At 70.0% G+C, this 45475-nt stretch carries 41 protein-coding genes and 2 riboswitches; of the genes, 18 read left to right on the plus strand and 23 right to left on the minus strand.

What is annotated here, in order from left to right:
- The first annotated feature begins 161 nt into the window (after positions 1 to 161).
- Positions 162 to 422 carry an acetate--CoA ligase family protein gene (locus ACFOX0_RS30385; RefSeq protein WP_377552442.1) on the plus strand — a complete coding sequence of 87 codons (261 nt, stop codon included), beginning with the start codon at positions 162 to 164 and terminating at the stop codon, positions 420 to 422.
- 43 nt (positions 423 to 465) lie between these two features.
- Here the strand turns inward: ACFOX0_RS30385 and ACFOX0_RS30390 are convergent, their stop codons facing one another.
- The 3 genes from ACFOX0_RS30390 to ACFOX0_RS30400 are packed head-to-tail and all read right to left on the minus strand — an operon-like array spanning position 466 to position 3073.
- Positions 466 to 1209 (minus strand): SDR family oxidoreductase, encoded by a 744-nt coding sequence (locus ACFOX0_RS30390; RefSeq protein WP_377552444.1) that lies wholly within the window; start codon positions 1207 to 1209, stop codon positions 466 to 468.
- A 23-nt stretch (positions 1210 to 1232) separates the two neighbouring features.
- Positions 1233 to 2219, minus strand: a complete 987-nt coding sequence (locus tag ACFOX0_RS30395; protein WP_377552446.1) for an alpha/beta hydrolase — start codon at positions 2217 to 2219, stop codon at positions 1233 to 1235.
- Complete coding sequence (locus ACFOX0_RS30400; RefSeq protein ID WP_377552448.1) at positions 2216 to 3073, minus strand: SDR family NAD(P)-dependent oxidoreductase; 858 nt, start codon at positions 3071 to 3073, stop codon at positions 2216 to 2218. The genes ACFOX0_RS30395 and ACFOX0_RS30400 overlap by 4 nt, the downstream gene beginning before the upstream one ends.
- A 259-nt stretch (positions 3074 to 3332) precedes the next feature.
- Between ACFOX0_RS30400 and ACFOX0_RS30405 the strand changes: the two genes are divergently transcribed.
- Entirely contained in the window at positions 3333 to 4187 is an 855-nt protein-coding gene (locus ACFOX0_RS30405) for a helix-turn-helix transcriptional regulator (protein ID WP_377552450.1), read from the plus strand.
- Between the two features lie 361 nt (positions 4188 to 4548).
- On the opposite strand, the gene gdhA is transcribed toward ACFOX0_RS30405, so the two are convergent.
- The 5 genes from gdhA to ACFOX0_RS30430 all read right to left on the minus strand — a co-directional run bounded on the left by gdhA (position 4549) and on the right by ACFOX0_RS30430 (position 11054).
- Complete coding sequence (gene gdhA, locus ACFOX0_RS30410; protein ID WP_377552451.1) at positions 4549 to 5892, minus strand: NADP-specific glutamate dehydrogenase; 1344 nt, start codon at positions 5890 to 5892, stop codon at positions 4549 to 4551.
- A 332-nt stretch (positions 5893 to 6224) separates the two neighbouring features.
- Positions 6225 to 6554, minus strand: coding sequence for a TraR/DksA family transcriptional regulator (locus ACFOX0_RS30415; RefSeq protein WP_377552453.1), 330 nt, complete (start codon positions 6552 to 6554; stop codon positions 6225 to 6227).
- A 333-nt stretch (positions 6555 to 6887) separates the two neighbouring features.
- A complete protein-coding gene (locus tag ACFOX0_RS30420; protein WP_449288877.1) occupies positions 6888 to 8294 on the minus strand; it encodes an FAD-dependent oxidoreductase in 1407 nt (468 codons plus the stop codon).
- 243 nt (positions 8295 to 8537) lie between these two features.
- Positions 8538 to 9659 carry a baeRF3 domain-containing protein gene (locus tag ACFOX0_RS30425; protein ID WP_377552454.1) on the minus strand — a complete coding sequence of 374 codons (1122 nt, stop codon included), beginning with the start codon at positions 9657 to 9659 and terminating at the stop codon, positions 8538 to 8540.
- A gap of 318 nt (positions 9660 to 9977) precedes the next feature.
- A complete protein-coding gene (locus tag ACFOX0_RS30430; protein WP_377552456.1) occupies positions 9978 to 11054 on the minus strand; it encodes a hypothetical protein in 1077 nt (358 codons plus the stop codon).
- A gap of 102 nt (positions 11055 to 11156) precedes the next feature.
- Between ACFOX0_RS30430 and ACFOX0_RS30435 the strand changes: the two genes are divergently transcribed.
- From ACFOX0_RS30435 to ACFOX0_RS30470, 8 genes are all read left to right on the plus strand, one after another.
- Positions 11157 to 11723 carry a TetR/AcrR family transcriptional regulator gene (locus tag ACFOX0_RS30435; RefSeq protein WP_377552457.1) on the plus strand — a complete coding sequence of 189 codons (567 nt, stop codon included), beginning with the start codon at positions 11157 to 11159 and terminating at the stop codon, positions 11721 to 11723.
- 275 nt (positions 11724 to 11998) lie between these two features.
- The gene (locus ACFOX0_RS30440; RefSeq protein WP_377552458.1) at positions 11999 to 12370 is read left to right on the plus strand and encodes an ArsR/SmtB family transcription factor; all 372 of its coding nucleotides are present in this window, start codon (positions 11999 to 12001) and stop codon (positions 12368 to 12370) included.
- Between the two features lie 105 nt (positions 12371 to 12475).
- The gene (locus tag ACFOX0_RS30445) at positions 12476 to 14044 is read left to right on the plus strand and encodes a peptide chain release factor 3 (protein ID WP_377552505.1); all 1569 of its coding nucleotides are present in this window, start codon (positions 12476 to 12478) and stop codon (positions 14042 to 14044) included.
- A gap of 56 nt (positions 14045 to 14100) precedes the next feature.
- Positions 14101 to 14835: a spermidine synthase gene (locus tag ACFOX0_RS30450; protein ID WP_377552459.1), complete on the plus strand. Its 735-nt coding sequence runs from the start codon at positions 14101 to 14103 to the stop codon at positions 14833 to 14835.
- A gap of 54 nt (positions 14836 to 14889) precedes the next feature.
- Positions 14890 to 15001: riboswitch (SAM riboswitch) on the plus strand.
- A 309-nt stretch (positions 15002 to 15310) separates the two neighbouring features.
- Positions 15311 to 16216 carry an ABC transporter substrate-binding protein gene (locus ACFOX0_RS30455; RefSeq protein WP_377552461.1) on the plus strand — a complete coding sequence of 302 codons (906 nt, stop codon included), beginning with the start codon at positions 15311 to 15313 and terminating at the stop codon, positions 16214 to 16216.
- Between the two features lie 93 nt (positions 16217 to 16309).
- The gene (locus ACFOX0_RS30460) at positions 16310 to 17047 is read left to right on the plus strand and encodes an amino acid ABC transporter permease (RefSeq protein WP_377552463.1); all 738 of its coding nucleotides are present in this window, start codon (positions 16310 to 16312) and stop codon (positions 17045 to 17047) included.
- Positions 17048 to 17049: 2 nt separating this feature from the next.
- Entirely contained in the window at positions 17050 to 17838 is a 789-nt protein-coding gene (locus ACFOX0_RS30465) for an amino acid ABC transporter ATP-binding protein (protein ID WP_377552465.1), read from the plus strand.
- Between the two features lie 274 nt (positions 17839 to 18112).
- The gene (locus ACFOX0_RS30470) at positions 18113 to 18463 is read left to right on the plus strand and encodes a cupin domain-containing protein (RefSeq protein ID WP_377552467.1); all 351 of its coding nucleotides are present in this window, start codon (positions 18113 to 18115) and stop codon (positions 18461 to 18463) included.
- 198 nt (positions 18464 to 18661) lie between these two features.
- On the opposite strand, the gene ACFOX0_RS30475 is transcribed toward ACFOX0_RS30470, so the two are convergent.
- The 8 genes from ACFOX0_RS30475 to ACFOX0_RS30510 all read right to left on the minus strand — a co-directional run bounded on the left by ACFOX0_RS30475 (position 18662) and on the right by ACFOX0_RS30510 (position 26307).
- Positions 18662 to 19207 carry a gluconokinase gene (locus tag ACFOX0_RS30475; RefSeq protein ID WP_377552469.1) on the minus strand — a complete coding sequence of 182 codons (546 nt, stop codon included), beginning with the start codon at positions 19205 to 19207 and terminating at the stop codon, positions 18662 to 18664.
- A complete protein-coding gene (gene manD / locus ACFOX0_RS30480; RefSeq protein WP_377552471.1) occupies positions 19197 to 20426 on the minus strand; it encodes a D-mannonate dehydratase ManD in 1230 nt (409 codons plus the stop codon). The genes ACFOX0_RS30475 and manD overlap by 11 nt, the downstream gene beginning before the upstream one ends.
- Before the next feature lie 24 nt (positions 20427 to 20450).
- Complete coding sequence (locus ACFOX0_RS30485) at positions 20451 to 21404, minus strand: sugar kinase (RefSeq protein ID WP_377552473.1); 954 nt, start codon at positions 21402 to 21404, stop codon at positions 20451 to 20453.
- Complete coding sequence (locus ACFOX0_RS30490) at positions 21401 to 22024, minus strand: bifunctional 4-hydroxy-2-oxoglutarate aldolase/2-dehydro-3-deoxy-phosphogluconate aldolase (RefSeq protein ID WP_377552474.1); 624 nt, start codon at positions 22022 to 22024, stop codon at positions 21401 to 21403. The genes ACFOX0_RS30485 and ACFOX0_RS30490 overlap by 4 nt, the downstream gene beginning before the upstream one ends.
- Before the next feature lie 4 nt (positions 22025 to 22028).
- Entirely contained in the window at positions 22029 to 23177 is a 1149-nt protein-coding gene (gene dgoD, locus ACFOX0_RS30495) for a galactonate dehydratase (protein ID WP_377552475.1), read from the minus strand.
- 3 nt (positions 23178 to 23180) lie between these two features.
- Entirely contained in the window at positions 23181 to 23996 is an 816-nt protein-coding gene (locus ACFOX0_RS30500) for a carbohydrate ABC transporter permease (protein WP_377552477.1), read from the minus strand.
- Positions 23993 to 24943, minus strand: a complete 951-nt coding sequence (locus ACFOX0_RS30505) for a carbohydrate ABC transporter permease (RefSeq protein WP_377552479.1) — start codon at positions 24941 to 24943, stop codon at positions 23993 to 23995. Before ACFOX0_RS30505 ends, ACFOX0_RS30500 begins: the two co-directional genes overlap by 4 nt.
- Positions 24944 to 25017: 74 nt before the next feature.
- Positions 25018 to 26307: an ABC transporter substrate-binding protein gene (locus ACFOX0_RS30510; protein WP_377552480.1), complete on the minus strand. Its 1290-nt coding sequence runs from the start codon at positions 26305 to 26307 to the stop codon at positions 25018 to 25020.
- Between the two features lie 137 nt (positions 26308 to 26444).
- Between ACFOX0_RS30510 and ACFOX0_RS30515 the strand changes: the two genes are divergently transcribed.
- Both ACFOX0_RS30515 and ACFOX0_RS30520 read left to right on the plus strand, forming a co-directional pair.
- Positions 26445 to 27194 (plus strand): FadR/GntR family transcriptional regulator, encoded by a 750-nt coding sequence (locus ACFOX0_RS30515; protein ID WP_377552482.1) that lies wholly within the window; start codon positions 26445 to 26447, stop codon positions 27192 to 27194.
- A gap of 55 nt (positions 27195 to 27249) precedes the next feature.
- Positions 27250 to 27384, plus strand: a complete 135-nt coding sequence (locus ACFOX0_RS30520; protein WP_377552483.1) for a hypothetical protein — start codon at positions 27250 to 27252, stop codon at positions 27382 to 27384.
- A 225-nt stretch (positions 27385 to 27609) separates the two neighbouring features.
- On the opposite strand, the gene ACFOX0_RS30525 is transcribed toward ACFOX0_RS30520, so the two are convergent.
- Together ACFOX0_RS30525 and ACFOX0_RS30530 are read right to left on the minus strand one after the other, a co-directional pair.
- Complete coding sequence (locus ACFOX0_RS30525; RefSeq protein WP_377552485.1) at positions 27610 to 28284, minus strand: alpha/beta fold hydrolase; 675 nt, start codon at positions 28282 to 28284, stop codon at positions 27610 to 27612.
- The gene (locus ACFOX0_RS30530) at positions 28281 to 29453 is read right to left on the minus strand and encodes a YbfB/YjiJ family MFS transporter (RefSeq protein WP_377552486.1); all 1173 of its coding nucleotides are present in this window, start codon (positions 29451 to 29453) and stop codon (positions 28281 to 28283) included. Before ACFOX0_RS30530 ends, ACFOX0_RS30525 begins: the two co-directional genes overlap by 4 nt.
- A gap of 82 nt (positions 29454 to 29535) precedes the next feature.
- On the opposite strand from ACFOX0_RS30530, the gene ACFOX0_RS30535 reads away from it, so the two are divergent.
- Together ACFOX0_RS30535 and ACFOX0_RS30540 are read left to right on the plus strand one after the other, a co-directional pair.
- On the plus strand, positions 29536 to 30111 hold the full coding sequence (locus tag ACFOX0_RS30535; RefSeq protein ID WP_377552488.1) for a TetR/AcrR family transcriptional regulator: 576 nt from the start codon (positions 29536 to 29538) through the stop codon (positions 30109 to 30111).
- Between the two features lie 180 nt (positions 30112 to 30291).
- A complete protein-coding gene (locus ACFOX0_RS30540) occupies positions 30292 to 31773 on the plus strand; it encodes an endo-1,4-beta-xylanase (RefSeq protein WP_377552490.1) in 1482 nt (493 codons plus the stop codon).
- 154 nt (positions 31774 to 31927) lie between these two features.
- Here ACFOX0_RS30540 and ACFOX0_RS30545 read toward each other — a convergent pair whose 3' ends face one another.
- Positions 31928 to 33364, minus strand: coding sequence for a nitrilase-related carbon-nitrogen hydrolase (locus ACFOX0_RS30545; protein ID WP_377552491.1), 1437 nt, complete (start codon positions 33362 to 33364; stop codon positions 31928 to 31930).
- 218 nt (positions 33365 to 33582) lie between these two features.
- On the opposite strand from ACFOX0_RS30545, the gene ACFOX0_RS30550 reads away from it, so the two are divergent.
- From ACFOX0_RS30550 to ACFOX0_RS30560, 3 genes are all read left to right on the plus strand, one after another.
- A complete protein-coding gene (locus ACFOX0_RS30550) occupies positions 33583 to 34701 on the plus strand; it encodes a sensor histidine kinase (RefSeq protein ID WP_377552493.1) in 1119 nt (372 codons plus the stop codon).
- A 4-nt stretch (positions 34702 to 34705) separates the two neighbouring features.
- Positions 34706 to 35362, plus strand: a complete 657-nt coding sequence (locus ACFOX0_RS30555; protein ID WP_377552494.1) for a response regulator — start codon at positions 34706 to 34708, stop codon at positions 35360 to 35362.
- A 291-nt stretch (positions 35363 to 35653) separates the two neighbouring features.
- On the plus strand, positions 35654 to 37348 hold the full coding sequence (locus ACFOX0_RS30560; RefSeq protein WP_377552496.1) for a cellulose binding domain-containing protein: 1695 nt from the start codon (positions 35654 to 35656) through the stop codon (positions 37346 to 37348).
- Positions 37349 to 37429: 81 nt separating this feature from the next.
- On the opposite strand, the gene ACFOX0_RS30565 is transcribed toward ACFOX0_RS30560, so the two are convergent.
- Positions 37430 to 38407, minus strand: coding sequence for a ribonucleotide-diphosphate reductase subunit beta (locus ACFOX0_RS30565; protein WP_377552507.1), 978 nt, complete (start codon positions 38405 to 38407; stop codon positions 37430 to 37432).
- 71 nt (positions 38408 to 38478) lie between these two features.
- Entirely contained in the window at positions 38479 to 40812 is a 2334-nt protein-coding gene (locus ACFOX0_RS30570; protein ID WP_377552497.1) for a ribonucleoside-diphosphate reductase subunit alpha, read from the minus strand.
- Between the two features lie 110 nt (positions 40813 to 40922).
- Positions 40923 to 41137: riboswitch (cobalamin riboswitch) on the minus strand.
- A gap of 177 nt (positions 41138 to 41314) precedes the next feature.
- Between ACFOX0_RS30570 and ACFOX0_RS30575 the strand changes: the two genes are divergently transcribed.
- Positions 41315 to 41554 (plus strand): hypothetical protein, encoded by a 240-nt coding sequence (locus tag ACFOX0_RS30575; protein WP_377552499.1) that lies wholly within the window; start codon positions 41315 to 41317, stop codon positions 41552 to 41554.
- Between the two features lie 122 nt (positions 41555 to 41676).
- Here ACFOX0_RS30575 and ACFOX0_RS30580 read toward each other — a convergent pair whose 3' ends face one another.
- Together ACFOX0_RS30580 and ACFOX0_RS30585 are read right to left on the minus strand one after the other, a co-directional pair.
- A complete protein-coding gene (locus ACFOX0_RS30580) occupies positions 41677 to 43122 on the minus strand; it encodes a hypothetical protein (protein WP_377552500.1) in 1446 nt (481 codons plus the stop codon).
- A gap of 143 nt (positions 43123 to 43265) precedes the next feature.
- Positions 43266 to 44861, minus strand: coding sequence for an alpha/beta hydrolase-fold protein (locus ACFOX0_RS30585; RefSeq protein WP_377552501.1), 1596 nt, complete (start codon positions 44859 to 44861; stop codon positions 43266 to 43268).
- Positions 44862 to 45475 lie beyond the last annotated feature (614 nt).

The raw sequence follows: 45475 nt of genomic DNA on the forward strand, positions 1-45475 counted from the left end.
GCCGCCGCTGGATCACCCGCTGGAAACCCGCCCTCAACGCCTTCGACCTCGCCTTCGACGGACGCCTGTCCGCAGGCCGTAACTGACCTTCACCAATATCGAGTTACACCGTTTTCTTGACACTCCCGACGCGCCCCGCAGCGTGGGCCCGGCGCGCGCCGGTGTTTGACCTGCCGGAACCGACGGTGCTGGCGCTGGGCCGTGCAGCCGGTCCGGGCATCGAGCTGGTGGCCGGGGTCGTACACGATCTGCTGTTCGGCTCGCTGGTTACGCTCGGCCTCGGCGGCATGCATACCGGGCTGTCCAGCGACCGCGCGCTGCGTCTCCTGCCGGTCACCGACCGCGACGCCGCGGCCATGGGGGCGTGTAGGGCGCGTCCGCATTGCCGGATCGGGAAACGCATACGGATCTGGCCGAATTGAGGAATCGGTCGCGTGCTGGGAGGGACTGTCCTGCGAGAAGCCGTCAGTGGTGGGACAGCATGCGCAGCGTTTCGGCGTATCGTCCTCGGGCCTCGGCGAACCGGAGGGGTTCGACCGTCTTGACGAGGATCTCCTGGAGATGCCCGGCGTCGGCGAGGATGTCCATGACCTCGTTGAGGAATGCCTCCAGGGGCATGGCGTTGGCTGCGTTCTGCTGGCCCATCAGCGTGGTACGCACTGCCGGTGGCACCAGCTCCAGGACCTCGATGCCGGTATCGGCCAGTTGAACGCGCAGGCTTTCGGTGAAGGAGTGGATGGCCGCCTTGGTGGCGTTGTAGGTCGGTGTGATGGGCAAGGGAACGAAGGCCAGCCCTGAGGACACGGTCATGATGGTCGCCTGGGGTTGGGCGGCGAGGTGAGCGGTCAGTGCGGCCACGAGGCGGATGGGGCCGAGCAGGTTGGTCGCGACGGTGGCCTCCGCCGTGGGCAGGAACCCGTCGTTGTGAAGATCTTCCGGCAGCATGATTCCGGCCATCGTGACCAAAACGTTGAGGTCGGGAAAACGCTGTAGTATCTGCGCGGTCACGTCCCGGATCGCGGCCGGGTCGGTGACGTCGAGGGCGATGGATTCGACACCCGGATTCGCCGCGACGATCTGCGCCAACCTGTCGGCTCGGCGCCCGGCGACGATAACCCGGTTACCCGCGGTGTGCAATCGCAGACCGAGACCGAGGCCGATGCCGGAGGTCGCGCCGGTGATGAGGACTGTGTTTCCGGTGAGCTTCATGGGGCTACCTCCGCCGGTCGGGTTCATTGGATGGTCGGCAGGGTGGTCAGCCAGTCGGTGACGGTCGTGACGTAGGTGGCGGGGTCGTGGCTGTGCATCGAGTGCGGCATGGTGGGAAAGGACCGGTAGGTGAACGTGTTGCCGGTGCTTTCGACGAGGTAGCGGACCCGGTCGACCTGCTGCGGGGAGATGGCCCCCACCAGGTTGCCGGTCTGCGGGTCGATGTGGTGGAAGTGGTGGGTGAACAAGACCGGGACCTTGACCTGACGCAGCATGTTGTCGTGGTCGCAGGTGAGCGTCGCTCGTCCGGACGCGAAGGCGTCGCCCCATTCCGGGTCGTACTCGCGGAGCTCCTGCGGCGGGTCGGCGGGGATGGCGGTCGGCGCCTCGCCGGTGCCGGCAGGAGCCATCCGGCGCAGTGCGGCGAGCATCCACCCGGGGACTTCGCGGGCCATCGCGGCCTGCATGCCGGTGAAGTCGCCGATCGACCACTGCGGTCCCAGCCACTTGTACCAGAGTTGGAACATCGGCCCCATGCCTTGCCGGACCGATTGTCCGACGGCGGGGTTGGTCTCGGAGGCGAAGAGTGGAGCGTCTTCGTAGACCGCGGCGCGTACCTGACCGGGGGTGGCGAAGGCAGACAGCCATGCGGCGACGACGCCGCCGGAGGACAGTCCGCCGACCACGACCGGACGGGCGACGACGTGGTCGATGAACCGGACCAGGTCACCGCCGATGACGTCGAGGCTGTAGCGGCCGGGTGTCCACGTGGAGCGGCCCTGACCGCGCAGGTCCACGGCGTAGACCTGGTACCGGTCGGCGAGCAGCCGCATCGCGGCCTCGTAGCCCCACCACGATTCGGTCTGCGCGGGGATGAGCAGCAGCGCAGGGTGCGACGGCGCGCCGGCCACGGCGTAGTTCATGCGGATCTCGCCGAGGTCGACGGTCTGTTCGGTGAACGCGTGCGGGACGAAGATGTCGGCGTGGTCTTCTGCTTCCAGGTAGCTCATCGGCCGACTCCGGTCAGTGCGACGGTCGCTTGCCAGAGTCGCCTCGCCTTGGCCGCGTCGAGGCCGATCCTGGCCGGCTTCCCAACGGCGGGGTGCCCCTTGATGGCGGCGAGACCATCCGGGCCGACGTACGCGTTGCCCGGCACGTTCTGTGTTGCCGCGTACAGCAGGGGCAGGGCCCCGTGTTCGGGGTCGTTGATCAGAAACGCGAAGCGGTTGATGACGTTGGCCCGCGAGTGCGCCGCCAGGGTCGTCGTCGCGATGCCGGGATGGGCGAGCACCGACCGCACCGAGCAGCCCGACGCGTCCAGCCGTCGCTGTAGTTCCAGGGAGAACAGCACGAGCGCGAGCTTGGAGTCGCGGTAGGCGTTCATCCGGTGGTATTTGCGCGCTCGCCAGTCGACGTCGTCGACGTTCAGCTTGGACTGGCGGTGCAGGCCGCTGGTCACGCTGACGACCCGGTCGGTCAGATGCGGCAGCAGCAGATTGGTCAGCACGAACGGGCCGGTGTAGTTCGTCGCGGTCTGCACGTCAAACCCGTCAGCGGTCCGCGCCGCGGGGATGTCCATGACCCCGGCGTTGTTGATCAGCACATCCAAGGGCCCGTCCCACGCCTGCACGAACCGGCGTACCGAGCTGAGGTCGGCCACGTCCAGGCGCCGTATTTCGAACGCACCGCGCATACCGGAGATGGCGCGGCGGCCCTTCCCGGTGTCGCGTACGCCGAGCACCACCCGGGCACCGACGCGCCCGAGTTCGCGGGCGGCGATCAGGCCGATACCGCTGCCCGCCCCGGTGATGACTACCGTCCGACCGGTCATGTCCGGTAGGTCGGCTGCTGTCCACTTGGCCATGCGGCCTCCTCGTTCCTATCGGTTGCGCACGATGGTTCGCGTACGGCGCCATCGCGCTACTCGCCTCAACCAGTGGACGCCACGGAGCAGCCGGGATGAAGGGCTCGCTCAACCACTGACCGGCAGTCAGTGGTTGAGCTCGCCGGCGACTGCGACGATGGAGGCGTTCCGGCCGCCCGACCGCCGCGGGCGGCACACCGTGGCGGGCCGCCGGCGCGCCGCGGTCGCATTGGCCGGGCGAACGACTCCGAGGAGACCCATGACGCAAACGGTGGACCGCGCAGCCCTGGGCGCCTTTCTGCGCGCCCGGCGCGAGGCGCTGCAACCGGAAGACGTCGGGCTACGGCGCGGGCCGCGCCGACGCACCCGCGGGCTACGCCGCGAAGAGGTGGCCGACCTGTGTGGCATGTCCGCCGATTACCTCGCCCGCCTGGAACGCGGCCACGGACCACAGCCGTCGCAGCCGATGGTCGCGGCCATCGCCCGCGGGCTGCGCCTGACCCCCGACGAACGTGACCACCTGTTCCTGTTGTGCGGCTACCGCGCTACGCGCCAGCGACTGCGCGGCGAGCACGTCAGCCCAGGACTGATGCGAGTTCTGGACCGGCTGCAGGACACCCCGGCACAGGTGATGGGTTCCCTCGGCGAGACGTTGCTGCAGACACCGCCCGCCATCGCCCTGCTCGGCGAACAAACCCACCACACCGGCCCGGCCCGCAGCGCCTCCTACCGCTGGTTCACCGATCCGACTGCCCGCGACCGCTACCACCCCGACGACCACGACTACAACAGCCGGGTCAACGTCGCACTCCTGCGGGCGGCAGCCATCCGGGAAGGACCCCGGTCCCAGGCCACTCACCTCGTCGCGAGCCTGTTGAGCGAGAGCACCGAATTCACCACGCTGTGGCAGCGACAGGAAGTCGGCCTGCGCTGGAGCGACACCAAACGATTCGTCCACCCCGAGGTCGGACACCTCGATCTGTTCTGCCAGCACCTTTACGACCCCGACCAGTCGCAGTCCCTACTCGTCTTCACCGCCACGCCCGGCACCGACAGCCACGAAAAACTGGCCCTCCTGAACGTCCTCGGCGTCGACACCTTCCCATCCGGCTGACCCCCGGCGTCCAGGGATCCGCTTCAACCGGCGTGGAACCGGACCTGCGGGGTTGCGGCGGGATTGGTTCGGAGGCACCCGGACAACTGGACTCCGCCACTTTCTTCAAGATCACCTTGTCACTGATCAGAAGGTCAGGGGTTCGAGTCCCTTTGCATGTCGGATTCGCGTACGTAACTGTTGCACCACGCCGGCTGTCCCGTGCTGATCGCTCGGCGCTCGCGCTGACATCGGCGTCGGCACGGCTGGGCTTCATTGAACCTTTTTCAATCTCCCCTTGCGGTCCGTCGTCCGCCGAGGTCGAAGACGACGTCCACGCGCCGCGCGGTCCAGGTTGAAAAAGGTTCATTCGGCGAGGACGTCAGATGAGCCCGTGTGCCAGCATCGCCTCGGCGACATTGCGGAAGCCTTCGATGTTGGCTCCGGCGACGTAGTTGCCCGGCATGCCGTACTCCTCGGCGGTGGCGAAGCAACGGTCATGGATGTCGCGCATGATCTCGCGCAGCCGCTGCTCGGAGTGCTCGAACGTCCAGGAGTCACGGCTGGCGTTCTGCTGCATCTCCAGCGCGCTGGCGGCGACCCCGCCGGCGTTGGCGGCCTTGCCCGGCACGAACCTGACCTTCGCCTCGGCGAAGGCGCGGACGGCCTCCGGGGTCGTGGGCATGTTGGCGCCTTCCACCACGACGATGCAACCGCCCCCGATCAGCGAGGCCGCCTCAGCGGCACCGATCTCGTTCTGCGTCGCGCAGGGCAGCGCGACCTGGCACGGCACCTCCCACACGGAACGGCCAGCGACGAACCGGGCGTGAGGCCGCTCGGTGACGTAGTCGCCGATCCGGAAACGGCGGACCTCCTTGAGGTCCCGGAGCAGCGCCACGTCGATGCCCGTGTCGTCGACGACGTAGCCGGAGGAGTCCGAGCAGGCCACCACCGTGCCGCCGAGCTGATGCACCTTCTCGATCGCGTAGATCGCGACATTGCCGGAGCCGGACACCACCACCTTCTTGCCGTCGAGTCCGGCGCCCACCGCACGCAACATCTCCTCGGCGAAGAAGACCAACCCGTATCCGGTGGCCTCGCGCCGCACCTGGGCGCCGCCGTAGCTCAACCCCTTACCGGTCAGCACCCCCGACTCGTACCGGTTCGTGATGCGCTTGTACTGGCCGAACATGTAACCGATCTCCCGGCCACCGACGCCGATGTCCCCTGCCGGGACGTCGGTGTATTCCCCAATGTGCCGATAGAGCTCGGTGATGAACGACTGGCAGAACCGCATCACCTCCCGGTCCGAGCGGCCCTTGGGATCGAAGTCCGAACCGCCTTTGCCGCCGCCGATCGGCATCCCGGTCAGCGCGTTCTTGAACACCTGTTCGAAGCCGAGGAACTTGACGATCCCCAGGTATACGGAAGGATGGAAACGCAACCCGCCCTTGTACGGCCCCAGCGCGCTGTTGAACTCCACGCGGAAGCCCCGGTTGATGTGCACCTCGCCGCGGTCGTCCTCCCACGGCACCCGGAAGATGATTTGCCGCTCCGGTTCACAGATCCGATCGATGATCTTCGCGTCCGCGTACTCGGGGTGCCGGTGCAACACCGGGACGACGCTTTCCAGCACCTCGCGTACGGCCTGGTGGAACTCGCTCTCACCGGGGTTGCGTCGCACCACGGCGTCGAAAATGACGTCGACCTTGTCCTGCGCTCTCACCGTGGTCCTCCCACCGTCAGGTTCGACCGGACGCGGAGGAGCAGCATTCCCCGCCGACGCCACTTCACCCACGACGTTGTGGACTGGGGTCGGTCACGACGGACGCCGGCACCGACTGCCGACGCACACTACTCCCACCGGCATGACACGCCGGCGTCGGGCGGCCAGCGGGCGACATCCGTCTCGCGCCGTTCGATTCCCTCGATCACGCAAGATCACCACGCTGCTCCAGCGTGCCGGCCTGGTTGACCAACATGTCCTGGGTGACGGGTGCTGCCATGATCAGCGGCCACGCCGGCTTGTCGCCGGCGTGGCCGTGGATCGTGGCAGCGTCATCCCTTGTGTTTCTGCTGACATGGAACACAGAACCGGGCGTGCGGCAGTACCTCGAGCCGTTCGACCGGGATGGGATTGGTGCATTTTTCGCAGCGGCCGTAGCGGCCCTCGGCGATGCGGCGCAGCGCACCGGTGATCTGCTCGAGGTTGTGCCGGGTGGCCGCCACCATCGCTGCACGGTTGTGTGCTTCGCCAGGGTCGCCGGTGTCGGCTGAGATCTCTGACAACTGCTTGAGCCGTGTGGTCTGGACGGCGAAGTCCTCGCTCAGCGAGGCGCGCAGGCCGGCGAGCCGGCCCTGGTCGGATACTTCGATGTCGACGCTCATGTGCCGTTCCTCCGCTGGGGAAGTCGAAAGCGCTTCGGGTAACAAAAAAGGGCGGAAGCTCGAACGGCTTCGCCCTGGCGATAACGGGTGAGGTGAATTACCTCGCTCGCCGGTGGGCCTCGACCCGTGGGTTGCGGGCGGCGTCGCCCGACCGAGCGGTATCCGTAGGCGAATGCGGCGATTGGCTGCGGCGCCGAGAGCTGGGCGGCCTCGACCGCCGCCACGATGGTGACGGTGTGTGAGCAAGGACTCGCCAGCAGCATCGGACCACCTTATGTCGATCACTCGGAGAAGCCAACCGCCTTGGCGATTCCCGCCGGGGTCGAGGGCTCCCTATCGCAGCGGGTCGAAAGGTGCCAGCTCTGCGGGAACCTCACCCTTGAGCACAGCCTGGGCCACCAACTGGCCGGTGATCGGGCCCAGCACGACACCCCACATGCCATGGCCACCAGCGACGAACACCCGCTCGGCAGCGGTCGCGCCGATCAGCGGTAAGCCGTCAGGGGTGCACGGCCGCGAGCCCACCCACTCGTCGCGGCGGTCGTCGACGTCCACGCCGGCGAGCAACGGCCGCACCGCCTCGACGACGGCGGCGATGCGTCGCGGGTCCGATTCGTCAGCAGGTCGGCGGAACTCCATCATCCCGGCCACCCGCAGCCGGTCGCCCAACGGAGTACATGCCACCCGCTGTGCCGGGAAGTACAGCGGGCCGGCGGGCATCCGTTCGACCGGCACACTGAAGCTGTAGCCACGCCCGGCCTGCACCGGGCGGCGTACCCCGAAGCGTGCGGCCAACTCACCGAACACCGCCCCGGTGGCGATGACCGCGGCGTCATGGCGGTGCTGCTGTCCGGACGGGCCGGTCACGTGAACGTCGGTGCTGGCTGACCGTAGGTCGGTCACGTCGCTGTTCTCGATGATGCGACCGCCGCGGGCCCGGACCGCATCCGCCAGCGACTGGATGAACTCGGGAGGGTTCAGGTACCGCTGCCCGAAGATCTGAACAGCGGTGCCGACCCGGTCGGTCAGCACCGGCTCCATCGATCGGACCTCCTGTCCGGTCACCGGACGGAAGGTCACGTCCTGACCGGCGTCGCGCATCTGCGCCAACTCGGTCAGCATTCCACGGCTGTCACGCTCCTGCGCGAAGCAGGCGAGAAAGGGTTCCGCCGGCTTCGTCAGGGCGGTCACACCGCCGGCCGCGAGAGCGTCGAAGGCTTCCAAGCAGCGCTCGTTGAGCGGGACGTAGGCGGCCATGCCCCGCCGCCATCGGCGGGCGGTGCTGTGAGCCGCGAACGACAGCAGGAAACGCCACAGGTCACGGTCGGCTCGCAATGGCAGGTAGACCGGGGATCGGGCGCTGAGCACCGCACGCAGGCCGTAGCGCAGCACTGCGGGCTCCGGGAGCGGGGCGGTGAGTCCCGGGGTCAGCCAGCCCGCGTTACCCCAGGATGCGCCGGCGCCGACGTGATGTCGCTCGTACACGGTGACCTGAGCACCGGCCTCCTGCAGAAACCAGGCGGTGGACAAACCGACCATTCCCGCACCGATCACAGCGACATCACGCGGTGAGCCGCTCACGAACGCGGGAGCGCCGGTCCCACCAGGCACGCCAGACAATACTGCTCCTCTACTGAGCTCTGCCGTCTCAACGGCCGACCGGTGACCCCGTCGGAGGACGTCCGAGAAAAAAGGGGCGCGAGGGCGACACCCCGCCCTGCATCCCGACCATGATCGCATGGCCGCCGAGAACCCGGCCAGAGCTGCAGCCGGTCACGTGAAGCCCCACACATTGCCGACGATCGGAACCATCAGGCAGATCGTCGGGGACCTGCGGGTGTTACGCGCGCAGATGGTGCGGAGCGGCCGGTAGGGCGCCAAGGGGCGGCCACGTGCCCGAACACGCTCGGTGATCCATCGACGTGACCGGCCGGGCCGGGCGGTCGGCCGACGTGCTCTGGGCGTGTTCGGGACCGGCGACGGTCAGTAGCGCAGGATCGCCGCCATCGGTGCGTTATCCGGCATTCGAGCACGGGGCACGGCGTAAACGGCGCCACCGCATCGCAGGGTGATCACTGCGGCAGAGTCCCGGTTATCCACCGCGCTGGTGCCTTCGCGCAGCCGGATGACCCGTGGAGTACCGGCGGCTGGATCCGTGCACACGAACAGGGTTTCGACACGGCCCTGCTCCGCCATGTCGCAGATCCCCGTCGCATCGACGCTCGTTCGGCCGGTTCCGCGCAGTTCCCGGTAGATCGCCGCCGCGGCGGTCTCCCCGGCACGTAGCACGGGTTCGGCCAGCGGCCAGGCGGCTCGGTGCAGCTGCTCCGGACTCACGTCGCGAGGATTGCCGTCTATGCCGTCGCCGATCAGCCCGGGGTGGGTGTTCGCCTGCCGGTAGAGAGCCTGCGTGGACCGCACACCGGCGAGTACCAGTGGCACGTCGTCGCCGGGCAGTACCTCGCGCAGCGCCCGGTCGACTCGCCGGAAGTGCTGCAGAACCAGCGGGGTGTGATCGTCTTGGCTGCCGTGGAAGACCGCGTGACCACCCGCGCCGCCACGGTCGGCGACGAAGGCGTGCACCTGCGCACGCCGGCGGGGCATGGTGAGCCACATGGCCAACGGCAGCCCGTCCAGGACCATCTGCTGGAGGCTGTGGCGGGAGCCCCGCCACAGCCGGATCTCGTCCTGGTTGAGGGCGAGAACGTAGAAGTGGCCCGCGGCGCCGAGCAGAGGCAGCAGTGGCCGCACCAGAAAACGGTCGCCGACGGCCACAATCTCGGGCAGCCGCAGCGGAACCTGGAACTGCCGGACGCTGCCCTGTTCGCAAAAGAGGGCCAGGCCGTCACCGGGTTGCTCGCAGCGTCGCGGCCGGCTCAGCAACCGGTGTGCCGGCTCCAGGACTGCCTGCGCCGCGGTGGCGGACACGCCGTCGGCACGTAGCGCCTTCTCGGCCTGTCTCAGCAGGCCCTTGATGCGAAGGCCATGACGGTCAGCCGCCGCTTTCGCCCGCGGAGTGGGCAGGAAAATTGATACACGGTGGCCGCCACGTTGCTCGGAGAATCCGATCAGGTCCTGCGCAGTCAGCGCGTTCGACACGTTCATCCTCGCCTCTCCAACAGGAGCATTGGGTGATCGCCGGCGCAGGCAGGTGCCGGTGGGATCGCGTGACTAATAGCCTGGCCGCCTCCGTCGCCCGGGAAACAGGGCTGCCGCCTCCTGTTCCAAGCCGTTCAAGCTGCCGGTCAACGGCAGGATCATGCGGTAGCCCGGGAACAACCAAGCTCGACATCGCCCTCTGCACATCTGGCCGATCGCGCTGCGTCGCCACGATCGGAGACGACAACAGGGTCGCGTCGCAATTCCCGCGACAGCAAGGTGATCGCCGCGCGGGGACGAGGCCATTAGGGCTCCTTAAGGCGGCTATGCTTCGAGGATCTGGTACTCGCCGCCGCAGGACTCGGCCAGGGTAGGGCCGAAAAGCGCCGCCGGGGTGTACGCGCCTGGCTTACTCTGTCCGTCGAGTAGCCGGCGGACTATCTCGGCCGGTACCGCGCCCGTCCAGGCCTGGGCCTCGCCGACGCGTAGCCAGCCCTCGCGCGTGCTGCCGTCCGCCCACTCGATGACGGCGTGGCCCCACGAGTGCTCGCGAGGCTTCGGTGCCGCCTTGAACCGCACCGCGGCCAGTCGCCGGCGCGCGAAGGCGCGGACCGGCCCGATGTTCAGCAGCGCGGTCGCCGCTGGCAGGATCGCGCGTACGACCGGCGATGCCGGGGCCTCGCTGGACGCGGAGACCACGTCCGCGGCGCCGCTGGCCCGCTGGGCGGCCATCAGCTCGCCGAGCGGCATGCTCGCCGTGGTGACGGTCGAACCGTCTGGCAGGACGAGCTGGATCGGGTCGCCGGCGAGTTTGTCGGCCACGAGTCGGCCATCGCGGTACCGCCGGCCCTGGAACCTCCTGCCGCCATCGACCCCTGGCAGGCCCTCCACGAGGGTGCCCGCGAGCGCGTCGCCGACGACGCCGGCCTCGACGATCAGCGATGGAACCATGTCGACTCGGACCCGCCGCGGGATCGGGCGTCCGTCGCACAGCTTCACCACGATGCTCTCCGTGGCGGTCACGCCGAACCCGGCACCGGTGACAGCGGTGCGCCCGGCGGCCGCGAACGCGTCGCCGCGGCCGAGGGTCGCCGATACCGCGGCGAGGTCGTTGGCCAGGTCGAGATAGTCGCTGGACGGCAGGCACGCGTCCAGCAGCGGCGCGGCGGTGTCGGTGAACGGCCCGATCGTGTTCACGACCACGGCCGGCCGTTCCCGCCGGATCGCGTCCGCCGTCTCGTCGACGGATCCGGCCACCACCGTCGGCAGGCCGTTTGCCGCGGCCGCGAGCCGTCCGGCGTCTCGACCGACCAGTACCGGCCGGATGCCCCGGTTCTGTAGTTCGGCGGCGATCGCCCGGGCGCTGCGGCCGGTCCCGCCGAGAATCCACACGTCTGTCATGGCACAGCTCCGCCCTGGTGCGGCGAGCGTCCCAGTGACGACACGCCGTGTCATGACTATATCGCCAATGACACTCCATGTCATCGTGGGTACAATTCCGGGATGGCACGATGGCAACCCGACGCGCGCGAACGGCTGCAGCAGGCGGCCCTCGATCTCTTCGCCGAGCAGGGCTTCGCCGCGACCACCGTGCCGGCGATCACCGCGCGGGCCGGCCTGACGACGCGCACGTTCTTTCGGCATTTCGCCGACAAGCGCGAGGTGCTCTTCGCCGACGAGGCCGAACTGCCCGCATACGCCGAGCAACTCGTCACCGAGGCGCCTGCCGACACCAGCCCGCTGGCCATCATTCTGGAGGGTCTGCGTGCCGTCGCCGAGGCTCGGTTCGAGGGCCGTAAGGACACCGTCCGGCAATGGCGAGCCATCGTCGCGACCGACGCCGGCCTGCGCGAGCGTGAGCTGCAGAAGCGGTCCACGCTGGCCGCCGCGCTGCGGAACGGGTTCCACGCCCGCGGCCTCGATCCGACCCGGGCCGCCTTGCTCGCCGAGACGGCGGCGACCCTGATGTACGTGTCGGTCACCGCATGGCTCGAGACCGACGACGACCGCAAGCTCTATGACATCATCGAGAGCACCCTCGCCACGCTGCAGGCAACCCTCGATGGGTAGTGCGATCCCGGGCCATCCCACGGGCCCAAACTGTGCTCGTAATCTTGAGGCTCCCGAACAATGCTTCGAGACCGTCAGACATCGACCCCACCGACCCTGGGACTGCCCCGGCTCCGGGTCCGGCGCCGTCGTGGCCGCCCGGCGGGGCGGGTCAGTCCGCCGCTCACCACGGTCACCGCGCCCCGGTGCAGCACGTTGGTGTAGACCGGGCGCGGTAGGCATTCGTAGTGATCCTGCCCTCGTCTTACCCACCAACCGGTGGTGTTGCTGCAACGATGCAAGATGTGGGAACACTGCAGACTACGACGCCCGCCATTTCGCCTCTTGCCGGCGAGCCGATCAAGCGTGCCGATGCCGAGCGGCTCGCGGGAGTGCTGAAGGCGTTCGCCGACCCGGCCCGGCTGCGACTGCTCAGCCTGATCCAGGCGGCTCCGGAGGGGGAGGCGTCGGTGAGTGACCTCACCGCGCCGCTCGGGCTCTCCCAGCCGACCGTGAGCCATCACCTCCGGATCCTGACCGAGGCCGGCCTGATCGAGCGGGAGAAGCGCGGCGTCTGGGCGTACTACCGCCTCGTCCCGTCGGCCATCGCGGCCATCGCCGACCTGTTGACCCCGCCCCGGAAGCGGGCCACGAAGAAGACCCGCTGAACGGCGCCGCCGAGGGGCGGCGTCCGCCGTCCCGAGCTGGGTAGTTTGGTGCCGCGTCGAGTGAGCGGGGAGTGGCAGGTGCCGGGAGCGGCAACGACGACCGCCGTGGGCGCCGAGGCGGCCCGTCGGCGCACATTCGCGGTGATTTCCCATCCCGACGCCGGGAAATCCACCATCACCGAGGCGCTCGCGCTGCACGCCCGGGTGATCGGCGAGGCCGGTGCGGTGCACGGCAAGGCGGGCCGCCGGGGCGTGGTGTCCGACTGGATGGCCATGGAGCAGCAGCGCGGCATCTCGATCACCTCTGCCGTCCTGCAGTTCGCCTACCGCGACCTGGTGGTCAACCTGCTCGACACCCCCGGCCACGCCGACTTCTCCGAGGACACCTACCGGGTGCTCACCGCGGTGGACTGCGCCGTGATGCTGCTGGACGCGGCCAAGGGGCTCGAACCGCAGACCTTGAAACTGTTCGAGGTCTGCCGGGCCCGCCGGATCCCCGTCATCACCTTCATCAACAAGTGGGACCGACCCGGGCGGGAACCCCTCGCCCTGTTGGACGAGATCGAGCAGCGGATCAACCTGCGTCCCACCCCGATCACCTGGCCGGTGGGCACCGCCGGCCACTTCCACGGAGTCGTCGACCGGCGCACCGGGGAGATGACCGCGTTCCAGCGCACCCCCGGCGGTGCCACCGCCGCGGTCGAGGAACAGCTGACCCCCGCGGAGGCGGCCCACCGGTACGGAGGGGACTGGCAACGCGCCGTCGAAGAACTCGACCTGCTCGGTCTCACCGGCGCCGACCACGATCAGGACACCTTCATGGCGGCCACCACCACCCCGGTGCTGTTCGGCGCCGCCGTCGCCAACTTCGGCGTCCGACAACTCCTGGAGGTGCTCGCCAGCCACGCGCCCGCCCCGCAGCCCCGGGTCGACACCGGCGGCACACCGCGCGGCGTCGACGCACCCTTCGCCGGGTTCGTGTTCAAGATCCAGGCGAACATGAACAAGGCCCACCGCGACCAGGTCGCCTTCGTGCGCGTCTGCTCCGGCCGGTTCAGCCGCGGCATGACCGTCACCCACGCGGGCACCGGCCGGCCCTTCGCCACCAAGTACGCGCAGCAGATGTTCGGCGCCAGCCGGGAAACCATCGACGAGGCGTATCCCGGTGACGTGATCGGGCTGGTCAACGCGACCGCGCTGGGCATCGGCGACACCCTGCACGACGGGCCGGCGGTGGCCTTCCCCCCGCTGCCGTCGTTCACCCCGGAACACTTCGCCGTCCTGCGCGCCGCCGACATCTCCACGTTCAAGCGCTTCCGTCGCGGCGTCGAGCAACTCGACGCCGAGGGCGTCGTCCAGGTCCTGCGCTCCGACCGGCGCGGCGACCAGGCCCCCGTTCTCGCCGCCGTCGGCCCCATGCAGTTCGAGGTCGCCGTCGCTCGCCTCGACGCCGAGTTCGGTGTGCCCACCCAGCTGGAGCACCTGCCGTACCGGGAGGCCCGCCGCACCGACGCGGCCAGCCAGGAACGGCTGCTCGGCGTACCCGACGCCGAGGTGCTCACCCGGCTGCGCGACGGGGCGCTGCTGGCCCTGTTCACCAGCGGTTGGCGAATGCGCTCCATCGCCGACAGCCGACCGGGCGTGACCCTCGAACCCCTCCTGGCGGCCGACTGACCGACCAGCCATCGACCAGCGACCGACCGGCCACCGGCCGAGAACGAGGAGAGACGATGGGACGCCGCTTCGAGGAGATCGACTGGCGGGAGACGCCGATCGGCGCCATCAGCCTGCGGCGGCGGTTGGACCCGGCGCTCGACGTCGACGTCTACGAGGTGAAGCTGGACGACGAGTACCTCATGTCCAGCCTGTTCACGGTGGCCGAGGTGGAACTCGCCCGGCTCGCCCTGGCCGAGCTGCCCGGGGCCGACCTCGACGTCGCCGTCGGCGGCCTCGGTCTCGGCCACACCGCCGCGGCCGTGCTGGACGACCGGCGGGTACGGACGCTGACCGTGATCGAGGCACTCGACGAGGTGATCTCCTGGCACCGGCGTGGCCTGTTGCCCCTGGCCAGCCGGCTCACCGGCGATCCGCGCAGTCGCCTGGTCCGGGGGGACTTCTTCGCCGCGGTCAACGACCCCACCGGTCTCGACCCGCAGGCGCCCGGCCGGCGCTTCGACGCGGTCCTGGTGGACATCGACCACACTCCGCGACACGTCCTGCACCCCAGCCACGCCGCGTTCTACACCGCCGCCGGTCTGCACCGGCTCGCCAGCCGGCTCCGGCCCGGCGGGGTGTTCGCCCTCTGGTCCGACGACCCGCCCGACGACCGGTTCACCGGCACCCTCGCCGAGGTGTTCGGGACCGTACGGGCCCACGTCGTCACCTTCGCCAACCACCTGACCGGTGGCGAGAGCGCCAACACCGTCTACGTCGCCACCCACGCGAGACCCGCCGGGCTTGCGTGAGGCGCCTCATATCGGCTGGACAGCGGCGCCGTCCGGGCTGCTAGGTTCTTAGCAGGTCATGAGCGCCAGCGCGAAGCCCCGGCTCGCTGGCCGGCAACCCTCCTCCGCGGTGGGGTGCCCCGGGTGAAGACCAGGTGCCGGAGTTGTTCCGGCGCAAGCGTGGCCTGGGTTCCAGGTCAACAGCCCTGGAGGACCCGTGTCTGCTCTCATCTGCGCACCACCGCGACCCGCCGTCGCCTTGGGCGTGACCCCGCCGGCAGCGGTGCAGCCGCTGCTGGTCCGACGGCGGCACATCGACCTGATGCGCGTGCACGGCGCCGGCTGTCGCCCGTACGTAGCGCGCTGACCAGCTAGTTCCCCTGCTGTCCTCATCCGGCGGTGCCGTTCGCGGACCCGCCGCCGAGGGGTGGTGTCCCCGTACCCGCCCCGCTGGCGGTGGCGCCTACCCACCGCACGATCAACCCTGGAGTCACCCGTGCGTTCTCGTTCCCTCCTGGCCACCTTCACTCCGCTCGCCGCGGCCGCGATCCTCGCCACCACGGCGTTGGCCGGCTGCGGTGGATCCTCCAACGCCGCCTCGGCCGACAACCCGTACGGGCTGCTGCGGCCCGGCGTGCTGCGGGCCGGCACCCTGACCGACGCACCGCCGAACGTCTACCTCAAGGACGGCAGGTTCACCGGCTTCGACAACGACCTGCTCACCGCCGTCGCCGGCAAGGTGGGGCTCAAGGTGGAGTTCGTCGGCACCGACTTCTCGGCGCTGCTGTCCCAGGTCAACAACCACAAGTTCGACGTCGGCAGCTCGTCCATCACCATCACGGAGGCCCGGAAGAAGACCGTGGACTTCGGCAACGGGTACGACTTCGGCTACTTCGGGCTGGACGTACCGGCCGGATCGCCGATCAAGGGCTTCGACCAGCTGACCGGCAAGCGGGTCGTGGTGGTGCAGGGCACCGTACAGGACGACTACGCCACCGGTCACCACCTCGATCCGGTCCGGGTGCCGGACTACAACGGTGCGCTCAACCAGATCAAGGCCGGCACCGCCGACGCCTGGATCGCCCCCGCTGAGATCGGCGAGAAGACGGCAAAGGACAGCGGTGGCAAGGTCGTGCTGGCCGACAAGCAGTTGAGCCCCGCCCCGACGGCGTTCGCGGTGGCGAAGGGCAACGACAAGCTGCGTGCGGCGCTGAACCGCGGCCTGGACGAGGTCATCGCGGACGGTACGTGGACGAAGCTGCAGGCGCAGTACTACCCGGGTCGACCGATCCCGGCGGACTTCAAGCCGGGCAGTGGAACGGTTGCGCCGCCGGCCGGCCCCGCACAGAGCGGGCCGGCCTCCCCGTCGGACGCCGTCGCGTCGGCCACGCCGGCGTCCTGACCGGTACGCGGTAACGAAGTCGTAGCGGGAAATGAAGAGAGATCGATGGATCCGCTGAGTACGTTGTGGTCAACCTTTTTCGACTGGTCATCCATGCGGCAGGCCCTGCCCGAGATGCTGGCCGTGGGGTTGCGCAACACGCTGGTGCTGTCGGTCTCCGCCGCCCTGCTCGGGTCAGTGCTCGGCATGGTGCTGGCCGTCGCCGGCATCGCCCGTACCCGCTGGTTACGGTGGCCGGCGCGGATCTACACCGACGTGTTCCGCGGGCTGCCGGCCGCGGCGACGATCCTGCTGATCGGGGTGGGCCTGGCCCCGCTCGGGTTGCAGGTCTGGGGGCCCAACCCGTACCCGTTGGGCGTCCTGGCGCTCTCGTTGATCGCCGCCGGCTATCTCGGCGAGATCTTCCGGGCCGGGATCCTCAGCGTGGAGGCCGCCCAGCTGGAGGGCGCCCGGGCGCTCGGCCTGTCCTGGGGAGCGGCGATGCGGCTGGTGATCATTCCGCAGGGGGTGCGCCGGGTCCTGCCGGCCTGGGTGAACCAGCTGATCGCCTTGATCAAGGACTCCAGCCTGGTGTACTTCCTCGGGCTGGTAGCCAGCCAGCGGGACCTGTTCCGGATTGGCCAGGATCACGCTGCCACGACCGGAAACGAGTCGGCGCTGCTGCTGGCCGGACTGTTCTATCTGGTGTTGACCGTGCCACTGACGCACGCGGTCAACTGGCTGGATCGCCGGCTTCGCCAGGGTCGGCCGTCCGGCGTACAGGCAGAGTCGGACGACGATGCGCCGGCACCAGCGGCGACGCACCCGCTCCCCGCCGGACCGAGGACTTGATGATGACGCGAACCGACACCAATACCCACACTGGCGGCGCCGAACGGGAGCTGGCCCGGCGCGACGGATCGGTAAGCCTGGCCGTCCGCGACATCCACCTGGCCTTCGGGTCGAACCGGGTGTTGCGCGGGGTCAACCTTGACGTGCCCCGCGGCGGTACGGCGTGCGTCATCGGCCCGTCCGGCTCCGGCAAGTCGACCCTGCTGCGTACGATCAACCGGCTGATCGAACCGGACCGGGGGGACGTGCTCCTGGATGGGCGCAGTGTGCTCGGTGACGACCCGGATGCCCTGCGGCGGCGGATCGGGATGGTGTTCCAGCAGTTCAACCTCTTTCCACACCTGAGCGTGCTGCGCAACATCGTCCTGCCGCTGCGCAAGATCCGGCGGTTGCCACCGGACGAGGCCGAGGCGCTGGCCCGGGCGCAACTGGAGCTGGTCGGGCTGGCGGGCAAGGCGGACGCCCGGCCCGGGCAACTCTCCGGCGGCCAGCAGCAGCGGGTCGCCATCGCCCGGGCCCTGGCCCTGCGCCCGCAGGTCATGCTCTTCGACGAGGCCACGTCAGCGCTGGATCCGGAGCTGGTGAAGGGAGTCCTGGGATTGATGGCCGACCTGTCGGCGGCCGGCATGACCATGGTGGTGGTCACCCACGAGATGGGATTCGCCCGTCAGGTTGCCGACACGGTCGCCTTCATGGACCGCGGAGTGGTGCTGGAGGCCGGTGCGCCGACAGCGGTCTTCGAACGCCCCGAGCATCCCCGGCTGCGCCGGTTCCTGGCCCAGGTGCTGTGACGGCCCCCGGCCGGGACCCGGGGCCGGCCGGGGCCCCGGGGTGGGTCAGCGGAACACCCAACCGAGGTAGCCATCACGCCGGGGTCCGACCCCACGTCGCGGTGCCCGGAAAGGAAGCCCTACCGCTGGCCGACCCGCCCGCCCTGCATGCCGACGCGACCGCGGGCACGCTGCCCAGCGGCAAGCTCGTCATCACCGTCGCCGACGCCTGATCACCACCCGATCGATCCCGAAGGAGCCGAATCAGACCAACGGCCGCTACTGCCTGATCGACATGTACGTCCCCGACGGCGGCGGCCCACCGCCGCACCGGCACGACTTCGAGGAGATGTTCACGCTCCTGGAGATCGAGTTCACCTTCCGCGGTGCCAAGCACACCGTACGGGCCGGATCCACCATCAACATCCCGGCAAACGCGCCACATTACTTCCGCAACGTCTCCGGGGCACCGGCCCGGATGTTGTGCATGTGCACCCCCGCCGGGCAGGACGAGTACTTCATGCGCATCGGCGACGTCGTCGCCGGCAAGGACGCGCCCCCGCCCCAGCTGTCCCGGGACGAACTCGCGCAGCGTCGCCAGCGCGCGGCGGAACTGGCGGCGACCTACCGCTCCGAATTCCTGTAACCGATCGTCCGGACTGGGGAGGAAGATCATGGGTGGACTGGCTGTGGTGACCGGCGCATCCTCCGTGCTACGGCGGGCCGCGGGCCGGCAGTCGGGGTCTACCTGGACGCCCAGCCCGACCGAGGCCGGCCGGCGCCCCAGCGAGCACCGGGGCGTCGCCGCGGAGATGCCGGCCGGACCGGCGACCTCGGCGGGCGGTCAGCGACCGTCGAGCGGCAGCCGCCGGAGCAGGCCGAGCCGGCGGACCGCCGCCGCGACGAGGTCGTCCGGCGCTGCCGCCACCTCGAGCACGACGCCGGACTCGTCCGGCTCGAGGGGTTCCAGGATGGCCCGCTGGGAGTCGAGCAGGCTGGCCGGCATGTAGTGCCCGACCCGCCGGTCCAGCCGCTCCCGGATCAGCTCGGCCGTACCGTCCAGGTGCAGGAACTCCACCTCCGCGGGACCCTGCCGGAGCACGTCCCGGTAGGAACGCTTCAACGCCGAGCAGGTGACGATGGTGGAGACCCCCTCGGCGTGCCGGTCGCCCATCCAGCCGGCCAGGGTGCGCAGCCATGGCCAACGCTGCGCGTCGTCCAGCGGGATGCCGGCGCGCATCTGGGCCACGTTGGCCGCGGAGTGGAACGCGTCCGCCTCGGCGAAGCGCAGCCCGGTCACCTCGGCGATGCCCCGCGCCACGGTCGTCTTGCCCGCCCCGGCCACGCCCATCACCACGACGTGCCGGGTGACCGCCCGCTCACCAGTCATGGACCGTGCCGTCCTTGAGCCGGTTGAACGGCAGGTACGCCGGCTGGTACGGGAACCGGGCGGCGGCCTCCTCGTCCAGTTCCACGCCCAGGCCGGGCTGCTCCCCGGGGTGCAGGTAGCCGTCGGCGAAGCTGAACGACTGCCGGAACACCTCGTTGGTGAGCGCCCCGTGCTGCATGTACTCCTGGATGCCGAAGTTGTGGATGGCCAGGTCCAGGTGCAGCGCGGCGGCCATGCCGACCGGCGAGATGTCGGTCGGGCCGTGGATGCCGGACTTGATCTGGTACTGGGCGGCGTAGTCGAGCAGCTTGCGCATGGCGGTGATGCCGCCGGTGTGGGTGACGGCGGACCGGACGTAGTCGATCAGCTGCTCGCGGATCAGCGTCTGGTAGTCCCAGACGGTGTTGAAGACCTCGCCGATCGCCAGCGGCGTGGTGGTGTGCTGGCGGACCAGGCGCAGCGCCTCCTGGTTCTCCGCCGGGGTGCAGTCCTCCAGCCAGAACAGGTCGTACGGTTCGAGGGCCTTGCCGAGCTTGGCCGCCTGAATGGGGGTCATCCGGTGGTGACCGTCGTGCAGCAGCGGCAGCTCGGGGCCGAACTCGTTGCGGACCGCCTCGAAGACACCGGGCAGGTGGCGCAGGTAGGCGCGGGTGTCCCAGTCCTCCTCGGCGGGCAGCGGGGCGCGCTGGGCCGGCTCGTAGTCGTAGCGCTTGCCGTCGACGCCGGGCTGGGCGGCGACGCCGTAGACGGCGTTGATGCCGGGCACCGAGGTCTGCACCCGGATGGAGCGGAAGCCCAGCTCCAGGTGCTGGCGGATCGAGTCGAACAGCTCCGGCAGGTCCCGCCCGGAGGCGTGCCCGTACGCCATGATCCCGGTCCGGGATGCGCCGCCGAGCAGCTGGTAGAGCGGCATCCCGGCGGCCTTGGCCTTGATGTCCCAGAGCGCCACGTCGACTGCCGCGATGGCGGCCATGGTGACCGGCCCGCGCCGCCAGTACGCCGACCGGTAGAGGAACTGCCAGGTGTCCTCGATGCGGTGCGGGTCGCGCCCGATCAGCAGCGGGTTGACGTGGTCGGCCAGGTAGGACGCGACGGAGAGTTCACGCCCGTTGAGGGTGCCGTCGCCCAGGCCGGTGATCCCCTCGTCCGTGGTGATCTTGAGGGTGACGAAGTTACGGTCGGGACTGGAGACGATCACGTCAGCTGCGACGATCTTCACGCGGTTGCCTTTCTCGGGGTGGGATCAGCGGACGGTGCTGCCGGATTGCCGCCCGTCAAGCAGGGCCAGCTCGTCCCGGCGCGGCAGGGCCTCCCAGTCGCCGTGGCCGGCGACGGCGAAGGCACCCAGGGTGACGGCGCGGCGCAGCCGTCCCGCCAGGTCGAGGCCGTCCAGGTGGCCGGAGAGGTAGCCGGCCGTGAAGGCGTCCCCCGCGCCGACGGTGTCGACCGCCGTCACGGGCACCGCCGCCGTCTCCACCCGGCCCTCCCGGGTGTACGCGCGCGCGCCGTCGCCCCCGAGCTTCACCAGCACGGTCGACACGCCGCGGTCCAGCAGCCCGGCCACCACGGTCGGCTCGTCGGCGCCGTGGTCGCCGAGCAGGTCCAGCTCGTCGTGGGAGGCGACCACCACCGCGGCGTGGCCGGCGAGCGGGGTGAGCACCGCGCGGGCGGCGTCCCGGCTCCACAGCCTGCTCCGGTAATTGACGTCGAGACAGACCAGCGCGCCGGACCGGGCGGCGGTGCCGGCCGCCCACTCGGTGGCCGCCCGGGCGCTGTCGGACAGCGCCGGGGTGATCCCGGTCAGGTGCAGCACGTGCGTGCCGGCCGCCAGGGCGGGCCGCAGGTCGTCGACGGTCAGCGCCGAACCGGCCGAACCGGCCCGCTGGTAGATCACCCGGGTCAGGTCGGCGGTCCGCCGTTCCAGGAACATCAGCCCGGCCGGCCGGTCGGGGTCGCGGACGACGTGCCCGACGTCCACCCCCTCGGCGCGCAGCTGCCGGAGTAGGAACAGGCCGAGTTCGTCGGCGCTGACCCGGCCGGCGAAGGCCGCGCGGTGGCCGAGCCGGGCCACGCCGATGGACACGTTGGACTCGGCGCCGGCCAGGTACGGGGTGAGCGGGCCGCCGACGGTGAGCGGCCCGGCCGAGCGCAGCGAGACCAGCGCCTCGCCGACGGTCAGCAGGTCGACGCCGGTCATGCGACCGCGGCGAGGTAGGCGCGGGCCCGCTCGCGCAGCGCGTCGAGGTCCCCGCCGGAGGCGGCGTCGCCGACCAGCGGACCACCGACGCCGACCGCGATCGCCCCGGCGGCGAGGTAGCCGGGCAGGTCGGCCAGGCCGACCCCGCCGACCGCGACGAACGGGATGTCCGGGAACGGGTCGCGCAGCGCCTTCAGGTACGCCGGCCCGCCCAGCGACGCCGGAAAGAGCTTCACGACAGCGGCGCCGGCCTGAACGGCGAGGTACGCCTCGGTCGGGGTGAGCGCTCCGGCGGCCACCGGCAGCCCGCGGCGGGCCGCCTCGGGGATGGAGTCGAGGACGGCCGGGGTGACGACGAACTGGGCGCCGGCGGCGGCCACGTCGGCGACCGCGGCCGGGGTGAGCACCGTACCGGCGCCGACCAGGGCGTCGGGCGGCGCGGCGGCCCGGATCGCGGCGATGGCGTCACACGCGTCGGGGGTGGTCAGCGCCACCTCGACCACGCGTACGCCCGCGGCGAGCAGGGCGCTGCCGGTGGCGACGGCGGCGGCGGTGTCGGTGCCGCGGATGACCGCCAGCAGGCGGGTGGTGGCGAGCTCGGCGGTGAGGTCGGGGGTCATCTGGTCACCATTCCGCATAGGAGCCGTCCCGGTGCCGCCACATCGGGCTGCGCCAGGCGTGACCGCGCTGGTCAGCGGCACGAACGGCCGACTCGTCGATCTCGATGCCGAGGCCGGGCCCGGCGAGCCGCTCGACGTACCCGTCCACGAAGGCCAGTGGCGTCTTGTCCAGACAGTAGTCGAGCACCTCGGCGCCGAGGTTGTAGTGGATGCCGACGCTCTGCTCCTGGATCAGGTAGTTCGGCGTGGCGAAGCCGACCTGGAGGCAGGCCGCGAGGGCGATCGGGCCGAGCGGGCAGTGCGGGGCGAGCTGGACGTCGTACACCTCGGCCAGTGCGGCGATCTTGCGGACCTCGGTGATGCCGCCGGCGTGCGACAGGTCCGGCTGCGCCACCGCGATGCCGGCCTGGAAGACGGGCAGGAACTCCTGCCGGCTGTACAGCCGCTCCCCCGTCGACACCGGGGTGGTGGTGGAGCGGACGAAGTCGCCGATCAGGTGGGAGTTCTCCGGAACGACCGGCTCCTCGAGGAAGAACGGCCGGAACGGCTCCAGCAGCGGGGCGACCCGGCGGGCACTGGCCAGGGTGAACCGGCCGTGGAAGTCGATCGCCACGTCCCGGTGCTCCCCGAGCACCTCCCGGGCGGCGGCCACCCGGGCCACCACGCCGTCCAGCTCGGCGACCGACGCGACCGGGCTCATCTTGCCGGAGGCGTTCATCTTGACCGCCGTCAGGCCCGCCTCGACCTGGGCGGCGATGTGGTCGCGGACCTCGCTGGGCTCGTCGCCGCCGACCCAGCCGTACACCCGGATCCGGTCGCGGACCGGGCCGCCGAGCAGTTGGTGCACCGGGGCGCCGTAGTGCTTGCCGGCGATGTCCCAGAGCGCCTGGTCGAGGCCGGCCACGGCGCTGGCCAGGATCGGCCCGCCCCGGTAGAAGGAGCCCTTGGTCATGACCTGCCAGTGGTCCTCGATCCGCAGCGCGTCCCGGCCGATCAGTAGTTCGGCGAGCTGGTCGACCGCGGCGCGGACGGTCTCGGAGCGGCCCTCGCAGGTGGCCTCGCCCCAGCCGACGACGCCGCTGCCTGTCTCCACCCGGACGAAGAGCCAGCGGGGGGCGACGAGGAAGGTCTCGATCCGCGCGATGGTGGTCATGCCTCAACCCTTCGTCGCACCGGCGGTGAGGCCGGAGACCACGTACCTCTGCACGAAGAGGGCGATCACCATGATCGGCAGGGTGACCACGGTGGCCGCGGCCATCAGGCCGCCCCAGTCGATGCTGGCATAGCCGACGAAGTCGAAGATCGCCACCGGCAGGGTCTTGGTGTTCGCGCCGGAGAGGACCAGGGCGAACATGAAATTGTTCCAGGAAAAGATGAAGGACAGGATGCCGGCGGTCGCGATGCCGGGCACGGAGAGCGGCAGGGTGATCCGGCGGAACGCGCCGACGTGGGTGAGCCCGTCGACCAGCGCGGCCTCCTCCAGTTCCTCGGGCAGGCCGTCGAAGAAGCCCATCATGATGTAGACGATCAAGGGCAGCGAGACGAACATGTGGCTGAGGATCAGCACGGTGAAACCGCCGACCATCTGCAGGTTCGAGAAGACGTAGTACCAGGGCACCAGGAGCGAGACACCGGGGATGACCCGGGCCATCAGCACCACCAGGGCCGACTTCTTCATGTTGAACCGGCTCATCGAGTACGCGGCCGGCACGCCGAGGATCAGCGACAGCACGGTCGCCGCGAACGCCACCCAGAGGCTGTTGCCGATGAACTGGACGTAGTGCGACTGCTTGAGGACGTTGGCGTAGTTGTCCAGGGTGGGCGAGAAGATCAGCGCCTTGCCGGTGTCGTAGATGTCGACGTTGGTCTTGAGCGACGCGGCGACCATCCACGCCAGCGGGGCGATCAGCGACAGCACCACCAGGGTGAGGGCGACCACCCGGAACACCCGGTACGCGGGACTGGCCTTCATCGCTTAGCCTCCTTGCGCCGCCGCGCGGTCAGGGCCCACATCGACCCGACGATGATCAGGAAGAACAGGATGAGGACGGTGGAGGAGACGCCGTACTCGTTGTAGTCGAAGCTCAGCCCGTAGGCGTACACGTTCAGGGTCTCCACCTCGTGGAAGGAACCGCCGCCCTTGCCCTTGGTGGCGTAGAGGATGTCGAAGGTCTTCAGCGCGTCGATGCCGCGCAGCAGGATCGCCACGATGACCGTGGGCATCAGCAGCGGCAGGGTGACGTGCCGGAACCGCTGCCAGCTGCTGGCACCGTCGATCCGCGCCGCCTCCTGCGGCTCCTCGGACAGCGAGGTCAGGCCGGCGAGCAGGATCAGCACCACCATCGGGGTCCACTGCCACACGTCGATGAAGATCGTGGTGTAGAGGGCGGAGTTCTGGCCGGTGAGCCAGGGCTGCGGGCCGACGCCGAACCGGCCGAGCACCTGGTTGGCCAGGCCGATGTTGGGGTCGAAGATGAGCCGCCACATCATGCCGACCGCGACCGGGGTGGCGACCAGCGGCAAGAGGATGGCGACCCGGACCCACTTCTGGCCCTTGAACGGCCGCCAGAGCAGCAGCGCGACGGCCATCCCGAGGACCACCTCGAAGGCCAGCGCGATCAGGGTGAAGGTGGCGGTGCGACCGACCGCCGGCCAGAACCGGTCGGTGTCCGACAGCACGTCGAGGTAGTTCCGGAAGCCGATGAACTCGCTCTCGGCCCGGACGGATCCCTCGGCGTCGGTGAGGCTGAGCCAGACGGTCCAGCCCAGCGGAATCACGATCAGCGCGGCGACGAACGCCATCGCCGGGGCGGCGAAGAGCCACTTGCGGTGGTCGTTGGCCCAGCGCGCCCAGCCGGGCGTGTCGGGCATGACGCCGGCGCCGCCGGGCGCGCGGCGGGGGGAGGTGACGGTTGCCATGAGATCTCCGGGGTGGGCGGGCCGACAGGGGTACGCGGGTGGTGGGGCGAGACGCCCCACCACCCGCGCGCGGCTTACTTGGCCTCGTCGTCCAGGAACTTCTGGAAGGCGTCGTTGGCGGTGTCGGCCGCGGCCGCCGGGTCCTTACCGGTGATCGCGTCGACGATCGGCTGGCCGACGATCTCGCGGGCCTGGCCGACCTTCACGACCACGGGCCGGTCGTGGGCGACGCCGCCCTGGGTGCTGGCCTTGATGGCCTCGACCAGGTCCTTCGGGTAGTTCTCGGTGCCCTGCGGGTCGGCCCAGACGGAGGTACGGGCGCTCGGCACGCCGGCCTTCTGCTGGGCGAGGGTCTGCTCCTTGCCGGTGGCCCACTCGATGAACTTCCAGGCGTTGCTCTGGTTCTTCGAGGCCTCGTTGACGCCCAGCGCCCACGAGGGGATGTTGTACGGCTTGGAGCCGGCCGGACCGGCCGGGAACGGCGCGAAGCCTACGGTGTCGGACACCTTGGACTTGGCCGGGTCGGTGGCGTTCTTGTAGAGCGAGTTGGCCTCGGTGTAGAAGGCGGCCTTGCCCTGGGTGAAGATGGCCATCGCGTCGGGCCAGCTCATGTCGGTGCTGACGTTGGCCGGGCCGCTGTCCTTGATCAGGCCGCCGTAGTAGGCGTACGCCTGCTTGGCGGCGTCGCTGTTGACGGTGGCCTTGCCGCTGCCGTCGACGAAGTCACCGCCGAAGCTGTACAGGAAGCTGGAGAACTGGGTGACCGCCGGCGACTTGCCGGTGCGGGCCACGAAGCCGGCCACGCCCGGGGTGGTCGCCTTGACCTTGGCGGCGGCGGCCTTGAGCTCGTCGAGGGTCTTCGGCGGGGCGCTCAGGCCGGCCTTGGCCAGCAGGTCCTTGCGGTAGTACAGGACCTCCTGCTCGGTGATGATCGGCACGCCGACCGTCTTGCCCTCGTACGTGGTGGCCTCGACCGGGCCGGACTGGAAGTCCGAATAGTCCCAGTCCTTGCCGGACTTGACCTGGTCGGACAGATCGGCCAGGTACTTGTTCTTGGCGAAGAGCTTCCCCTCTTGGAGGGGCCGGTACATCATCACGTCGAGGTCGGACGAGCCGGCGTTGAGCTTGACGTTGTACTGGTCCGAAAGCTGGTCCTCGCCGAGCTGGTTGATCTCGACCTTGAGCCCGGTCTGCTTCTCGAACTCGGGCAGAGCCTTCTTGAGGTTCTCCGTCCACACGTGGTTCGCGAGGGTCACGTGGATGGTCTTGGACGCGCCGCTGTCGTCGCCCCCGCTGCCGCAGGCGGCCAGGCCCATGGCGACCACCGCGGCCAGAGACGTACCGATTATTGATCGACGTCGCACGTCATCTCTCCTTTTCTCGTGGTCGCCGCCCCGGGGGAAGAGCGCCACAACACTGTAACGTCCGCTTAACAACCGGATGTTAGGCCGAAAGATCTGATTTATTCAAGGGTTGATTCTCAACTGATATGATCCAGCGCGTGGATCAGTCCCTTCCGGGGGTTTTAGTCGCCCAGTCCGGCCCCGCCGAGGCGGGGCTGCACGCCCGCGTTCTCGATCACCTCGGCACCGCCATCTGCGGCGGCGAGCTGGCCGCCGGCTCGGTGCTCAACATCGACGAGCTGGTCGACCGGTACGCGGTCTCCCGGTCGGTGATCCGCGAGGTCCTGCGGGTGCTCGCGTCGATGGGCTTCATCGAGACCCGGCGCCGGGTCGGGGTGCTGATCCGCCCCGCCGAGGCATGGAACGTCTTCGACCCGCAGGTGATCCGCTGGCGGCTCGCCTCCGCCGGACGGATGGCCCAGCTACGCTCGATCACCGAGCTGCGGACCGCGATCGAACCGCACGCGGCCTGGGTGGCGGCCGGCCGGATCTCCCCCGACGAAGCCAGCGACCTGGTCGGCATCGCCGCGAAGATGTGGGCCGCCGGCGAGGCCGGCGACGAGGAACGGTTCCTCCGCCTGGACATCGAGTTCCACCGGCGGGTCCTCGCCGCCTCCGGCAACGAGATGTTCGTGAAGCTCCAGGAGCTGGTCGCCGAGGTGCTGACCGGCCGGTACCACTACCACCTGATGCCGCACCACCCCGACCAGCAGGCCCTGCAGCTGCACGCCGAGGTCGCTCAGGCGCTGCAGCACCACGACGGCGAGCGGGCCCGCCGGGCCATGGTGCAGATCATGGAGCAGGCGTTCGACGAGATGAAGTCGATGTGGGAGCAGACCACCGGCTGAGCCGACCTCCACCCGGCGCGGGGTCTGCAGCACCGCCCGCACGCCCGCCGGAGTCGTGCTGGCCTCCTCCGACCGTGCCGCGGCCGAGGTGCTGAACGGAGCCCGCAAGCCGGTCATCCTGGCCGGGCAGCCGTACAAGGCCGCCATCGTCGCGACCGTGGTCCGGGACAAGTTCAACGAACTGCGGTAATGACCGTACGGCCTGGCGTTCCGAGCGCCGGCCGGGCGGTGCGGCACCTCCTGACGGCGGCCGCAGGGCCCGGGTGACCGACGAGGGCGCGGAGGAGGGAAAACCGCAGGTCAGGCCGTACCCTGGCGGTTGACTCGCCCCTCCCGAGCCGTCTTTTCAAGCGGGACGGCTCCGGCCGGCGGTACGTTTCCGCCGCGCCGGCGGTGGGGCCGGCGGAGGCGGCGATCAGCGGGACGCGGTCACGTCGAGCAGGATCCTCGCCAGCTCGTCCGGCGTGTCGCGCATGAGGTTGTGGCCGCCGGCCAGGGCGTGGGTGGTCCAGCCCGGATCGTCGCTCAGCCTGCGGTAGGTCGGGGTGAACGGCGACTGGTCGGCCCACCCGGCGGCGTACACGTAGTCCCGGCGGCGGACGTGCTCCAGCGTGCCGGTGAGCCGTAGCGGTTGGAGCACGGAGGCGATCGGGTGTGGCGTCGCCCGGGGGTCGAAGAACGGCAGTGGCCGGGACGCGCATCCGGTCTCGTCCACGTCTGCGTACCATCTCCGTTCCTGGTCGGAAACCAGCGACCAGCAGGAGTCACCGTCGCTGGGCACCATCGCGTCCAGGTAGACCAGGGAGTCGACCCGGTCCGGCGCCCGGTCGGCGACCCCGGTGATCACCATTCCGCCGTAGCTGTGCCCCACCAGCACCGTGTCCCGCAGGTCCTCGTTCTCGAGGACGGCGATCACGTCCTGGATGTGTGTGTCGAGGTTCACGGTGCCGTGTAGCAGGTGCCGGCGTTCACTCACGCCGGTCAACGTCAGCGGGTGGACGGCGTGCCCGCGGTCGCGCAACCGCCGGGTGAGGTGCTCGAAGCACCATCCGCCGTGGCACAGCCCGGGGACGAGGACGAAATCCGTCATGATCGTGCTCCTTCGGTTGGTTGTGGCTGGTGGTCCGTTGCGGCGGGTCGTTCGGCGAGGGTGAGCGCTGCGGCGGCGGTGCACAGAACCGCGGTCCATCCGAGGGTGGCCGCGGTGGAGGTGTGGTCGGCGACCAGGCCGGCCAGCCATGGGCCGGCAGTCTGGCCGGCGGCGAACACCGTGGTGAAGACGGCGAGGGTGGCGGCCCAGTCGACGGCCGGGGTGCGGGCCCTGATGAGGGCGGTGATGGCGGCCGGCACGCCCATGAACGTCGCCCCGTACGCGAGCGCGGAGGCCAGGGCGACCGGTGTCGCGGACGACGTCAGCGCCAGTGCCGCCCCGCCAGCCAGAACCGCGAGCAGGGTGGCCAGGGCGCGGGTGCCCGGCCATTCGGCGATCGGGCGGCTCCACACCGCGGGAGCCGCCGCGACGGCCGTGCCGAGCGCCGTCCAGGTGAGCACGACCTGCACGACGGAGGCGTGCCGGTCGGCCAGGTAGGTGGACAGGAAGGTGATGTAGGCGATGTAGCCCGCGGCGAACAGCAGGTAGGCCAGGGCTGGTACCCGGAGCGGCCGGAGTCGGGCCCGGCCGGCAGGGACCCGCCGGTCGTCGTCGTCGGCCGCTGTCCAGCTCGCGAGGGTCGCCAGCGCGGCGGCGGCGCCCAAGCCTACCCAGGCCAGGCGCCAGTGCGCGCCGAGCAGGGGTACCGTCACGCCGCTGACCATGATGCCCAGCCCGGTGCCGGCGAAGTACACCGTGATGGGCATGGTCGAGGAGCCTGTGGCGGCCCGGGACGCGAGCACCCCGCCGGCGATGAACACCACGGCTCCGGTCGCTCCCGACAGAGTCCGGACTGCCAGCAGAACCAGGTAGTCTCCGCTGACGGCCGTCATGGCCAGGGACGCGGCGGTGAGCGCCATGCCGACCCGGAACGCGGTGGCCACGCCGAGGCGGCGTACCAGGGCGGTTGTCAGCAGCGCGCCGAGCAGGTAGCCGAGGCCGTTGGCGGTGCCCACCGCGCCGGCCTGGGCGAGCGTCCAGTTCAGGTCGTCGCGCATCGCCGGCAACAGCAGCCCGTAGGCGAAGCGTGCGAAGCCGAGCGCGGAGGCGGTGCCCAGAGCCAACCGCGCTGCCGGCCACAGCCCCGCGGGGGGCGCATCGGATGCCATCAGCCCCTCCGAGAGATAGAACTGATCGGTACGAACTCGGAGATGCTAGCAGTAGAACGAACCGATCGGTACCATCATTGCCATGCCAGTTCGCAAGGGTTCGACGATCGACCCGGAGCGCACCCGCGCCGGCATCGTCGAGGCGGCCACCCCACTGCTCTACGAGCGGGGCCTCGACGGCATCGGCGTCGCCGAGCTGTGCGCCCGTCTCGGCGTCTCCAAGGAAACCGTCTACCGCTACTTCGGCACCAAGGAAGGCCTGATCCAGGCGGTGCTGGCGGCCCGCAGCAAGCGGGTGACCGACTGGATCGCCGGGGCGGTGGCCGCCGCCGGGGACAATCCGCGGGACCAACTCGCCGCCGTCTTCGACGAACTCCAACGCTGGTACGACGAGCCGGACTTCCGGGGCTGCGCGATGCAGAACGCCGCAGCCCAACATCATGTCGAGGCGGTACGGGAGATCACCTCCCGCCACCTGGACCGCCGCCTCGACCTCCTGACCGCGATCGCCCGGCGGGCCGGTGCGGCCGACCCGGACACCCTCGGGCGGCAGCTGCTCGTGCTGGTCGAGGGTGCGACCCTCGTCGCCGCGCACCACGACCGGACGAACGTCGGCAGGCACGCCAAGCAGGCCGCCCTCGCCCTGCTTTCCACCTGATGCCCGAAGGGTGCCTCCCGGGTCCCGTCAGACATCATACATCGGAGGTATTCGATGTATTCTCGAACCGGCGCGATGTCACCCCGTGTCCTTCCGGAAGGGGTGCGCCAGGCGTCACCGGCCGGTCCGGTGGCCCGTGCCGCAACGATCCAGACGGAACATCGAGGAGGAAGCGCGCAGATGAAGGACGTACCCGCCCAGCCGAGACGCCGTACCGGTGGTCGCACCAGACTGCTGCTCGGCGGTGTTCTCGCCGCGGCGATCACCGTGTCCTCGGTGGCCGTGGCCACTCTCGCCCACGCCGATCTCAGCGGCCCGCCCGGGACCACCCTGAAGGCGGCCGCGGAGCGCAGCGGCCGGTACTTCGGCGCCGCCATGGGGGGCGACCGCCTCAACGACAACGGCTTCCTCACGATCGCCAACCGTGAGTTCGACATGATGACGGCCGTCAACGAGATGAAGCCCGACGCGACCGAGCCCAACCAGGGCCAGTTCAATTTCTCCGCCGGCGACGCCATCTACAACTGGGCCGTGTCGCACGGCATGCGGGTGCGGGGTCACACCCTCGCCTGGCACGCACAGCAGCCGAGGTTCTGGGCGAACCTCAGCGGCAGCGCCCTACGCTCCGCGATGATCAGCCACATCAACGGCGTGATGGCGCACTACAAGGGAAAACTCGCCTACTGGGACGTGGTCAACGAGGCCTTCGCCGAGAACGGCAGCCGACGGTCGTCGAACCTGCAGGCCACCGGCAACGACTGGATCGAGGTGGCGTTCCGCACCGCCAAAGCGGCCGACCCCGGTGTGAAGCTCTGCTACAACGACTACAACATCGAGAACTGGACGTACGCCAAGACGCAGGGCGTCTACAACATGATCAGCGACTTCAAGGCGCGCGGCGTGCCGATCGACTGCGTCGGTCTGCAGACCCACTTCACCGGTGGCAGCTCCCTGCCGGGCAACTTCCAGCAGACGCTGTCCAGCTTCGCCGCGCTCGGGGTGGACGTGGCGCTCACCGAGGCCGACGTCACCAACGCCGCGACCAACCAGTACCAGGGCCTGACCCAGGCCTGCATGAACGTCCCCCGCTGCGTCGGCATCACGACGTGGGGCATCCGGGACAGCGACTCCTGGCGGGGCAGCGAGAACCCGCTGCTGTTCGACCGCAACAGCAACCCCAAGGCCGCGTACACCGCCGTCCTCAACGCCCTGAACGCCGCCTCCACCACGGTGCCGGGGACGACCACGCCGCCGAGCACCCCGACCAGCACGCCGCCGAGCAGTACCCCGCCGACCAGCACGCCGCCGAGCACCCCCACCAGCACGCCGCCGAGCACGCCGCCGAGCACCGGAGAGCCTGGGGCCTGCACCGCGACGTACCGGACGGTCAACAGCTGGGGTGGCGGCTACCAGGGTGAGGTCACCGTCGCGAACAACGGCTCCGGCACGCTCAACGGCTGGACCGTGCGGCTGACCCTGGCCGCTGGGCAGACCCTCGCCAACGTCTGGAACGGCGTGAACACCGGGACCACCGGCACGATCAGCGTCCGCAACGCCTCGTACAACGGCTCCCTCGGGGCGAACGCCTCGACCACCTTCGGCTTCCTGGTCAACGCGAGCACCAACACGGCGCCCGGCGTCGTCTCGTGCACCAGTCCCTGACCGACGACCCGAACCACCGGGACACCGACCGGGCCCGGAGCCACCGGCTCCGGGCCCGGCGCCGTCGTGGCCGGCCGGCGCGGGTCGGTCCGCCGCGGGCTCGCCGAACCGGGTCGGGGGCCAGCGCGAACAGCAAACCGGAGGCCATGGGACGTCAACCTGCCGTCGGCGCTCCGGTGCCGGGTCGGCGTCGCAGGGAGATGACGCCGGTCAGGAGGAGGAGCACACAGACCCAGGCGAACCAGTCGCCCAGCCTCGCGTACACCGTGGTCGCCGGGGCGGCGGGCGCCGTGGTGAGGAGGGACACGAACGGCCCGTCCGCGCTGTGCGCCTCGGCCCGGATCCGACCGTGTGCGTCGCTCACCACCAGATCGCCGTTGCGTGCCGCGCGCACCACCGTGAGTCCGCTCTCCACCCCGCGGACCACCGCCATCCGGCCGTGCAGCCACGCGTCGCGGTCGAAGTCCCAGGCGGGTACGAACAGCGTGTCGGCGCCGCGTCGGCGGTAGTCGCGGACGAGGCCGGGCAGGTCCAGGTCGAAGCAGATGGCGATCCCCCACCGGGTGCCGGACCCGGCCACGAACGCCAACTGTTCTCCCGGCGTGAAGTCTCCCTCCAGCCCGGGGACGAGGTGGTGTTTGGCGTACTCGACCGGCCGGCCGCCGGTCGCCGGGAGATCGATCGCCACGTTGCGGAACGTACCGTCGCGTTCGAGGACCAGCCCGACGATGATGTCGACGTGGTGCTCCTCGGCGAGCCGTGCCAACGGCGCCCGGAGGATGGGCAACGTCCTGTCGTCGGCGACGAACACCTTCTCGGGCATGACCACGACCCGGGCACCGTGGGCGGCGGCGTCCGCGATGTGTGTCGCGTACTGCGCGAGCAGCTCGCGTCCCTGCGGCGTGTCGACCGGTGTGGGGTCGAACAGTCGGTCGGTCGCGAGCAGCGCGACCCGCTCCGCTCCGTCGCCGGCCGGGGTGCGCAGCCGCCAGGTGCCGTACCCCGCCGCGAGCACCAGGACGACCACGGCGGTGACCGCCACCCGTCCACGCCCCACTGCCCGTGGCGCCAGGAGTGCCGCCGCCACCGTCGGCACCCCGAGGATCAGGAAGGTGATGCCCCAGGGGCCGGTGACGGAGGCGGCCTGCAGGAGGGGAAGAACGTCGGCCTGGGTGTAGGCGAGGCTCCACCAGGCCCCGTTCGGGGACAGCACCGACGTCGCGTACTCGACGACCACCCAGGCGGCGGGCAGCGCGGCGACCGCCGCCAGCGGCCGCCCGCAGAGCAGGAGCCCGCGGGTGAGGAGCACGACCAGGCCGAACAGCAACGCGGAGCCGACGAGGATCGAGACAACCAACGGCGGCGGGACCTGTACGGTCCGCAGGAGGTATCCCCACAACGGCGTCTCACCGCCCAGCCAGGCGATCGCCGCCGCGAGGAACGTGACCCGGGCGCGGACGCGGGGAGCGAGGACGAGCACCGGAAGCGGTGCGAGCCAGGTGAGCCAGGGCGTCGGCCGCAGCCCCGTCCCGAACAGAAAGAGCGTCGCCGACACCGCCGTGGCGGCGAACGCCACGCCCAAACGTCTCATTGATGAGTGCACCCTGTCGCCTCCCGTCTGTGGTTGCCCCACCCTCCGGGAGCCGGTCCGGATGCACATCGCCGGCGGGAGCGGGCCGCCTGGCACCCGTACGGACCGACGGGTCTCACTCGGGCGAGTGAGACGTCCTCGGCCGGGCGACCGAGGCATCGGCGGGCGGCGATCGCTTAGGGTCGTGCCACGGTCTTACTGCCCGGTCGGGAGCGGTAGTGCGGGTGGATGTGCTCAGGGTTCGACGGGCCGACGTCGCGGTCGCCGCCGTCGTCACCGTGCTGACGGTGACCCCCGCCCTCGTCCCGTACGTCCAGCCGTGGTGGTTCGTGACGCTCGTCGTCCTGATGTCGGTGCCGGTGCTCTGGCGCCGCCGCGCCATCCTCACCACCGGAACGATCGTCGGCAGCGCGACGACGCTCGCGGCGATAGCAGCCACGTCGCTGCCGCAGTCCGTCCTGGTGCTGCCGTACGGCATGCTCGTGTGCACCTACACCTTCGCGGCGGCGGACCTGTCCCGGGTACGGCGTGCCACCGGGATCGCCGGCGCGGCCGTCGGGGTGGCGGTGTCGCTCGTCGTCCCGCGGGAGGACTTCGAAACCTACCGGTACGTCGTCACCGTCATCGTCGCCGCGTACGCCTTCGGTCTCGGCGCACGGGCCCGGCGGGCCGAACGGGAGGCCGTGCGGGAGCGCGAACGTCGGATCGTGGAGGAACGGGCCGCCGCCGTCGCGCGGGAGCGCACCCGGATCGCCCGCGACATGCACGACATCGTGACCCACTCCGTCGGGCTCATCCTGATCCAGGCGGAGACCGGGCCGTTGGTGGTACGCGACCACCCCGAGAAGGCGGCGGCGGTCTTCGAGTCCATCGCGGCCGCGGGCCGCGACGCGGTCGGTCAGCTCCGCCTGATCCTCGGGGCGCTGCGCGGACCGGACAGCCCGCCCGAGCCGACCCGCGGACCGCAGCCGGGACTCGGCGCCCTGCCCGGCCTGCTGGACAACGCCCGCCGGGCGGGACTGGCGGCGTCGGCCGAGGTACGCGGCGAGCCGGGTCAGCTCTCCCGCGGCGTGGACGTGGCCGCGTACCGGATGGTCCAGGAGTCGGTGACCAACACGATCCGGCACGCCGCGGCGCGGGCCGTCCACGTGGGTGTCCATTGGTCCGGCGACACCCTGCGGATCGAGGTGGCCGACGACGGCCGGGGCGCGCGTGAGGTACGGGAGGGGTACGGCATGATCGGAATGCGCGAGCGGGTCGAGGCCTGTGGTGGCCGGCTGGTGGTCCGGCCGGGTGGTCCGGGCTTCACCGTCACCGCGATCCTGCCGATCGGCTGACGGGATGCTGCGGGTGCTCGTGGCCGACGATCAGGATCTGTTCCGTGGCGGCTTCGCGATGATCCTCGACAGCAACGACGACATCACGGTCGTCGGTGAGGCGGCGAACGGCGCCGAAGCCGTCGCGAAGGCGGTCGAACTGAAGCCGGACCTGGTGCTCATGGACATCCGGATGCCCGGCATGGACGGCGTCCAGGCGACGGCGGAGGTGTGCCGCAGGACCGAGGCGAGGGTGCTGGTCCTCACCATGTACGACGTCGACGAGTACGTCTACGACGCGCTGCGCGCCGGGGCCAGCGGCTTCCTGCTCAAGGACGTGCGGCGCGACGACCTGGTCCGCGCGGTTCGCCTGGTCGCCGAGGGCCAGTCGCTGCTGGCGCCGGCGATCACCCGGCGGCTGATCGCCGAGTTCGTCGGCCGGGGCCGCGGCCGACCACGGCTACGGCAGCGCCTCGGCACGTTGACCGATCGGGAGATGGCCACCCTGCGGTTGCTCGGCCGGGGCCGGTCCAACTCGGAGATCGCAGCGGACCTGGTGGTCACCGAGCACACCGTCAAGACCCACGTGAGCAACCTGCTGACCAAGCTGGGCCTGCGCGATCGCGCCCAGGCCGTCGTCTTCGCCTACGAATCCGGCCTGATCGTCCCCGGAGAAGACTAGGACGCGCGGTTCCGGGCGCACGATCGCCGCACGGATGCGGTCGCGCGGCCGGATGACCGGCGAACCGTGGCTTCATGGGCGGATGGCGTCGTTGCGGAACTGAACCGGTTCTGTCAGAGTATCAATCGATGCATGTCCATGTGACTGTCGACGGACGTGGCCAGGAGGCCGAGGTCGATCCCCATGGCGACGCAGCAGATCGGTGCCGACCGGGGCAATGGGGCCGATGAGGCGCGGTTCGACACCCAACAGCCTGAAGGAAGAGACATGACGCAAGATCAGAATCGGCCGGTGAGTGGCGAGCGGAGGCTGCTGAGCCGGAGAGCCGTCCTGGCGACCTTGGGGACCGTACCGGTCGCCACGGTCGCGGCGTCGGTCCTCGGGGCCACGGAAGCCTCGGCCGCGACCGCGAACATCAATCTGTCGGCGCAGCGGCAGACCATCAAGGGCTTCGGTGGCATGGCCCACGCGTCCTGGATCGGTGACCTGACGGCCGCCCAGCGGGACACGGCGTTCGGCACCGGCGAAGGCCGGCTGGGGTTCTCCATCCTGCGGATCCCGGTCAACGAGAACCAGTCGGACTGGAGCCGCGACCTGGCAACGGCGCAGCGGGCCGCCGCGCTCGGGGTGACCGTCTTCGCGTCGCCGTGGAACCCGCCGGCCAGCATGACCGAGACCTTCACCCACGGCAGCCAGACCAACGCGAAGCGCCTCAAGTACAGCTCGTACGGCGCCTACGCGCAGCACCTGAACGACTTCAACAGCTACATGCGCACCAACGGGGTGAACCTGTACGCCATCTCGGTGCAGAACGAGCCCGACTACGCGTCCACCTGGACGTGGTGGACCGCCACCGAGATCGTCAACTTCCTGAAGCAGAACGCCGGCGTGATCGGCACCCGGGTGATGGCGCCCGAATCCTTCCAGTACATCAAGTCCATGTCGGACCCGATCCTCAACGACGCCGCGGCGCTCGCCAACGTGGACATCATCGGGGCGCACCTCTACGGCACGTCGTACGCGAACTTCCCGTACCCCCTGTTCAAGCAGAAGGGCGCGGGCAAGGAACTCTGGATGACCGAGGTCTACTACCCCAACAGCAACGCCAACTCGGGGGACGCCTGGCCCGAGGCGCTCGACGTCGGGGAGCACATCCACCACGCCATGGTGGACGCCGAGTTCCAGGCCTACGTCTGGTGGTACATCCGGCGCAGCTACGGCCCCATGCGGGAGGACGGCCAGATCAGCAAGCGGGGCGCCATGATGGCGCAGTTCGCCAGGTTCGTCCGCCCCGGATACGTGCGGATCGACGCGACGGCGAACCCGACGTCGAACGTCTTCGTCTCGGCGTACCGGGGCGGGGAGACCGTCGTCATCGTCGCTGTCAACAAGAACACCTCGTCGGTGAGCCAGCAGTTCACCCTGTCGAACACCACCGCGTCGGGCAGCGTCTCGAACTGGCTGACCGACGGGAGCCGGAACGTCGCGCCCCAGTCCGCGCTCACCATGTCGAACGGATCGCTCACCGTCACGCTGCCCGCTCGCAGCATGATGACCTTCGTGGTCGGCGTGAACGGCACCACGCCGCCCACGCCGTCGACCAGCCCCACGGTCGGTCCGTCGCCCACCCCCACCCCGATCCCCACCACCCCTCCGCCAACGGGTGGGACGGGAGCCCGGGTCTCCTACACGACGAGCACCTGGGACACCGGCCTCACGGCGAACATCAGCATCACCAACACCGGCAGCTCGACGATCAACGGTTGGACGTTGACCTTCACCCTGCCCTCGGGCCAGTCGATCACGTCGAGCTGGAACGCGACCTTCTCACCATCCAGCGGCCAGGTGAGCGCCCGCAACGTCAGCTACAACGGCACGCTCGCCCCCGGGGCCACCGTCGACATCGGCTTCCAGGCCACCCACACCGGCAACACCGCGAAGCCGACCGCCTTCACCCTCAACGGCGTTCCCTGCACCGTCGCCTGAGCGAAAGCGCGACAACCGCGACGGACCGACGGGGCCCGGAGCCGACGGCTCCGGGCCCCGCGTCGTCGGGGACCTCGCCGATCAGAAGTCGTCGTCGAACGTGACCGTGCCGGTCACCCCGACCTGGTACGCCGACACCCGCCGCTCGAAGAAGTTCGACAACTCCTGCACATCCTGCAGCTCCATGAACGGGAACGGGTTGGCGCTGCCGTACATCGGCGCGATGCCCAGAACGGCCAGCCGCCGGTCGGCCACGTGTCGCAGGTATTCCCGCATGTCGGCCGGCGACAGCCCGGACACACCCTGTTCGAGCAGATCCTCGGCGAACTGGACCTCACACTCGACGGCCTCGGCCAGCATCTCCCTTACCTGCTGCTCCAGCTCGGCGTCGAACAGGTCGGGCTCCTGCGCGCGGACGGTGTCCACCACGTCGAAGGCGAAGGCCATGTGCATGGACTCGTCCCGGAACACCCAGTTCGTGCCCGAGGCGAGACCGTGCAGCACGCCCCGGGACCGCAGGAAGTAGACGTAGGCGAAGGCACCGTAGAAGAACAGCCCCTCGATGCAGGCGGCGAAGCAGATCAGGTTGAGCAGGAACGCCCGCCGGTCCGCGCGGGTCCGCAACTGGCGCAACTCGAAGATCGAATCGATCCACTTGAAGCAAAACTCGGCCTTGCGGGCGATCGACGGGATGTTCTCCACGGCCGCGAACGCCTCGAACCGCTCCTTCTCCTCCGGCACGTACGTGTCGAGCAGGTTCAGGTAGAACTGGACGTGCACCGCCTCCTCGAACAGTTGCCGGGACAGATACAGCCGGCCCTCCGGCGAGTTCACGTGCTGGTAGAGATTGAGCACGAGGTTGTTGGCCACGATGGTGTCGCCGGTGGCGAAGAACGCGACCAGCCGGGACACCAGGTGCCGCTCGGCGGCCGAGAGCCTGGCCAGGTCGGCCAGGTCGGAGTGCAGGTCGACCTCCTCCACCGTCCAGGTGTTCTTGATGGCGTCCTTGAACCGGTCGAAGAAGTGCGGATAGCGCATCGGGCGCAGGGTGAGGTCCATGCCGGGATCGAGCAGCAGGTGCCGCTGGCCCGTACCGGCGCCGTCGATGGTGCGGGACTCGGGAAGGGTGGTCACTGGCAGGCCTCGCAACTCTCGGGATTCTCCAGGGAACAGGCCACCGCCTCGTCGGCACCCGGCCCGCCCATCGGCGAGACGGCCGACGGGACGGTGACGGCCGGTGTGACGGCGACCGTGGCCTGCTGGATCCGGGTGGCCGGACGCGACCGCAGGTAGTAGGTGGTCTTCAGCCCGGACTTCCAGGCGTGCAGGTACATCGAGGAGAGCTTGCCGATGGTCGGCGCGCTCATGAACAGGTTCAGCGACTGCGACTGGTCGACGTACGGGGCGCGGGCGGCGGCCAGGTCGATCAGCGCCCGCTGCGGCAACTCCCAGGCGGTGCGGAACAACTCCCGCACCTCGACCGGCAGGTCGGTGATGCCCTGCACCGACCCCTCGGCCCGCTTGATCTGCTCCCGGACCTGCGGCGTCCACAGCCCGCGCGCCTTCAGTTCCCCGACCAGGTACGTGTTGACCTGGAGGAACTCGCCGGACATGGTCTCGCGCTTGAACAGGTTGGACACCTGCGGCTCGATGCACTCGTAGCAACCGGCGATCGACGCGATCGTGGCGGTCGGGGCGATCGCCACCAGCAGCGAGTTGCGCAGGCCGTACGCGGCGATCGTCGCCCGCAGCGCCGCCCACCGCTCGGCCTGCGCGGGCTCGGCGCCCCACAGGTCCGGGTGCAGGTCACCCTGTGCGGCGCGGGTCTGCTCGTACGCCGGGTGCGGGCCGAACCGCTCGGCGAGTCCGGCGGAGGTCTCCAGCGCGGTCAGGTAGATCTCCTCCTGCACCCGGGTGGAGAACTCCTTCGCCTCGGCCGAGTCGAACGGCAGCCGCAGCGTGAAGAACGCGTCCTGCAGGCCCATCAGCCCGAGGCCGACCGGCCGCCACCGAGGATTCGACGCCGCGGCCTGCGCGGCCGGGTAGTAGTTGATGTCGATCACCCGGTCGAGGAAGAGCACGGCGGTGCGGACCGTCGAGCGCAACCTCTCCCAGTCCACGCCGTCGGCGGTGACGTGGGCGCCGAGGTTGATCGAGCCCAGGTTGCACACCGCGGTCTCGGTATCGCTGTTGACCTCCAGGATCTCGGTGCACAGGTTCGACAGGTGGATCGTGTTGCCCGGGGCGCCGGTCTGGTTGGACAGCCGGTTCGACGGGTCCTTGAACGTCATCCACCCGTTGCCGGTCTGGGCGAGGGTGCGCATCATCCGCCCGTACAGGGTCCGGGCCTTCACCGTTTTGACGGCCTTCTTCTCGGCCGCGCGGTACGCCTCGTCGAACGCCTCTCCGAACAGGTCGGGCAGTTCCGGCGCGTCGGACGGGTCGATCAACGACCAGTCCTGGTCCGCCTCGACCCGGCGCATGAACTCGTCCGGCACCCAGTTCGCCAGGTTGAGGTTGTGGGTTCGCCGGGCGTCCTCGCCGGTGTTGTCCCGCAGCTCCAGGAACTCCTCGACGTCCGGGTGCCACGGTTCCAGGTACACGCAGGCCGCGCCCTTGCGCCGGCCGCCCTGGTTGACCGCCGCCACGCCGGCGTCCAGGGTCTTGAGGAACGGCACGATGCCGTTCGACCTGCCGTTGGTGCCCCGGATCAGGGCACCCCGGCCACGGATCCGGGACCAGGAGATGCCGATGCCGCCGGAGAACTTCGACAGCTTCGCCACCTGGTGGTACCGCTCGTAGATCGAGTCCAACTCGTCACGCGGCGAGTCCACCAGAAAGCACGACGACATCTGGGTGTGTCTGGTGCCCGAGTTGAACAGCGTCGGTGAACTCGGCAGGTAGGCCAGCGACGACATCAACCGGTAGAACCCGATCGCCTCGCCCGGCGTCCGGGACAGCCCGCACGCCACCCGCAGCAACCAGTACTGCGGCGTCTCCACCACCAGCCGTGACTCGGGGTGCCGCAACAGGTAACGGTCGGCCACCGTGCGCAGTCCGAAGTACTCGAACCGCAGGTCACCGGCCGGATCCACCGCGTCGTCCAGCTCGCGGGCGTTGCCGGACACGAAGGCCGCCGTGTCGTCGCTGATCAGTCCGAGACCGTGGCCGTACCGGATGGACTGGCTGAAGCTTTCCACCTGCTGCCCGCGGACCTCCTTGTCCACGTACGCGGCCAGCAGCCGCGCCGCGAGCCGGGAGTACTGCGGTTCCTCGCCGATCAGCTCCGCCGCCGTCTGGATCGACAACCGGTCCAGCTCGGCGGTGGTCGCCCCGTCGGGCAGGCCGCTGATCGTCTTCGTCGCCACCCGCAGCGGATCCACCTCGGCCAGGTCGGCCACCCACCGCTGCATCGTCCGGACGAGCTTGTCGACGTCCATGTCCCCCTCCTCACGCCTGTCCACGAGGTCGACGAACGCGCGGGGGAACGCCACTGAACGCCTGGCGGCGAGCCGACCGGCACCGGTCGGCTGATGGCGTCGGCCGTCCCGCGCGGCCTCCGACCGCCGCACGCGGAGCGCGCGGCGCACTGGCAGGTCTTCGGACTCGTGGGCACGGCCGGGGTCGCCGGCTTCCTAGTGGCCGTCGCTTCCCAGACCTGGCGGTCCAGTGCTTGGTGACGGCGGTCGTTCCCACTCACCGCTGCGGGGCAGTCCCGGACTCGCACCGGATTCCCTGTTGCCACGGCCGTCCCAGCGGGACGGCCGAACCAGCTGCGGGATCACTATATATGCCGCACCTGCTTCGTGAGCAACACTAGATGTCGTGTCGGCGTGTCGGACTACCCCGCCGGCAGTGCGAGGGGGCATCCGGCCGGATGCCCCCTCGCCCGCCGCCGCCGGAGCTGTCGGCGGCCGAGGAACCCTTTGTCAGGGACCGGTGAACGCGGGCGGGTATTCTCGACCGATGTTCTCGCCGCGCGGGCCGTCCCTGCGTGAGCTGTGCGTCCAGGCGCTCTCCTCGGTCGAGCGAGGGTACGACCTGCTGGCTCCCAAGTTCGACCACACACCGTTCCGCACCCCGGACGACATTCTCGACGAGACCGTCCGGGCGCTGTCCGACGTGCGGCCGTTCGGCAACGGGCTGGACCTCCCTTCGTCATGTACTACTCCACCATGTCGCTTCCCGCGGTCCGGCGTGATCTGACGGGAGCCGGCTTCGCGGTGGACGAGATCGCCCTGACCGCCCTCGGTCGCCGCCGGGACGGCGGGCCACGGTGCTGGCTCCTGCTCGCGCGTAAGCCGGAACAACAGCCCGTAACGGGGAGGTCAGCCGAACCGGCTGAGCCGGGCGCGTAGCCAGAACGGACGGTGGCGGCGGGCGACCGGGAACCGGCGCAGATCGGCCCGGTACTGCTGGCGGGTGGGTCGCCGGTGCCAGGCGGGTTCGGCGGGGATGCCGTCCTCATCGAGGAACATGGGGGCCAGCCGGGTCCGGAACCCGGGAGCCGACCGGTCGGTACCCGGCGACTGGTCGCGATCGACAAACAGGGTCATGGCGTACGGGGCGCCGTGGACCGGGTCGTAGCGGGCCTTCCGCAGTCGCCACAACGCGTCGTTGCCGCCGAAGTCGGGCAGCGGCAGGGCCTCCGGCTCGCTCCCGTCGGCGGTCACCCCCGCGCTCTCCTTCGGCGGGTCCACCATCACCTCGGTTTCCTGGTGGCCCAGCACGGCCCGGTACTCCAGCCGCAACGAATGCCAGCCGTCCGGGACCCGGTCGACCAGCTCGGCGACCACGTGGTCGAGCAGTGGGGCCTCGTCCACCGGCTGCCCGCTCCGGTGGTGAGCGGACCGGGGTTCCAGGTCGAAACGCCACAGTGGTTGTCTCTCGTACAGCCCGAACCCGTCATCCCGGTTGACGGAGAAGCCGAGAAACTTGGCGTGCAACCGCTGGGTTTCGGCGCTGTTGTGGTAGTCGACCTCGGCGACGAAGCGGGACACGAACGTCACCTCCGTGTCGGTGCGTTCGTACCAGACGGGTGCGTTCTCGCTGAGCCACTGGCTGATCGGGTTGTCCCGGCCGAGCAGGAGGGCCAGTCCAGGCAGTAGGAGACCCAACGCCACCGAAACGAGCAACAGGGCGAGCGCGCAGACGACGATCATCGCGGGCACTGCCACCCAGGGTGTGACCAGATCGGCGAGGAATCGGTACAGCCGGATCGGCGCCCAGCCACTGTCGCGGGTGAGCGAATCGAGCACCCCCGACGGATTGCTCACCAGCTGCGGCAGCACCGCCGCGTAGCCGGCGAGCACCACGGCGATGCCGGCGTTGACCGCCCACCGCAGCACCGCGGTGATTCCCCGCCCGGCCCTGGCGTCGGTGGGGAACCCGGCGAGCCGGCGGCCCAGTCTGAGCATCAACAAGAGGCCCTGCGAGGCCGCGGCGAAGGCCGCCACCCGCCGGTCGAATCCCGGCGGCTGGTCGAACCGGGAGGTGACCTGGTACGTCACGAGACCGGCGGTCACCGCACGAGCCAGCCAGGCCAGGATGATCAGCGTCTGTCCGGTCCGCCTGGTAACCGCCGAGCGGGCCGCCGCCGTCCCCTCGGGGGGTCGAAGGCCCGGACCGAGCAGCAGGACGAGTGCGGTGCTGATGCCGGCCATGGTCAGGGAGTGCCTGGTGCCCCGGGCGTCCCCGAAGGCGGCGAGCAGCACCAGCACGATCAGCGTGAGCCAGCCGGTGACCAGCAGTATCAACCGCAGACGACGCCGCACGCCTCAGGCTCCTGCCGATTCGGAGGGCTGGCGGAAGAGATGGTTCGGTGGATGCCGATGGACCACCCTGCGAAGGTAACAAGCGCGGTCAATATTCCGGACCGGCCTGGTGGTCAGGCCGGTCGCGGCGACGGTCAGCCGAGCTATCTGCCCGGGGGTGTCAGGATGACCCGGGCCGAGCCGGTCTTGGTCGGATCGACCACCGACGTGGCCACCACGGTGAGCGACGACGCCCTCTCGTCGGCGGCCACCGAGAGTCGACCGGTCGCGGAGACGGTCGTACGCGCCGACGTCGCCCCCTTGACCGCCCAGGTCACCGCCGCGCTGACGCCTTCGTTGGTGTGCACGCGGGCGGTGAACTGCTTGACCGTGTTCCGGCCCCGCGTCGACAGGTGAGTGAGGGCGGGCGTCACGGACACCGAGTCGACACCCGTCCACAGGTAGTCCCGGGCGAAGATGGTGAACAGCTGGCTCGCCGTCATACCGTCGTGCGCGCCGGGGACCTGGGTCGTCTTCGCGGTGAACCCGTGCGCCCGGAAGTTGTCCGCGATGGCGTCCTGGGCGGTGAGGTTGCCCTCGAAGACACCGTTGCCGAGGAAGACGAAGAGGTCGTCGTCGCCGACCGCGCTCGCGATGCTGTCATAGTCCTGGGTGGTCAGGCTGGGGTTGCCCGAGAAGTGTCCGTAGAACGCGAACGTGGTCGGGTAGTTCTTGATGACGACGCCACCGGTCATGCCGCCGTACGAGAACCCGGCGTAGGCGCGCCCCTCCCGCTTGGTGGAGACGTTGTACTTCTTCTCGATGAGCGGAAGGATCGTCTGGACCAGGTTGTTGGCGGCGTTGGTCTGGTTGTAGGACCCGAAGCCGAGACTGGTGCCCGTGAAGTGGTTACCCATGGTGACGACCACGGTCGGCTCGATCTCGCCCTTGGCCGTCATGTTGTCCAGGACGTTCGGAACGTTCGCGGGGACCATGAAGTCGGTCTCGTCACCGAAGATGCCGTGCGCGAGATACGCGACCTTGTACGGCTGCGCGCGGCGGGCGTCGTAGCCGGGCGGCAGGTAGACGCCGAGGTAGTGGCCGCTGTCGCCCAGGATCGTGGTGTACGGGATGTACTGGACGGTGCCGCGCTTCGTCGAGCGGTCCGCCACCGGCAGCTCGTACTCCGCGCGTCGCTTCAGCACCGGGTCGTTCTGCTTCTCGGCATACGGCACGTAGACGGCGTCGAGCACGTCGTTGTTCCGGACCCGGAACGAGGCGTCGCCCGGGGGCCGAGGCTTCGTCGAGGCGGGGTCCCAGATGCGCTTGTTCACCCAGCCCTGAGTCGGGTCCCAGACCCGGTACCAGTAGCTGATGCCCCCGGCGTGCAGCGGGAGCGAGACCGACCAGTATCCCTTGGCGTCCTTGGTCATGTCCCGGAGGAACTCGGTGCCGCCGGCGTGGTAGCGCCCCGGCTTCCACTCCTCCGGCTGATACCGGGTACCGCTGCCGGTGTTCACGTCGAGCAGGGTCAGGTCGCCGGCGAGGCGGACCTGGGTGGCATGGGGATTGCGGTAGACGAACCTGACGGTGTATCCGGTCGGCGACCGCCGATCCGCCGTGACGGTCGGGCCTTCCTCGATCGTGTGCCGGTTCGCGGCGGCGGCCGGTGCGGAGGCGATGGTGCTCGCGCCGAGGGACGCCAACGCGAGCAACGAGACCGCGCGACCGAGCCTGCGTCTTGTGACCGTTCTCCTCATTGTGCACACTCCTCTATGGTCCCAGCTAAATCGAATTAGCAGGGGTAGTGTGGCCGGGCACGGCTTTCGATGTCAAGGATTCCCGGGGCTGTCGCCCGGCCGGATCGTTCCCGCTGAGGGCCCGATGGGCTTCTTGATCCCGGGCGGCTTCCGCGTCGCGACGGGCGCGATCGACCCGCATCGGAACCAAGGGGAGCGACGGTGGCGGGTCCGACGGCCGCGATGGCGGGAGCGGGTGGGACGCCCGGCGCAGCGGGTGGAAGGGCCGACCGTGAGCATCCCGGCCTACTCGGCGTTCCCGCCAGGGAAGCTGCCGGGCGACGTGCCCTCGGTGGGTTTCGAGGCCCAGGCGGTTTCGGAGTTCGGGGGACTACGTCGGTCTCGCCACCACCGGACAACTCGCCTCGATGCGGGTCGCCATGACCAGCAATCCCGGCAATGGTTCGTGCGGTGGCCACACCGGTCCGAGCAGGACTGATCAGATGCCGCGGCGGGCCCGGTTGTGGCCGAGCCCGCCGTGGTGGTTGTCGGGTTATCGCTGGAGGGTGAGGAGGCCGGGTCGGTAGGGCAGGAGGCCGTAGTCGCCGCCGGAGTTGGTGGCGCGGCCTTGGTAG

The sequence above is a fragment of the Micromonospora zhanjiangensis genome, from assembly GCF_042650605.1.
GTDB lineage: Bacteria > Actinomycetota > Actinomycetes > Mycobacteriales > Micromonosporaceae > Micromonospora_J > Micromonospora_J zhanjiangensis.

What these genes read in the sequence shown, in the direction of transcription:
- ACFOX0_RS30390 (WP_377552444.1), bottom strand. Translation starts at nt 1,209, where the DNA reads ATGAAGCTCACCGGAAACACAGTCCTCATCACCGGCGCGACCTCCGGC.
- ACFOX0_RS30395 (WP_377552446.1), bottom strand. Translation starts at nt 2,219, where the DNA reads ATGAGCTACCTGGAAGCAGAAGACCACGCCGACATCTTCGTCCCGCAC.
- ACFOX0_RS30400 (WP_377552448.1), bottom strand. Translation starts at nt 3,073, where the DNA reads ATGGCCAAGTGGACAGCAGCCGACCTACCGGACATGACCGGTCGGACG.
- ACFOX0_RS30405 (WP_377552450.1), top strand. Translation starts at nt 3,333, where the DNA reads ATGACGCAAACGGTGGACCGCGCAGCCCTGGGCGCCTTTCTGCGCGCC.
- ACFOX0_RS30415 (WP_377552453.1), bottom strand. Translation starts at nt 6,554, where the DNA reads ATGAGCGTCGACATCGAAGTATCCGACCAGGGCCGGCTCGCCGGCCTG.
- ACFOX0_RS30420 (WP_449288877.1), bottom strand. Translation starts at nt 8,294, where the DNA reads ATGCGATCATGGTCGGGATGCAGGGCGGGGTGTCGCCCTCGCGCCCCT.
- ACFOX0_RS30425 (WP_377552454.1), bottom strand. Translation starts at nt 9,659, where the DNA reads ATGAACGTGTCGAACGCGCTGACTGCGCAGGACCTGATCGGATTCTCC.
- ACFOX0_RS30430 (WP_377552456.1), bottom strand. Translation starts at nt 11,054, where the DNA reads ATGACAGACGTGTGGATTCTCGGCGGGACCGGCCGCAGCGCCCGGGCG.
- ACFOX0_RS30435 (WP_377552457.1), top strand. Translation starts at nt 11,157, where the DNA reads ATGGCACGATGGCAACCCGACGCGCGCGAACGGCTGCAGCAGGCGGCC.
- ACFOX0_RS30440 (WP_377552458.1), top strand. Translation starts at nt 11,999, where the DNA reads ATGCAAGATGTGGGAACACTGCAGACTACGACGCCCGCCATTTCGCCT.
- ACFOX0_RS30450 (WP_377552459.1), top strand. Translation starts at nt 14,101, where the DNA reads ATGGGACGCCGCTTCGAGGAGATCGACTGGCGGGAGACGCCGATCGGC.
- ACFOX0_RS30460 (WP_377552463.1), top strand. Translation starts at nt 16,310, where the DNA reads ATGCGGCAGGCCCTGCCCGAGATGCTGGCCGTGGGGTTGCGCAACACG.
- ACFOX0_RS30465 (WP_377552465.1), top strand. Translation starts at nt 17,050, where the DNA reads ATGACGCGAACCGACACCAATACCCACACTGGCGGCGCCGAACGGGAG.
- ACFOX0_RS30470 (WP_377552467.1), top strand. Translation starts at nt 18,113, where the DNA reads ATGTACGTCCCCGACGGCGGCGGCCCACCGCCGCACCGGCACGACTTC.
- ACFOX0_RS30475 (WP_377552469.1), bottom strand. Translation starts at nt 19,207, where the DNA reads ATGACTGGTGAGCGGGCGGTCACCCGGCACGTCGTGGTGATGGGCGTG.
- ACFOX0_RS30485 (WP_377552473.1), bottom strand. Translation starts at nt 21,404, where the DNA reads ATGACCGGCGTCGACCTGCTGACCGTCGGCGAGGCGCTGGTCTCGCTG.
- ACFOX0_RS30490 (WP_377552474.1), bottom strand. Translation starts at nt 22,024, where the DNA reads ATGACCCCCGACCTCACCGCCGAGCTCGCCACCACCCGCCTGCTGGCG.
- dgoD (WP_377552475.1), bottom strand. Translation starts at nt 23,177, where the DNA reads ATGACCACCATCGCGCGGATCGAGACCTTCCTCGTCGCCCCCCGCTGG.
- ACFOX0_RS30500 (WP_377552477.1), bottom strand. Translation starts at nt 23,996, where the DNA reads ATGAAGGCCAGTCCCGCGTACCGGGTGTTCCGGGTGGTCGCCCTCACC.
- ACFOX0_RS30505 (WP_377552479.1), bottom strand. Translation starts at nt 24,943, where the DNA reads ATGGCAACCGTCACCTCCCCCCGCCGCGCGCCCGGCGGCGCCGGCGTC.
- ACFOX0_RS30525 (WP_377552485.1), bottom strand. Translation starts at nt 28,284, where the DNA reads ATGACGGATTTCGTCCTCGTCCCCGGGCTGTGCCACGGCGGATGGTGC.
- ACFOX0_RS30530 (WP_377552486.1), bottom strand. Translation starts at nt 29,453, where the DNA reads ATGGCATCCGATGCGCCCCCCGCGGGGCTGTGGCCGGCAGCGCGGTTG.
- ACFOX0_RS30535 (WP_377552488.1), top strand. Translation starts at nt 29,536, where the DNA reads ATGCCAGTTCGCAAGGGTTCGACGATCGACCCGGAGCGCACCCGCGCC.
- ACFOX0_RS30540 (WP_377552490.1), top strand. Translation starts at nt 30,292, where the DNA reads ATGAAGGACGTACCCGCCCAGCCGAGACGCCGTACCGGTGGTCGCACC.
- ACFOX0_RS30545 (WP_377552491.1), bottom strand. Translation starts at nt 33,364, where the DNA reads ATGAGACGTTTGGGCGTGGCGTTCGCCGCCACGGCGGTGTCGGCGACG.
- ACFOX0_RS30555 (WP_377552494.1), top strand. Translation starts at nt 34,706, where the DNA reads ATGCTGCGGGTGCTCGTGGCCGACGATCAGGATCTGTTCCGTGGCGGC.
- ACFOX0_RS30565 (WP_377552507.1), bottom strand. Translation starts at nt 38,407, where the DNA reads ATGGACCTCACCCTGCGCCCGATGCGCTATCCGCACTTCTTCGACCGG.
- ACFOX0_RS30575 (WP_377552499.1), top strand. Translation starts at nt 41,315, where the DNA reads ATGTTCTCGCCGCGCGGGCCGTCCCTGCGTGAGCTGTGCGTCCAGGCG.
- ACFOX0_RS30585 (WP_377552501.1), bottom strand. Translation starts at nt 44,861, where the DNA reads ATGAGGAGAACGGTCACAAGACGCAGGCTCGGTCGCGCGGTCTCGTTG.